At 71.2% G+C, this 57,671-nt stretch carries 45 protein-coding genes, 1 tRNA gene and 1 pseudogene (1 of these 47 only partly in view); 30 read left to right on the forward strand and 17 right to left on the reverse strand.

What is annotated here, in order from left to right:
• Positions 1–303: 303 nt before the first annotated feature.
• Entirely contained in the window at positions 304–1,128 is an 825-nt protein-coding gene (locus HHX40_RS02295) for a patatin-like phospholipase family protein (protein WP_182879219.1), read from the forward strand.
• A 57-nt stretch (positions 1,129–1,185) separates the two neighbouring features.
• On the opposite strand, the gene HHX40_RS02300 is transcribed toward HHX40_RS02295, so the two are convergent.
• Positions 1,186–1,383 carry a DUF2795 domain-containing protein gene (locus tag HHX40_RS02300; RefSeq protein WP_111700017.1) on the reverse strand — a complete coding sequence of 66 codons (198 nt, stop codon included), beginning with the start codon at positions 1,381–1,383 and terminating at the stop codon, positions 1,186–1,188.
• 186 nt (positions 1,384–1,569) lie between these two features.
• Between HHX40_RS02300 and HHX40_RS02305 the strand changes: the two genes are divergently transcribed.
• Both HHX40_RS02305 and HHX40_RS02310 read left to right on the forward strand, forming a co-directional pair.
• A complete protein-coding gene (locus tag HHX40_RS02305) occupies positions 1,570–3,243 on the forward strand; it encodes a sodium:solute symporter family protein (RefSeq protein ID WP_310737909.1) in 1,674 nt (557 codons plus the stop codon).
• Positions 3,244–3,252: 9 nt separating this feature from the next.
• Positions 3,253–3,504, forward strand: a complete 252-nt coding sequence (locus tag HHX40_RS02310; RefSeq protein ID WP_111700015.1) for a hypothetical protein — start codon at positions 3,253–3,255, stop codon at positions 3,502–3,504.
• Positions 3,505–3,592: 88 nt separating this feature from the next.
• Here HHX40_RS02310 and HHX40_RS02315 read toward each other — a convergent pair whose 3' ends face one another.
• Positions 3,593–4,636 (reverse strand): substrate-binding domain-containing protein, encoded by a 1,044-nt coding sequence (locus HHX40_RS02315; RefSeq protein WP_182879220.1) that lies wholly within the window; start codon positions 4,634–4,636, stop codon positions 3,593–3,595.
• 230 nt (positions 4,637–4,866) lie between these two features.
• On the opposite strand from HHX40_RS02315, the gene HHX40_RS02320 reads away from it, so the two are divergent.
• The 3 genes from HHX40_RS02320 to HHX40_RS02330 all read left to right on the forward strand — a co-directional run bounded on the left by HHX40_RS02320 (position 4,867) and on the right by HHX40_RS02330 (position 8,262).
• Positions 4,867–4,943 (forward strand) — tRNA-Ile (locus HHX40_RS02320).
• A gap of 1,364 nt (positions 4,944–6,307) precedes the next feature.
• Positions 6,308–7,906, forward strand: a complete 1,599-nt coding sequence (locus HHX40_RS02325; protein ID WP_396787658.1) for an AAA family ATPase — start codon at positions 6,308–6,310, stop codon at positions 7,904–7,906.
• A 194-nt stretch (positions 7,907–8,100) separates the two neighbouring features.
• Positions 8,101–8,262, forward strand: coding sequence for a hypothetical protein (locus HHX40_RS02330; protein ID WP_259403249.1), 162 nt, complete (start codon positions 8,101–8,103; stop codon positions 8,260–8,262).
• Here the strand turns inward: HHX40_RS02330 and HHX40_RS36190 are convergent.
• The 9 genes and pseudogenes from HHX40_RS36190 to HHX40_RS02370 form a co-directional block, all read right to left on the reverse strand.
• Positions 8,235–8,390: pseudogene (locus HHX40_RS36190) on the reverse strand (LLM class flavin-dependent oxidoreductase); the annotation flags it as partial. The gene HHX40_RS02330 and the pseudogene HHX40_RS36190 overlap by 28 nt on opposite strands.
• A gap of 126 nt (positions 8,391–8,516) precedes the next feature.
• Positions 8,517–9,272 (reverse strand): DUF427 domain-containing protein, encoded by a 756-nt coding sequence (locus tag HHX40_RS02335; protein ID WP_182879221.1) that lies wholly within the window; start codon positions 9,270–9,272, stop codon positions 8,517–8,519.
• A 1-nt stretch (position 9,273) separates the two neighbouring features.
• Positions 9,274–10,299: an isopenicillin N synthase family oxygenase gene (locus HHX40_RS02340; protein ID WP_182879222.1), complete on the reverse strand. Its 1,026-nt coding sequence runs from the start codon at positions 10,297–10,299 to the stop codon at positions 9,274–9,276.
• Entirely contained in the window at positions 10,296–10,967 is a 672-nt protein-coding gene (locus tag HHX40_RS02345; RefSeq protein ID WP_182879223.1) for an alpha/beta hydrolase, read from the reverse strand. The genes HHX40_RS02340 and HHX40_RS02345 overlap by 4 nt, the downstream gene beginning before the upstream one ends.
• Positions 10,968–10,989: 22 nt before the next feature.
• Positions 10,990–12,960, reverse strand: a complete 1,971-nt coding sequence (locus tag HHX40_RS02350; RefSeq protein WP_182879224.1) for an ABC transporter ATP-binding protein — start codon at positions 12,958–12,960, stop codon at positions 10,990–10,992.
• A gap of 64 nt (positions 12,961–13,024) precedes the next feature.
• Positions 13,025–13,858 (reverse strand): ABC transporter permease, encoded by an 834-nt coding sequence (locus tag HHX40_RS02355; protein WP_182879225.1) that lies wholly within the window; start codon positions 13,856–13,858, stop codon positions 13,025–13,027.
• Positions 13,855–14,805, reverse strand: a complete 951-nt coding sequence (locus HHX40_RS02360; RefSeq protein ID WP_220498539.1) for an ABC transporter permease — start codon at positions 14,803–14,805, stop codon at positions 13,855–13,857. The genes HHX40_RS02355 and HHX40_RS02360 overlap by 4 nt, the downstream gene beginning before the upstream one ends.
• A complete protein-coding gene (locus HHX40_RS02365; protein ID WP_182879227.1) occupies positions 14,805–16,460 on the reverse strand; it encodes an ABC transporter substrate-binding protein in 1,656 nt (551 codons plus the stop codon). Before HHX40_RS02365 ends, HHX40_RS02360 begins: the two co-directional genes overlap by 1 nt.
• Positions 16,461–16,829: 369 nt before the next feature.
• Positions 16,830–17,978, reverse strand: a complete 1,149-nt coding sequence (locus tag HHX40_RS02370) for a serine hydrolase domain-containing protein (protein WP_310737910.1) — start codon at positions 17,976–17,978, stop codon at positions 16,830–16,832.
• 248 nt (positions 17,979–18,226) lie between these two features.
• On the opposite strand from HHX40_RS02370, the gene HHX40_RS02375 reads away from it, so the two are divergent.
• From HHX40_RS02375 to HHX40_RS02405, 7 genes are all read left to right on the forward strand, one after another.
• Positions 18,227–19,129 (forward strand): acyltransferase domain-containing protein, encoded by a 903-nt coding sequence (locus HHX40_RS02375; protein WP_310737911.1) that lies wholly within the window; start codon positions 18,227–18,229, stop codon positions 19,127–19,129.
• Positions 19,130–19,295: 166 nt separating this feature from the next.
• A complete protein-coding gene (locus tag HHX40_RS02380) occupies positions 19,296–20,894 on the forward strand; it encodes an AAA family ATPase (protein WP_220498540.1) in 1,599 nt (532 codons plus the stop codon).
• Between the two features lie 137 nt (positions 20,895–21,031).
• Positions 21,032–21,280: a hypothetical protein gene (locus tag HHX40_RS02385; RefSeq protein WP_182879229.1), complete on the forward strand. Its 249-nt coding sequence runs from the start codon at positions 21,032–21,034 to the stop codon at positions 21,278–21,280.
• Entirely contained in the window at positions 21,277–21,564 is a 288-nt protein-coding gene (locus HHX40_RS02390) for a hypothetical protein (RefSeq protein WP_220498541.1), read from the forward strand. Before HHX40_RS02385 ends, HHX40_RS02390 begins: the two co-directional genes overlap by 4 nt.
• A gap of 291 nt (positions 21,565–21,855) precedes the next feature.
• Positions 21,856–22,974: an HNH endonuclease gene (locus HHX40_RS02395; RefSeq protein WP_259403203.1), complete on the forward strand. Its 1,119-nt coding sequence runs from the start codon at positions 21,856–21,858 to the stop codon at positions 22,972–22,974.
• Between the two features lie 15 nt (positions 22,975–22,989).
• Positions 22,990–25,917: a DEAD/DEAH box helicase gene (locus HHX40_RS02400; protein WP_182879231.1), complete on the forward strand. Its 2,928-nt coding sequence runs from the start codon at positions 22,990–22,992 to the stop codon at positions 25,915–25,917.
• A complete protein-coding gene (locus tag HHX40_RS02405; protein ID WP_182879232.1) occupies positions 25,914–27,098 on the forward strand; it encodes a hypothetical protein in 1,185 nt (394 codons plus the stop codon). The genes HHX40_RS02400 and HHX40_RS02405 overlap by 4 nt, the downstream gene beginning before the upstream one ends.
• Positions 27,099–27,129: 31 nt before the next feature.
• On the opposite strand, the gene HHX40_RS02410 is transcribed toward HHX40_RS02405, so the two are convergent.
• Both HHX40_RS02410 and HHX40_RS02415 read right to left on the reverse strand, forming a co-directional pair.
• Complete coding sequence (locus HHX40_RS02410; protein ID WP_182879233.1) at positions 27,130–28,995, reverse strand: ATP-binding cassette domain-containing protein; 1,866 nt, start codon at positions 28,993–28,995, stop codon at positions 27,130–27,132.
• The gene (locus HHX40_RS02415) at positions 28,992–30,881 is read right to left on the reverse strand and encodes an ABC transporter ATP-binding protein (protein ID WP_220498542.1); all 1,890 of its coding nucleotides are present in this window, start codon (positions 30,879–30,881) and stop codon (positions 28,992–28,994) included. The genes HHX40_RS02410 and HHX40_RS02415 overlap by 4 nt, the downstream gene beginning before the upstream one ends.
• 330 nt (positions 30,882–31,211) lie before the next feature.
• Between HHX40_RS02415 and aspS the strand changes: the two genes are divergently transcribed.
• Positions 31,212–32,510: an aspartate--tRNA(Asn) ligase gene (aspS, locus tag HHX40_RS02420; protein WP_182879234.1), complete on the forward strand. Its 1,299-nt coding sequence runs from the start codon at positions 31,212–31,214 to the stop codon at positions 32,508–32,510.
• A 20-nt stretch (positions 32,511–32,530) separates the two neighbouring features.
• Here the strand turns inward: aspS and HHX40_RS02425 are convergent, their stop codons facing one another.
• Entirely contained in the window at positions 32,531–34,345 is a 1,815-nt protein-coding gene (locus HHX40_RS02425) for an ATP-binding cassette domain-containing protein (protein ID WP_220498543.1), read from the reverse strand.
• 309 nt (positions 34,346–34,654) lie between these two features.
• Between HHX40_RS02425 and HHX40_RS02430 the strand changes: the two genes are divergently transcribed.
• From HHX40_RS02430 to HHX40_RS02485, 12 genes are all read left to right on the forward strand, one after another.
• Positions 34,655–37,399, forward strand: a complete 2,745-nt coding sequence (locus HHX40_RS02430; protein WP_182879236.1) for a helix-turn-helix transcriptional regulator — start codon at positions 34,655–34,657, stop codon at positions 37,397–37,399.
• Positions 37,400–37,721: 322 nt separating this feature from the next.
• A complete protein-coding gene (locus HHX40_RS02435) occupies positions 37,722–38,705 on the forward strand; it encodes a TauD/TfdA family dioxygenase (protein WP_182879237.1) in 984 nt (327 codons plus the stop codon).
• Positions 38,706–38,742: 37 nt separating this feature from the next.
• Complete coding sequence (locus tag HHX40_RS02440; protein WP_182879238.1) at positions 38,743–39,882, forward strand: amidohydrolase family protein; 1,140 nt, start codon at positions 38,743–38,745, stop codon at positions 39,880–39,882.
• Between the two features lie 18 nt (positions 39,883–39,900).
• Entirely contained in the window at positions 39,901–41,016 is a 1,116-nt protein-coding gene (locus HHX40_RS02445; protein ID WP_182877985.1) for a hypothetical protein, read from the forward strand.
• Positions 41,009–41,842: a TauD/TfdA family dioxygenase gene (locus HHX40_RS02450; RefSeq protein ID WP_182879239.1), complete on the forward strand. Its 834-nt coding sequence runs from the start codon at positions 41,009–41,011 to the stop codon at positions 41,840–41,842. Before HHX40_RS02445 ends, HHX40_RS02450 begins: the two co-directional genes overlap by 8 nt.
• A 19-nt stretch (positions 41,843–41,861) precedes the next feature.
• A complete protein-coding gene (locus tag HHX40_RS02455) occupies positions 41,862–42,929 on the forward strand; it encodes a Rieske (2Fe-2S) protein (RefSeq protein WP_182879240.1) in 1,068 nt (355 codons plus the stop codon).
• Complete coding sequence (locus HHX40_RS02460; protein ID WP_220498544.1) at positions 42,926–43,711, forward strand: ABC transporter ATP-binding protein; 786 nt, start codon at positions 42,926–42,928, stop codon at positions 43,709–43,711. The genes HHX40_RS02455 and HHX40_RS02460 overlap by 4 nt, the downstream gene beginning before the upstream one ends.
• Positions 43,704–44,468: an ABC transporter permease gene (locus tag HHX40_RS02465; RefSeq protein ID WP_182879242.1), complete on the forward strand. Its 765-nt coding sequence runs from the start codon at positions 43,704–43,706 to the stop codon at positions 44,466–44,468. Before HHX40_RS02460 ends, HHX40_RS02465 begins: the two co-directional genes overlap by 8 nt.
• Complete coding sequence (locus HHX40_RS02470; protein ID WP_117410159.1) at positions 44,465–45,226, forward strand: ABC transporter permease; 762 nt, start codon at positions 44,465–44,467, stop codon at positions 45,224–45,226. The genes HHX40_RS02465 and HHX40_RS02470 overlap by 4 nt, the downstream gene beginning before the upstream one ends.
• A gap of 28 nt (positions 45,227–45,254) precedes the next feature.
• On the forward strand, positions 45,255–46,283 hold the full coding sequence (locus tag HHX40_RS02475; protein WP_165900901.1) for an ABC transporter substrate-binding protein: 1,029 nt from the start codon (positions 45,255–45,257) through the stop codon (positions 46,281–46,283).
• Positions 46,276–47,511, forward strand: coding sequence for a glycosyltransferase (locus tag HHX40_RS02480; protein WP_182879243.1), 1,236 nt, complete (start codon positions 46,276–46,278; stop codon positions 47,509–47,511). The genes HHX40_RS02475 and HHX40_RS02480 overlap by 8 nt, the downstream gene beginning before the upstream one ends.
• Positions 47,508–49,463 carry a hypothetical protein gene (locus tag HHX40_RS02485; RefSeq protein WP_182879244.1) on the forward strand — a complete coding sequence of 652 codons (1,956 nt, stop codon included), beginning with the start codon at positions 47,508–47,510 and terminating at the stop codon, positions 49,461–49,463. The genes HHX40_RS02480 and HHX40_RS02485 overlap by 4 nt, the downstream gene beginning before the upstream one ends.
• 82 nt (positions 49,464–49,545) lie before the next feature.
• Here HHX40_RS02485 and HHX40_RS02490 read toward each other — a convergent pair whose 3' ends face one another.
• Positions 49,546–51,273 carry a cellulose binding domain-containing protein gene (locus HHX40_RS02490; RefSeq protein ID WP_182879245.1) on the reverse strand — a complete coding sequence of 576 codons (1,728 nt, stop codon included), beginning with the start codon at positions 51,271–51,273 and terminating at the stop codon, positions 49,546–49,548.
• Between the two features lie 414 nt (positions 51,274–51,687).
• Between HHX40_RS02490 and HHX40_RS02495 the strand changes: the two genes are divergently transcribed.
• Together HHX40_RS02495 and HHX40_RS02500 are read left to right on the forward strand one after the other, a co-directional pair.
• Positions 51,688–52,209 (forward strand): SigE family RNA polymerase sigma factor, encoded by a 522-nt coding sequence (locus HHX40_RS02495; protein WP_182877993.1) that lies wholly within the window; start codon positions 51,688–51,690, stop codon positions 52,207–52,209.
• A 23-nt stretch (positions 52,210–52,232) separates the two neighbouring features.
• On the forward strand, positions 52,233–53,093 hold the full coding sequence (locus HHX40_RS02500; protein ID WP_182879246.1) for a hypothetical protein: 861 nt from the start codon (positions 52,233–52,235) through the stop codon (positions 53,091–53,093).
• An 80-nt stretch (positions 53,094–53,173) separates the two neighbouring features.
• On the opposite strand, the gene HHX40_RS02505 is transcribed toward HHX40_RS02500, so the two are convergent.
• The gene (locus HHX40_RS02505; RefSeq protein WP_220498545.1) at positions 53,174–53,914 is read right to left on the reverse strand and encodes a trypsin-like serine protease; all 741 of its coding nucleotides are present in this window, start codon (positions 53,912–53,914) and stop codon (positions 53,174–53,176) included.
• Positions 53,915–54,535: 621 nt separating this feature from the next.
• Here HHX40_RS02505 and HHX40_RS02510 point away from each other — a divergent pair.
• Entirely contained in the window at positions 54,536–55,288 is a 753-nt protein-coding gene (locus HHX40_RS02510; protein ID WP_182879248.1) for a hypothetical protein, read from the forward strand.
• 227 nt (positions 55,289–55,515) lie between these two features.
• Here the strand turns inward: HHX40_RS02510 and HHX40_RS02515 are convergent, their stop codons facing one another.
• Complete coding sequence (locus tag HHX40_RS02515; RefSeq protein ID WP_182879249.1) at positions 55,516–56,424, reverse strand: hypothetical protein; 909 nt, start codon at positions 56,422–56,424, stop codon at positions 55,516–55,518.
• Between the two features lie 251 nt (positions 56,425–56,675).
• Between HHX40_RS02515 and HHX40_RS02520 the strand changes: the two genes are divergently transcribed.
• Positions 56,676–57,671, forward strand: the 5' portion of a protein-coding gene (locus HHX40_RS02520) for a cellulose-binding protein (protein WP_182879250.1). It continues 255 nt past the right edge of the window; the window shows 996 of its 1,251 coding nt (coding positions 1–996); it begins with the start codon at positions 56,676–56,678; its stop codon lies beyond the right edge, outside the window.

The following is a 57,671-nucleotide window of genomic DNA, read 5'->3' on the forward strand; positions in this document are numbered from 1 at the left end:
CGGCGACGGCCGACACCGGCGCCATCCTGATCACGGCCGTGACCAGCGCCATGGCGGCGATCACGAGCAGGGATGCGAGTCTTCGCATGGACGGTTTTCCCTCCGGGGGGCATGGACAACCGGCCATGCACGATCAGTCGGGGACCCTGACCGTCCTTCTCCTCCGTGCATGGAAATCTGAACGAGAGAGTCACACATCGGCCGAAGCGCCGTCAATAGTTTGGCGTCCAGACAAAATCTAAACCGGTTTCACCAGGGGGGCCGCTTCCTGTTCCCTCCCGGAGGTAGAACATAATTCCGGTCATGACTACAGCTCTCGTACTGGGCGGCGGAGGTGTCGCCGGGATCGCCTGGGAGGCGGGGATCGTGACCGGCCTGCGCCGCCTCGGCGTGGACCTGGGGACGGCGGACCGCATCGTCGGCACCTCGGCGGGGTCGGTCGTCGGCACGCTGGTGGCCACCGAAGCCGACCTGGAGGAGGCGATCGCCCACCAGGCCGAGGTGGACACCGGACCGCCGCCCGCCGTCGACATGGACGCCATCATGCAGGCGTTCGCCGTCATGTCCGACCCCGCGCTGGACCGCCGCGAGGCCCGGCGCCGGGTCGGGCAGATGGCCCTGGCGGCCCGGGTCGACCACCAGGCGGAGCGGCTCGCGGCCGTGGGCGAGCGGCTCCCGGTCAAGGAGTGGCCGGACCGCGACCTGCGCGTCACCGCCGTGGACGCCGCGACGGGCGAGTTCGTCGTGTGGGACCGGTCGGCCGGCGCGCCGCTGGTGCTCGCGGTCGCGTCGAGCTGCGCGGTGCCGATGGTCTTCCCGCCGGTGGAGATCGGCGGCAGGCACTACGTGGACGGCGGGGTCCGCTCCGCGACCAACGCCGACCTGGCCGGCGGAGCGCGGACGATCGTCGTGCTGGAGCCCCTCGGTCACCTGACCCCCAGGGCGGTGCTCGACGCCGAGTTGCTGAAGGCCGGCGCGGACGCCGCGTACACGGTGCATCCCGACGGGGCGTCGCGGGAGGTGTTCGGCGCCGACGTGCTCGACCCGCGGCTGTGGGGGCCCGCCTTCCGGGCGGGGCTCGACCAGGCGGCGGCCGTCGCCGCCCCGCTCGCCGGCATCTGGGCCTGACCCGGCTGAGGGCGGCGGCGGAACCGCGTCCGCGCGCCGCCCCCGCCCGGCCTCGGGTCATCCGGCCTCGCTGACCGCCTTGCTCACCGCGTTGGGGCCGTCGTACTCCCGGTCCGGGATGCGCTCCAGCGCGTTCAGGACGGTGTCGTCGGCGCCCTGGTCGCGGGCCGTATTGATCAGGTCCGACTTCCCGGCCGGGTAGTCCACGCCCTTCAGGTGCTTCTGCAACTGGATCGGGTTCGGGGCGTCGGCCATGACCTGTCTCCCTTCGTCCGTGTCCTCTCACCTGCTCGCCTACCCGCTCGTCCGCCCGGCCACGCGGGACGCCGCGGCGGACGCCCGAAACCGGCTTTACCGGGCCCTCACCTGCGGTTTTGTCACGATTGGGTATACACGAGCCCACTTTGTGAGACGGGGAGGCGTGAGGGTAGCTGGCGTTGCGTGCCTGATGCCCAATTGCTGGCCGCACAGGATCTGCGGCTCGACGTCAACCTCCTGGACTACGTGATCCTCGCCCTGTACTTCCTCGTGGTACTGGGAATCGGCTTCGCCGCGAGGCGGGCCGTACGGACGAGCCTGGACTTCTTCCTCTCGGGCCGCGCGCTTCCCGCCTGGATCACCGGCCTCGCCTTCATGTCCGCCAACCTCGGCGCCACCGAGATCCTCGGCATGGCCGCCAACGGCGCGCAGTACGGCCTGATGACCGTGCACTACTACTGGATCGGCGCGGTCCCCGCGATGGTGTTCCTCGGCGTCGTGATGATGCCGTTCTACTACCGGTCGAAGGTGCACAGCGTCCCCGAGTTCATGCGCCGCCGCTTCAACGGCGCGACCCAGCTGCTGAACGCCTCGACGTTCGCCCTCGCGCAGATCCTCATCGCCGGGATCAACCTGTACGCGCTCGGGCTCGTCATGGACGCCCTGCTCGGCTGGCCGCTGTGGCTGTCCATCATCGTGTCGGCGGCGATCGTGCTCGCGTACATCACGCTCGGCGGCCTGTCCTCGGCGATCTACAACGAGGTCATGCAGTTCTTCGTGATCGTCGCGGCGCTCGTGCCGATCGTGGTGATCGGCCTGACCCGGGTCGGCGGCTTCTCCGGCCTCGGCGAGAAGGTCAAGCAGGGCGTCCTCGGCGAGGGCGGCCTGCACACCTGGGCGCAGACCGGCGGCACCGACAACCCGATGAGCGCCAACTGGATCGGCCTGGTCCTCGGCCTCGGGTTCGTGCTGTCCTTCGGCTACTGGACCACCAACTTCGCCGAGGTCCAGCGCGCGCTGTCGGCCCGCAACACCAACGCGGCCCGGCTCACCCCCATCGTCGCGGCGTACCCGAAGCTCGTGATCCCGATCGTGACCGTGATCCCGGGCCTCGTCGCGGTGGTGCTGTTCGGCAACCTGGGCAAGGACGGCGGGCCGACGTACAACGAGGCGATCCCGCTGCTGATGAACGAGTTCCTGCCGAACGGCGTGCTCGGCATCGCCGTGACCGGCCTGCTCGCGTCGTTCATGGCCGGCGTGGCCGCCAACATCAGCGGCTTCAACACGGTCTTCACGTACGACATCTGGAAGTCGCACGTCAACGGCGGCCACTCCGACGAGTGGTACGTACGGCTCGGCCGGATCGCCACCACCGGCGGCATCGTCGCGGGGATCGGCGCGGCGTTCATCGCGGCGGGCTTCAGCAACATCATGAACTACCTGCAGTCGCTGTTCTCGTTCTTCAACGCCCCGCTGTTCGCGACGTTCATCATCGGCCTGTTCTGGCGGCGGATGACCGCGTGGGCGGGTTTCTGGGGCCTGCTGAGCGGCACCGTCTGCGCCTTCGCGTCGTACATCCTCTACAAGGTGGGCGTGCTCGACTTCGGCACCGAACTCAACGCGAGCTTCTGGGGCGCGGGCATCGCCTTCGTGGTCGACGCGGTCGTCTCGGTCGTGGTCACGCTCGTCACCACCCCCAAGCCGCAGAGCGAGCTGCGCGGGCTCGTCTACGGCCTGAGCGACGCGTCCGTCTCGGACGACGCGCTGGCGGGAGACGCCGCCTGGTACCGCTCCCCCGTGATCCTCGGCGCCGGGGCGGTCGTCCTCGCCGCGGCGTTCTACCTGCCCTTCCTGTAGGAGGTTCCCATGGCCGCCCCGCAACGGCTCTTCGACATCCGCCGCGTGATCGGTGGTCTGTTCCTGCTGTACGGACTGATCCTCACGGTCACCGGCCTGTTCGACGGCGCCCAGGAGATCCAGAAGGCGGAGGGCATCCGCATCAACCTGTGGACGGGCATCGCCATGCTCGTGGTCGGCGGCGCCTTCCTGCTGTGGGAGCGCCTGCGCCCGTCCGACGCCCCCGCGCCGTCCGACGCCTCCTCCGGCGACGAGGAGTGAGGAGGATTCCCTCTCACAGGACACGAGGGCCGCGGTCGTCCCGACCGCGGCCCTCGTCGTATCCGATGACGCGTATCCGATGACGCGGTCAGCGCGGACGGACCACCGCTCCGGCGGCGCCTTCGGGAACGGCGGGACCGACGGCTTCGGGACCGGCGTTCCGGGGTCCGGCCGCGGAGTCCTTCGTGACGACGACGGGAGGCACGAGCACGGCGGGGATCGAGGCCGTGGTGCCGTTGGACACGGTGGCCGTGCCGTACACGGTTCTGCCGCCCGCGACCTCGACGGCGAGTCTCGCCGCGGCGGCGGCCTCGGCGGCGACGTCGGCGCGCACGGTCGCGGTCGAGGCTTGCGTCGGCGCCCGCCGCGGGACGCCCGTCCGCCCGCCCTGCCCGACCAGCGGGACCCCGGCCGCGCCCGCTCGCGCCAGCGCGGCCGCGACCGCCTCCGCCGCGTCGCCCGGGCAGCAGACGCCGGCCACCTTCGCGGGCCCGCCGAGCGCCGCGAGGGCCGCCGCCACCTCGCGCGCCGCGTCACCGGGCCGGGCCAGGTCCCGTTCCCAGGCGATCATCACGCGGCCGTCCAGCACCGCGTGCAGGCTGCGCTTCACTGCCGCCGCGTACGGATCGCCCGGCGGTCCGTTGAGGAGGAGGACGGGCCCGGGGCGCTTCATCGCGCCGAGCAGGGCCAGGGCCTGCATCCGGCCGGACCGCGCCGGGTCGGTCGAGACGTACGCGTCCACCGGCCCGTCGGCGAGCCGGTCGTACGCGACGACCTTCGCCCCGGCCAGCTTCGCCCGCGCCACCCAGGGGGCGGCGGAGCCGGGGTCCACCGCGCCGAGGACCAGCACCCGGACGCCGTCCGCCAGCATCCGCCCGATCTGCCGTCCCTGCCGGGCCCGGTCACCGGCCGCGTTCGCGTACTCGACCCGGCAGCGCGGGCAGCGAGCCGTTAAGGCGCGGGTGAACAGGGCGCGCTCCGGGCCCTCGTGCGGAAGCAACAGGCCGACGGTGAAGCCCTCGCGGATGGTCCCGATGGCGCCGAGCCCCGCTTCCCGCTCCTCCCCTCGCTGTCCGCACGCCGAGACCGACGCCAGGAGAAGCACGCAGACGCCCGCCAGCCGTCTCCCCACCGGGACACCCCCGATCCGTTGCGGAGCCACGTTTCGCAGAGCCGTCGTGTGTGGAGCCTGACCACCTCTCGCATCACATACCCGGACAATGGCCCCATAACTCCCAGACCACCCAGCGGCACCAGCGGACGATCAGCGGAGGCGGTGATTACGCCGTGGGCCGAAGGGCGCCGCTCCCCTCCGAGCCCGCATCCCCTCCTGCCCTAAGTTGTGAGAGACTCCACCATTGCGGGGCGGTAGCTCAGCCGGTCAGAGCATCGGACTCATAATCCGTGGGTCGTGGGTTCAAGTCCCACCCGCCCTACCAAGTACGGCCAGCGATCAGCAGTCCGACCTGCGCGTTCTTCGTTGATCACGCCTGTCCGGACATGCAGTCGACAGCCGCCGGAAGCAGCCGCATGCCACTGGTCGCGGAACATAGGCGGAATGCTCGCGGCCTCGTTTCCCCAGGTTAGCCCGGCGATTCCGGCGCCTCGCGGAACGATTCCGCGCCCATACGCCGAAGGACCCCGAGATCTCTCCCGGGGTCCTGACCAAGGTGTGATCATGGGCGTTGACGCGGTGCTGATGAGAGTGGAGCAACACGGGACCAGCCCGCAGCGAAGGAAACGCTCCCATCGCCGTCGCGCCAGACCCCAAGGATGTCTTCGTGCGTCTCGTCGACCATGCAAGATGTGCGGCGGTTGGCCATCTCGCGTTGCCCCTCGATGCACTTGGCGTAGACCCTGAGCATCACGTCGACGCCGTGCCCGGCCCGCTCCGCGGCTTCCGGTGCGTGGACCCCCGCGTTGAGCCAAAGTGACACAGCCGCGTGGCGCGGGTCGTACAGTCGGGCCGCCAGGGGCGAGGCGACCGCCTCCGGAGGGAACGCATAGCCGCGCCAGGCTCCAGCCCTTCTCGGGGAGACGGCAGTCCTTCTCACGGAGGCCGGCGGCCTCACCCGGGCGCAGGCCGCCGAAGTACATCGCGTCGAACATCGCCATCATCATCGGACCACGTGGTCGGCCGACGCAGATAACGGCGGTCAGCAGTTGCCGCGCCTGGCGAGGGTTGACGACCGAGCGCCGATCGACCTCCCCGCCCGGCTTGGTGCGGGCGCAGCTTCACCCGATGGAGCGGATTTACACCCAGCTCAGCGACTCTGCTGGACTCCCTCCGCGAGGCCGCCGACCTGTCGGGCTGGATCGACGAACTGCTGCCACCGGACTCCGGGCCTGAGGGGCAGGCAGGCACCCGGTTCGGGGGCGCTCAGCGTGTGGTGCCGCCACTGCCCGCGCCGGGTCGTGCTGTTCCCCGCCAGCTCATTCAACATCCTCGCTGACTCACTGCGTCTGGGCGACTTCACCACCGACTAGATCGCCGAACTCTACGACCAATACACGCAAGAGACCGGCCAGGAGTTCACCAAGGACGCCGTGAACCGGGCCTTCGAGCTGACCCAGGGACAACCCTGGCTGGTCAACGCCCTCACCCACGAGATCACTTTGGAGATGGGGGTGAGCGGCGCCATCACCACCGCACAGGTCGACGAGGCCAAGGAACGACTGATCCGGAAGCGCCCCATTCACCTGGACGCTCCTACGTTCGCAATCTGGGTCTCATCCGGGGAAGCGGAGCACCGGAGATCGCCAACTTCGAATCCCCAGCTCAAGATGGTGGCAGAATGTGACCATGCCAGCACCCCCAGCGAAGTTCTTCAACACCACCGGTCCCTGCGACCCGCAGCGCCACTACATGCTGCCCCCCACACCACGGCTTCCCGAAGCGCGGGCACTGATCGAGATGGACCGCTACTTCGTGCTGCACGCACCCCGGCAAACCGGGAAAACCACCATCCTGGACGCCCTGGCCTCCGAACTGACCGCCGAGGGCGACACCGCCGCCCTGTCATTCTCCTGTGAGCGTGCCAAGGCGGCCGGCGACGATGTCGACTGGGCAGAGTCGCTTCTGCTGGATTCCCTCCGCGAGGCCACCGATTTGTCGGGCTGGTCGAAGAAGCTGCTGCCGCCGGGGTCCTGGCCGCAGGTGACACCGGGTAGCCGGTTCGGTGCGGCACTGCGGGAGTGGTGTCAGCGCTGCCCGCGCCGGGTCGTGCTGTTCCTTGACGAGATCGACGCCCTGCAGGGCGACAGCCTGGTCAGCATCCTGAGCCAGCTGCGCGACGGCCACAACAAGCGATCGAAAGGCTATCCGTTCCCCGCGTCGGTGGTGCTGTGCGGGTTGCGCGACCTGCGCGACTACAAGACCGCCTCCGGCGGCGAACCCGACCACTACAACGCGGCCAGCCCGTTCAACATCATCCGCAAATCGCTACGCCTGGGCGACTTCACCACCGATCAGATCGCCGAACTCTACGACCAGCACACGCAGGCGACCGGCCAGGAGTTCACCAAGGACGCCCTCGACCGCGTCTTCGAGCTGACCCAGGGACAACCCTGGCTGGTCAACGCCCTCGCCGATGAGATCATCACCGAGATGGGAGTGACCGGGACAATCACTGTTGAACAGGTGGAGGACGCAAAAGAGCGGCTGATCCGGGCCCGCGCCACCCACCTGGACTCCCTGGCGGCCCGGCTGCACGACCCCCGCGTCAAAAGAGTGATCGAACCCATCGTGGCCGGCACGTCCCCGGGCACGGACATCGCCTTCGACCACGCCGCCTCCTACGTCCACGACCTCGGCCTCATCCGGGGCACCAGAGACCTGGAAATCGCCAACCCCATCTACCGGGAGGTCCTGCTCCGGGTCCTGGGCGACCGCACCGAACGATTCATACGCGCCGACCCGCACAGCTTCGTGCTCCCCGACGGCCGTTTCGACCTGCCCCGCCTGCTGGAAGAGTTCGTGATCTTCTGGCGCGAGCACGGCGAAGTCCTCATCCAGCAGGAGGGCTACCACGAAGCCGCCTGCCAGATCATCCTCATGGCCTTCCTGCACCGCCTCGTCAACGGCGGCGGCCACCTCGACCGCGAGTACGCCGCCGGCACCAAACGCCTCGATGTGCTCGCTCGCTGGCCCTACCACGGTCCCGACGGCCAACGACTCATCCAACGCGAAGCCATGGAACTCAAGGTCTGGCGGCCCGGCACCGACGACCCCCAACCCGAAGGCCTCGCTCAGCTCGACCAATACCTCGACCGCCTCACCCTGCCCACCGGCGTCCTGGTCATCTTCGACCGCCGCCCCCAAGCCCCACCCTGGAAGGAACGAGGCGGTTTCGACCAGGCGACCACACCGTCCGGCCGCCAGGTCACCGTTCTCCACGTGTGACAGGTGTCCGAGTTTTGATCGGAACCGATTCTTCCGCTTGGACGATGTGCTGAGCCCCGGCCTAAGAACTTGATACTCAGCCCATGAATGACCTCGATCGCCTCGAGCGTCTCACCATCATCTCCATTGTGGTTTGATCTCTCGCTGTAGCCGGGCGACGGACGCTGGACCATCTCAGTGACGGGCGCCTGGAGCTGGTCCTCGGCAAGGGTAACGACGAGCAGTCACTCAAGCTCTTCGGCGTACAGCAGGAGGAGCAGTGGGATCGTCTCGCCGCGATCTGCGACAGCAGCACGACGGGCGAGGAGGAGAGGAACGCGGGGTTGTGCCGCTCCCCCACACCGAAGCCGTCATAGCCGATGCCCTCGGCCCACACCGCGAGATCCACGTTGGCGCGAAGCCGATCATGCTCGGTCTCCCCCGGCAGCGACACCGCCGGATCGGTCGACAGGAGGGTACTCGCCAGGAACTTCACGCCCGACATCGCCGCCGTCTCGAGACGACCGCCCGCAGGACGGCGCCACTCGCCCGCCGGGCGCCGGCGATGGGCCCGCGTCCGCAGCGCAGAAGCCTCACAGGTACCCCTTCACGACGATCAGTTATGACTTCCTCATGGGAGATCCGCTGGGCGGCTCGTCAGTCCTGAACTGAAGACGGTGACCGGACGTTCCTGCGCGACGCCGTCGACGATGATGTCCACCGCCTCGTTGTAGAAAGCCACGTGCCCCTCGATCGGCGCGGCGGCGGGGATGGGGTCGGGGTAGGCCCAGGCGACATCGGGCGGAGCGCCGCCGCCCTTGAACGACCAGTAGGAGGCCACCCCCTTGTACGGGCAGCGGGTGTGCGTCTCGGTCTGCTCCAGCAGGTCGAACCGCACGTCACCCGGCGGGATGTAGTACCGGGTCGGCAGGCCTGTCTCGAACAGCAGCACCGGGTTGCGCGTGGCCGCCACCACCTGCCCGCCGATCTCGACGACGACATGCCGGGCGCTGGGGATCGGGTCCACCCGCTTGTACGGGTCGCGCGGGTGCACGAAGATCTCCTCCTCCTCCTCGTACCAGTGGTCGAGCACCACCTCCGGATGCCGGAACCACGCGAACGCGATGTGGTCGGGAAGCTCCGGATACCGCCAGGCGGCGTCGCGCACGATCGCGTCCCCGACCGCGAGGTCGTAGCGGACGCCCGGCGGCTCCCCGGTGTCGCGCAGCAGGTCGGTACGCACGTCACGAGCGGGGAAGGCGTACCCGGGCACCGGCCGGCCCGGCTCCCACACGAGCACTGGGGCGCGGCTGTCCACGACGACGACACCGTCGCGCAGACCGCGCACCCAGCGCTCGCTCGGCTCCCAGCGGAAGTCTCCGGGCATGTCAGGTCTCCGCCAGCTCGGCCACGTACGGGCGGCCCTCCCGCCACGCCGCGACCTGGTCCGGCCGGCCGAACACCTCCAGATACTCCTCGACCTGCCGTTTGGCCTGGTCCCACAGCAGCACGGGCTCGTAGTCGGAGCCTTCCGGGCCGACGAACGGGGCCAGCGGCTCGATCACGGTGTCCAGGCTGGGATGCCAGAACACGCCGGTCGAACGCCTGGTGACCGAGCCGCCCGCGACCACCCGGTGCGTGCCCGCGGACAAGCGGCCGTTCGTCCACTTCGTGAGGATGTGACCGGAGAACACCTGCAGGGCTCCGGGCACGATGGGGACCGGGATCCACTCACCGTCGGGGCCGCGGCCCTGCAGCCCGGCGTAGTCGCCACGCTGGTGCAGCACCGTCAGAGCGGAGCCGTCGGCGTGCTCCAGCAGGAGCAGTTTGTCCAGATCGGTGTCGTCGCCGTCGTCATGGGTCCAGGTCGGGTAGTCGTTGACGACGAAGCTGGTGTAGTAGGGGCGTCCGGAGGTGGGGAAGGTGCTGGCGGGGACGCCGAGCAGGCGCGCGTACAGGGTGAGCACCTTCTCGGCCACACCGACCGAGGCGTCGTGGTAGCGCGCGGCCAGGTTCTTCAGGCCCGGCTCCTGCGGCGGCCAGACGTTGGGGTGGGCGTAGAGCTGCGCGTGCTCGTCGCCGAGCCCGGCCGCCTTCGCCTCCTCGACGCTGCCGAACTGGCCGATGATGAAACGTTCCAGCTCCAGGCGGCCGAAGTCGTCCGGCCACTGCCGCCAGCCGCGGTACGGATGGCCGGTGGGGCTGGCGAGCTTGGCCTTGTCCTCCCGCGGCAGGGCCAGGACGCGGCCGATGGAGTCGTGGAAGCCGTCGATGAGCTCGTCGGGCACTCCGTGGTTGATCACCTGGATGATCCCGATCCGCTCCGCCGCCTCGCGGGCGGCGTCGAGCAGCTCGGGCGGGGCGTCGTCGCTGAGGGCGAGTTCGAGGTCGATGACGGGGATCTGGTCGGTCATGAGGTACTCCTCGTGGTCGAGCCGGTCAGCAGGAGGTCGGCGAGCCGGGCGGCCGTGAGCCCGGCGGCGGTGGGTGGTGATCCGTCTGGCGCGGAGCTGTGTCCCTCCGAGGCGACGAGCCGGGCGGACGGGACCCGTTCGGTCAGCTCGGCCACGGCGGCGTCGCTCAGTCCGTCGCGGACGACGGTGACGGGCGCTCCCCCGGCGGCGAGCCGGGCCAGCCCCTGCCAGAGGTACTCGGCGTCGTCCGAGGGAGCGGGATGCCCGGGCAGGGTTCCGATGAGAATGAGGGCGGGGACGAGGTGCGGGTGCCGGGCGGCCAGCGCGGCGGCGGCGAGCGCGCCGAGCCCGGTCCCGGCCACCGCCTTGGCCTTCGGGGCGAACGATCTGATCGCCTCGGCGATGGGCAGCACCAGCTTGCGGGGCGCGTAGACGGCGGTGTGGCGGCTGGAACGGCCGTGGCCCGGCAGGTCGAGGGCCAGCGCGGGACGGCCGAGCCCCGCCAGCGGGCCGTCCCAGTCGCGGGCGCTGCCGCCGGCGGCGTGCAGCAGCACGACTTCCGGCGGTCCCGGCCCCCAGGCGACGCCGCTCACGTGGTCGCCGGTGGAGACGGTGACCCATCGGCGCTGTACGGGGCCGGGCAGACCGGCGAACTCGTGGTCGGACATGGTGCTTCCTCTCGGACAGCGGTTACGGTGACGTGCTGGTCCCGGCTCGGCGTGGGAGCCTCCCAGGATCGAGGTGACAGCGGACGACGTGCTCTTGTCCGAGGTCGCGCGCCGGTGGGGCGCTCGTGTCGCACAGTCCGTCGATGCGGCTGGGGCAGGTGCCGGCGAACGGGCATCCGGTGCCGCTCACCCGGCCCGGAGGTCCGGGCCGGCGACTGCCGACGAGCAACGCCGTGTAGGGGTGGTGCGGGCCGTGCAGGACCTGCCCGGCAGGCCCCTGCTCGACGATCCGGCCCTGATACATCACCGCGATCCGGTCGGCGAGGTAGCCGACGACGGCCAGGTCGTGCGAGATGAACAGGTACGACGTGCCGGCAGCCCGCTGCCGGTCGTCCAGCAGCCGCAGCACGCCGGCCTGCACGCTGACGTCCAGGGCGGACACGGGCTCGTCGCACACCACCAGGTCGGGTTCGCCGGCGAAGGCCCGGGCGATGGCGACCCGCTGGCGCTGGCCGCCGGACAGGCGGTCGGGACGCGCGTCGAGAATGTGCGCGTCGAGGCCCGCCTCCCCTGCCAGGACCGCCGGGTCTCGCGTGCCGCCGAGGCTCCGGGCCGCCCTGGCCAGGATGGTGCGGACGGTGTGGCTCGGGTTGAGGGAGGCGTAGGGGTTCTGGAAGACCATCTGTACGGCGCGCCGCTGCCCGGGGTCCCGGCGGGTCACCGAGGGGTGGAGGGGACCGCCGTGCAACGTGATCGTCCCCGGTCCGGGCCCTGCGAGCCCGGCGACCGCCCTGGCGAGCGTGGTCTTGCCGCTGCCCGACTCGCCGACCAGCCCGACCACCTCACCCCGCCGGATCACCAGGTCGACGCCGTCCACGGCCACGGTCCTGCCGTACCGGCGCGTCAGTCCCCGGATCTCCAGCAGCGGCCCGCTCTCCGGCACGGCGGGCTCCGTCTCCGCGGACTGCCTCTGCGCGGGCCGCGGTCGCGGCTCCGGCCGCCGGGCCTGGCCCGGGTGGTGGCAGCTCACCCGGTGGAGAGCCACCAGGCCCGAGGCGGCGCGCGGCTCAGGCACATCGGCCGTCGCCGGGACGGCCTCCGACAGTGCCGGGGCGGTGGAGTGACACACGGTGTCGGCCTGGGGGCAGCGTTGGGCGAACGGGCAGCCTGCGAGCTCCTCTCCCGGGACGGGCGGATGGCCGGGGATGGAGGTCAGCGGATGGGTGCGCCGGGTCCGGCCCAGCCGGGGAGTACCGGCCAGCAGCGCCGCCGGATACGGGTGCGCCGGCTCCCGCAGAACCGCCTCGGCCGGTCCCTCCTCAACCAGGCGGCCCGCGTACAGGACGCCGACGCGGTCGCACAGCCGTCCGACGAGATCCAGGTCGTGGCTGATCAGCACCACCGCCGCGGCGAGCTCGACCCGCAGCTCGCCGATCAACTCCAGGATCTCCCGCTCTACCGTCGCGTCCAGCCCCGTCGTCGGCTCGTCGAGGACGAGCAGCCGGGGCCGGGCGGCGAGCGCCGCGGCGATGACCACCCGCTGCTGCTGCCCGCCCGACAACTGGTGCGGATACCGGCGGGCGATCGCGCGAGGATCCGGCAGGCGGACCCGTTCCAGCAGCGCGGGGACCTCCCGGCGGTCGCGGCCGCGCGCCCGCAGTGCCTGGGCGAGTTGCGTGCCCACCCGCATGGTCGGGTCGAGCGAGGCGCTCGCCTCCTGGTGCACGACGGCCAGCGCCGCCGCCCGCCAGCGCCGCAGGCCCGCGGGCGGCAGTCCGAGCACGTCCACGCCGTCCACGCCGATCCGGCCCGAGGTGATCGCCCCGCCACGTGCGACCTGGCCTCCGAGCGCCCGCCCCACGGTCGTCTTGCCGCACCCCGACTCCCCCACGAGCCCGTACGTCTGACCGGGCGCAACCGTGAACGACACCCCGCGCACGGCCGCCTTTCCCCCATAGGCGACGGACAGATCCTCGACCTCAAGCCCGGTCATGAGACCTCCTTCGCCGGCCTCATGACCATGGGGCTGTGGTTGTCGACGACCTCGGCAAGCTCGGTCACGCCGCCTCCCAGCGCCCGCGTAGCGCGTCCGCGACCAGGGCGATCCCGACGACGAGCGAGGCGATGGCCAGCGCGGGCGCGAGCACCGTCCATGGCGCGAGCTGGAGCCACAGCCGGTTGTCCGACACCGACGCCCCCCAGTCGGGCGAGCCCGGCGGCTGCCCGAGTCCGAGGAACGACAGCGTGGCCGCGGCGAAGATCGCGTCGCCGAAGCGGGACGTGGCCTCCACGAGCACCGTCGGGGCGACGTTCGGCAGGATCTCGCGCACCGTCAGGCCCCAGGACCGCTCGCCGCGCAGCCGGGCCGCCTCCACGTAGGACTTCTCCCGCTCCACCAGCGTGGCGGCGCGCACGCTGCGCGCCACGATCGGCACGAACGACGCGGCGATGACCAGCACCATGACCGTGACCGACCTCCCGGCCAGCGCCACGACCAGCACGGTCGCGATGATCGAGGGGAACACGACGACGGCGTCGAGGACCCGCATGACGATCTCGTCCAGCAGCCCGCCGTAGGTGCCGGCCGCCAGCCCCACCAGGGTTCCGGCCACGACCGCCGACACGGTGGCCGCCGGCGCGACCAGGAGCACCGGCCGGGCGCCCGCGAGCAGCCGCGAGAAGGTGTCCCTGCCGAACTGGTCGGTGCCCAGCCAGTGCGCGCCGCCCGGCGGCAGGAAGCGGGCGGCCGGGTCCTGCAGGTCCGGCTCGTATGGCACGAGCTGTGGCCAGAGCACCGCCACGACCGCCCATGCGAGGACGATCCCCGCGCCGATGCCCAGAGCGATCTGGTGCCTGTGCCGCCGCGCGAACGGCAGTGCGACGGCCGTCATGACGCCGCCCCCAGCCGGATGCGCGGATCGAGCACCCGGTACGCCACGTCGGCGGCCAGCACGATAAGCATGTACAGCAGCCCCAGCACCATGGCCGTGGCCTGGAGGGTCGGCAGGTCCTTGTCCACAGCGGCCGACAGCAGCAGCGCCCCGATCCCCGGATGGTTGAACAGCAGCTCCACCGTGACCAGCCCGCCGAGCAGGAACTGCAACTGCACGCCCAGCGCACTGGTGGCCGGAATGGTGGAGTTGCGCAGCACGTGCCGCCGCACCACCTGCCACCGGGTGAGGCCGCGCAGCTCGGCGGCGCCCGCGTACGCGCTCTCGATCGCGACCACGGCGCCGGCCCGGACGTGCCGGGCGACGTAGCCGGTGCACAGGAGCACCAGCGAGAGCGCCGGCAGCGCCAGATGGCCCAGCCGGACGAGCAGGGAGGAGCCGTCCGGCGCCTGCGCCGAGGAAGGGAACCAGCGCAGCCGCACCGCGAACACCACCAGCAGCACCACACCGGTCACGAACTCGGGCGTCGCCCCCAACGCCAGCCCGGTCACGCTGACCAGGCGGTCCACGGGCCGGTCGTGGTTGACGCCCGCGACCAGCCCGAGGCTGACGGCGACCGGCACGAGCAGGGCGAACGCCAGCGCCGCCAGCACCATCGAGGCCGCGAGGCGGCCGAGCACGAGGTCGCGGACCGACACGCCGAGCGTGTAGGACTCGCCCCAGCGGCCGGTGAGGAAGCCGCCCAGCCAGTCCGCGTACCGCTCGGGCAGGGGCGCGTCCAGGCCGAGCTGGGAGCGCAGGCGGGCGACGGACTCCGCGCTCGCCTCGCGGCCCAGGATCGTGCGGGCGACGTCGCCCGGCACCAGCTCGGTCGTGACGAACACCAGAACCGACACCCCCAGCAGGGTCAGTGGCACGGCCACCAGCCGGCGCAGCAGGAAGCACATCACACGACCTGCGAGACCGAGCTGAAGTCGACGTAGCTGGAGGGGTGAGCCTGGACGCCGGTGAACTTCCCGCCGTTGTAGGCACGGACGGTCCCGCTCCAGACGGAAACGATCACCGGAACGTCCTCGTGCAGGGCCTCGGCGATGATCTCGGCCTGGGTCGCGCGTTCCTCCGGAGTCCGGGCGGCGTCGTAGGCCTCGGCGGCCGTGTCGAGGTCGGGGTTGGCGTACTTCGAGCCGTTCCACAGGCCACCGCCCTTGACCATTGGGATGATCAACTGACTGGGGGTGGCACGGCCGGCCCAGCCGACGAGATTCGCGGTGGAGAACAACCACGGGGTGTCCTTCTCCTGGTCGCCTCCGTAGAAGTCGGCCGAGGTGCGCTGATCCAGCTCGACCTGGATGCCGACCTGTTTGAGCTGGTTCTGGACGGTGAGCGCATAGTCCTTGCTGGGCGGGTCATAGGTCAGGGTGAACTTCAGCGGCTGCCCGCCGAGCAGCTCGGCCACCTTGGCCGGATCCTTGGCACGCTGCGCGATGCCGTCCGGCGCGGCCGGGAACAGCGGGGCGAACAGGTGGTCGTTGCCCAGGGCTCCGATGCCGTCGTAGACCGTGGCGTTCACGCCGGGCCGGTCCAGCGCGTACGCGACCGCCTGCCGGGCCTCCTTGCGGTCGAACGGCGGCCGGTCCGTGCGCAGCGTGAACGCGATCAGACCGGTGCTCTGGACCTGGTCCACGGTGATGTCACCGAGCCCCTTGAGCGGGCCGACGAGCTGCGGGCGGCTGAGGATCTGCGTGTCGATCTCACCGCTCTGCAGCGCCAGCAGGTCAGCCTGGTCGTCGGCATAGAACGTGATCTTCACTCCGTCGAGGTACGGCTTACCCGGCTCCCAGTACCTCGGGTTGCGGGTGAACACGGCCCCCGACGACGCGTCGTACGACTCCAAGAGGAACGGCCCGGTGCCGATCGGCTTCTTCGTGAAGTCGCCCGCGTAGTCCTTCTTCAGGATCACCGCGTTGTAGTTGCCCGCCGAGACCAGGTACGGGAAGTCGGAGTAGGCCCGTTCGAGCGTGAAGACGACCGTGGCGGCGTCGCGCACACTCACCCCGCCCTTCGCCAGCACCGTGTCGAAGGCCGACAGGGCGGCGGACTTGGACGTCGGGTCGAGCAGCCGGTCGAAACTCGCCTTTACGGTCTCCGCGTCGAGCGGCGTGCCGTCGGAAAAGGTGACGCCGCCGCGCAGCGTGAACACCCACCGCTTGCCGCCGTCCTCGGACTCCCACCTCTCGGCCAGGCGCGGCTTCAGCGTGAAATCCCGGTCGAGCCAGATCAGGTAGTCGGCGACGAGCTGGACGATGGCGATGGCCGAGCCGTCGTACATGGTGACGGGATCCACGGCGGTAGGCGGCGGAGGAGAGCCCGCGCGCAGGGTCCCGCCGCGGCGGGGCGGCGCGGACGCCTCGGCGTGGGCGTCCGCGCCGGCCTGTGGGGCCCCGCTGTCCGCGCCGGTCAACGGGGCCCCGCCGCCTGCGCCGCAGGCGGCCAGCAGAAGCGAGAGGGCTCCCCCTCCCGTCCCGGCGAGCAGAACCCGCCTGGTCAAATCGGTGGCCCCGGGAAGGGCGGGCCGGTTCACGGGACGGGGGATTTCCCTCATGGGTGCTCCTTCATGCCGGGCCTTAACCCACTATTTAGGTAGGTATACTCGGATGTCAACCCCATGCGGAACTCCACCACGCCGTCCAGCCCGCGGAGACGGCCCGTCACGGCCGGTCGCCGGACTTCGCGCATCCTTCCCGACGCCTCGGCGACCCTCCGGAGCGAGATCCGGCGCGTCCACAACTCGACGGGTCGTGGGTTCGAGTCCCACCCGCCTCACCACGTACGACCAGCGATCAGCGGTCCGGCCTGCGTGTTCTCCGTTGATCAGGCTTTGCGCACACAGCCGCCGGAAGTAGCCGTATGGCACTGGTCGTGGACCATGCTCTCGGCGTTTCCACTGGAGTGCCGCTCGGCACCCGGGCCGTCATCCGGCGTCACCGCACAGCGCTTGCCGCTTGAAGGCCGTCAGCGCGTCATCGATGGGGTGGGGCTGCGGCCGGCCCGAAGAATCGATCGCGTTCCACCTCACGAGGTTCATCGCGACGGAGATCTGGCGCTTGCCGTCCGCGCGGATCCACGACTGCGTCTCGGCGCCCCAGACCGTCCCGTCGTTGCCCCAGAAGGTGCCGCAACCCGGGATCTGGAGCTCGTGCAGGCCGAGGCCGTAGGAGATCATCTGCCCGGACTGGCTGATGACAGGGCCGGTACGCCGCATCTGGGCCAGCGACGACGGCTTGACGATCTCGCCGTCGAGCAGCTTGCCGTAGAAGCGGTTGAGATCCCCCATCGTGGACACGAGCGAGGCCCCTATCCCTGTCCAGGACATGTCGTAGACGCTGTAGTCGCGCGGCGGGTCGATCAAGCCGAAGAACGCCTCGTACATCCGTGGGTGCGGTCCCTCGACACGCGGCCCGGCCGGAAACACGGTGTGCCGCAACCCGGCGCGTCTGATGACGTTCTGGGTGATGTACGTCTCGGCGGTGGTACCGGTCACCTTCTCCAAGAGTTCGCCGAGGATCAGGTAATTGGTGTTGGCGTACACCCCCGGCGAGCCTCCGGGCGTGCCGACGGCGGGCGCCCTGAGTCCCATCTCGATCAGCTCAACCGGGGTGAACCGCCTGAAGCGATTGTCGTCCAGGCTCTTGGGCGACATGTCCGGCAGAGAAAGAAACTTCTGGAGGGACGGGAACGCATAGCCGAGGTATTCGGCTATGCCGCTGGTGTGGTTGAGCAGCATCCGAAGAGTGATCTTCTCACCGCGTTCGCCCGGCACCAGGTGCGGCAGGTAGCGGCCGATCGGCGCGTCGAGCTCGACTCGTCCCTTCTCGACCTGCTGCAGGACCGCGGCCGCGACGAAGGTCTTGGCGAGGCTGCCGACGCGTTGCAGCATGCCCGGCGTCACGGGACGGCCGGTCTCCACATCGGCCACCCCGGAGGCACCGCGCCAGATCTGGCCGTCAGAGCGCACCTCGGCGAACACACCGGGCATCCCCGCGCGGTGGACATCGTCCAGGGCGGACTTCAGCCTCGCGGGATCGACGCCTGTCGCCGAGCCGGTCGCGTCGGCCCGCACGACTGCCGTCTCGCTGGTCGCGGGCACCGCCGTCACCGTGCCGGCGCCGACACCCAGCATGGCCACGCTTGCTAATGCCATCGGTCCGATCTTCACGCCGTTCGTCCTTTCGTGATCCCTGGGCGCGACGGGGACTGTCCCCTCGCGTACATGCCGGACATCGTGGCCTTCGGGCCGGTCAGCGGTCGTCCTGCCCAGGAAGACATCTCAGCCCGGCACCCGGGGAGTAGGCCCCGCCCGGCTACATCGTGTGGAGTAGCGACCCATCACACTCGTTCCTCGACCCCCGGGCTCGGCCCGCTTCCTCCACCGCCAGGCAGAGCCTCGAGCACCGACCCGCCGCCCTGAGGGCGGCCGATGCCGGCGAGATCATGGCGGGCTGGCCCGACCCCGGATCTCCACTGTGGAATCCGGAGCTGCGCTGGCTGCTCGACCGCTCGATCGCACTGGTCCGCGCCGATCTCGGGGGCCACGGCTGGCTCTCGCCAGGTCCGGAGCTGCCGCGCGAGCGAGGCCCTGCCTGGCGGCATCTCTACGTGTACGCGTACCTGGCCCTGGTCGACGTCGTCAGGGGATACCACCGCGACCACGACATCGCCGATGCCGTGTCGTGGACGACCCTCGCGGACCTGGGTCGCAACCTCGCGGTCGACCGGCGGATGCACCGCGAGGGCTGGCCGGTCATGCAGAGCTGGCTGACATTGCACGCCCGCGGCGGCGTCTACGAGCTGGGCCGACTGCAGTACCAGCGCGGCGATACCGACATCGGCGTGCACATCTTCGAGTCGGGACCGATGACCCCGGATGCGGTCACGGCGTCGCTCGACGAGGCCCGCGCGTTCTTCCCGCGCCACTTTCCCGACGAGCGCTACACGGCGTTCTCCTGTGGCTCGTGGCTGCTCGACCCACAGCTGCTGGAGTACCTGCCCGAGGACTCCAACATCGTCCGGTTCCAGCGAAGGTTCGAGCTGGAGCCCTACGAGGAGCCGGAAGGGCTGGACGCCGACGCCGAGGTGCTGCGGTTCGTGTTCCGCACCCTGACCACGCCGCTCGACCAGCTGCCGCGCCGCACCGTGCTCGAGCGCGCGATCGTCGACCACCTGAAGGCCGGCCGCCACTGGCACTGGCGCCGCGGCCGCTTCCCGATCTAGCCACACCTCCAGGTTCCGTCTCCCGGACATCCCGCCGCATCCTGCCGGGCGTGTCGGACCGGGCCGATCCCCGCCTCAGCGGCACGCAGGCCGGCGGAGTATGCGCAGGCGACCATCGCGGCCGTCACGGGCCCGCCTACGGACAAGACGGTGGCAGAATGTGACCATGCGGCCACCCTCGGCGAAGTACTTCAACACCACGGGCCCGTGCGACCCGCGGCGTCACTACATGCTGCCCCCCACACCCCGGCTCCCGCAGGCGCGCGCGCTCATCGAGATGGACCGCTACTTCGTGCTGCACGCGCCCCGGCAGACCGGCAAGACGACCACGCTGGGCGCCCTGGCGTCCGAGCTGAACGCCGAGGGCGAGATCGCCGCCCTGATGTTCTCCTGCGAGCGCGCAAAATCAGCCGGAGACGACTACGCCGCCGCGGAAGAGATTCTGCTGAAGTCCCTCCGCCAGGCCGCCGAGTGGGCGGCCTGGCCGGAGGAACTACTGCCGCCGGACACCTGGCCGCAAGCTCCGGCGGGCACCCGGTTCGGTTCGGCGCTGACCGAGTGGTGCCGCCGCTGCCCGCGCCGGGTGGTGCTGTTCCTCGACGAGATCGACGCCCTGCAGGGCAACAGCATGGTCAGCATCCTCAGCCAGCTCCGCGACGGCCACAACGCACGGCCGGGAGGCCGTCCGTTCCCCGCGTCGGTGGTGCTGTGCGGGCTGCGCGACGTGCGTGACTACAAGGTCGCCTCGGGCGGCGTACCCGGACGGTCGAACCCTGCCAGCCCGTTCAACATCGTCACCGAGTCGCTGCGCCTGGACGACTTCAGCGCCGACCAGATCGCCGAACTTTACGGCCGGCACACGCAGGCGACCGGCCAGGAGTTCACCAAGGACGCGCTGGACCGGGTCTTCGAGCTGACACGGGGACAGCCGTGGCTGGTCAACGCCCTCGCCTACGAGATCACCGTGCGGATGGGGGTGGCTGACGCCGTCACCGCCGGGCAGGTGGAGGAGGCCAAGGAGCGGTTGATCCGGGCGCGCGCCACCCATCTGGACTCTCTGGTGGCCCGGTTGCACGAGCCGCGGGTCAAGCGGGTGCTGGAGCCGGTCGTGGCCGGGGTCTTCCCCCACGTCGAGCCGACCTTCTCCGACGACCTGTCCTATGTACGCGATCTGGGCCTGATCAAGCAGAAACCGCCGTTGGAAGTGGCGAACCCGATCTACCGGGAGGTCATTCTTCGGGTGCTGGGTGACCCGTCAGAGCAGTACGTGATGGCCGATCCGCATAGTTTCGTACTGCCGGACGGCAGATTCGACCTGCCGCGCCTGCTGGAGGCATTCGTCGTCTTCTGGCGCGAGCACGGCGAGGTCCTCGTCCGGCAGGAGGGCTACCACGAGGCCGCCTGCCAGATCATCCTCATGGCCTTCCTGCACCGCCTGGTCAACGGCGGTGGCCACCTCGACCGGGAGTACGCCGCCGGCACCAAGCGACTGGACGTGCTCATCCGCTGGCCCTACACCGGCCCCGAAGGCGAACGGCACATTGAGCGAGAGGCCATGGAACTGAAAGTCAGGCGAGCAGGCGAAAACGACCCGACGTCCGACGGCCTCGCCCAGCTCGACCGTTATCTGGACCGGCTCACTCTCTCCACCGGCGTCCTGGTGATCTTCGACCGCCGCCCCGAGGCCCCGCCCTGGAAGGAACGCGGCGGCTTCGAGCAGGCGACCACCCCCTCCGGCCGCCAGGTCACCGTCCTGCGCGTCTGACGGAGTTGATCACAAACTCTGCGGTGCCGCGCCCTCTACAGCCGACCTCGCGCCGCGAGCCTCACCCGTTTCGCCATCCGGAGATCCGGCCTCAATGCCGGTTCCAACCGGGTACGCATACCGCAGCATGATTGCCCATGGCCGATACGACGCGCATCACGGTGACGTTGCCGAACGAGCAGGTCGCCGAACTCAGGAAGATCACCGACAATGTCTCCGGTTATGTCGCCGAAGCGGTGGCACGCCAGCTGCGGCACCAACTCCTAGGTGCTGACTTGCTGCGGCACCAGGAGGAGCACGGGGAGTTCACCGAAGAGGAACTGGCCCAGGCCCGCGTCAGTATCTTCGGGACGGCGGATTCCGGCGGTTCGGCAAGCACGGCGTGATTGATCACGCCGAAACCGTCACCCTCAGCTCTCAAGGGCTCTCCGCCTGGATCGCGCAGGATCGCAAGATCCTCGCAATGTTCCAGGTGTTCCATTCCATGGGTGCCGATTTCGTCATCGGCGCCAACACCATCGTGGAAATCAGCCACCCACGAGTGGACATGCCGCGGCTGCACTGGGCGCTCGCACGAGCGAAGGTCGAGCCGGCAAGCGGGCCGTATGGGTCGGCGTGCCCCGCCGCTCACCGGCATTACGATGCGGCGCCAGAACCGTATCCTGCCTGAGTGGACGCGGTCGCGATGCTCGAATGGCTCCTGGAACACGGTGTCAACGCGCTGCTCAGGGTCGACGCTGAGCGCGGAGCAGGCCGGTCGTGGACCTTCCACGCCAGTGGCGGAGGCAGAACGAGGAGAGATGGGTTGTTCGGGCCGACGCAGGCTCCGCGGAAGAATGTCTCCGTCGAGCTCGGAAGGCGCTGAAGGCTTATGGCCTCGACCTGCCCGAGTAAGACCCACTTGTCGAGGCCGGTCGCGTACGACTGAATCGCTCCCGTTTCGTGGAACGCTCTGATCCGGATGAGTTCGGATCGCTACTATCTTCGGGTGGCGCAAGCTCAGCGCAGGCGCATTCCCGATGAAACTCGGCGCGCGCTCTTCGACGCGACCGACAGGAAATGCACCATATGCCGCAGGCCCCTGGACATCGAAGGCGGCACCCGTCACATAGGCGAGATGGGCCACATCGCGCCGCACTCCCCCGACGGGCCTCGCCGGGAGGCGGCCAGGCCGGCCGACGTCGACGGCTTCGACAATCTCATGCTGCTGTGCCCGAGCTGTCATCGAACCATCGACAAGGAGCCGGGTCTGTGGCCGGAGCCCTGTCTGCGCGCCATCAAGGCCGAGCATGAGGGGTGGGTGGTCGTCGAGCGAACCCGGCCGGAGCCTCGGCGACCACCCGGCGGAGAGCCGGCCGGCATCGGCGGCACCGTCGAGATCGAGGGCGTCGCCTACCACGTCGCGGGAGATCCCGAGGAGGAGAGGTCGGCGGACGGCACGGCGATCGCGTCCCGGGCGTTCGCGCTCACGCCGGAGGGCGGTCACGTCTGGATCCGCAGGATCGCCGCCAGGTCGCCCGGTCCCGCGGCCCTGGAATGGCGCGCCGCTCTGGCCGGCGAGGCCGGCCTGCTCGCCGAAGCGCTCCCAGGCCTGCCGCCGCGGGTCGCCGCGTCCGTGACGCCGGAGACGGCGGTGCTGGTCACCGCGGTACCGTCGTTCACCACCCTGGCCGGCTTCTACGACGGCCGGGGCCGGGAGGCCGAGGCCGTGCGCGTGCTGAGCGCCGGAGTCGCCGGGCTCTGCGAAGGCCTGGCCTCCCTGCACGGCAGAGGGCTCGCCCATGGCGCCGTCAGCCCCGATTCGATCATGACCGACCGGGCGGGGTCGCTGTTCCTGCGCGACGCCGGTCAGGCGTTCTCACGCCCCGATCAGGCCGCAGAGCCCGCTGAGGACGTCCGCCGGCTGGCCGAGCTGATCCACGTCGTCGTGACCGGGCGTCCGCCCATACCGCTCGTCTCGGCCGCGGTCCTGAACCCCGCCGTGCCGGAGCGCTTCGCCCACGCTCTCGATCGGGCGCTGTCCCCCGACCCGGCCGGACGCGGCCACATCCTGGAGCTCGGCGAAGGTCTCCGCATCTGAACGAAGGAGCAGACGGTGGAGGGAAGGATCGTCGACCTCGGTGCCGAGGCCGGTCTGGTCTGGTCGCAGAAGTTCCCCGGAACGCTGGTCAAACAGCGCGAACGCCACCCCCTCCTGCCGGGCATGGAAGGGATCAGCCGGGACCTGTGGGCGGCCGGGCCGCAGAATCCGGTCCCCGCCCGCCTGCAGCGCGGCCGGGGCGACCGTGGCGACTTCCTCAAGATCTATGTCGACGGCCGGTACGCCCTCATGCTCTTCCCCACCCGGGATCTGCGCGGCTACTGGGTCGGCGGCATCCATCCGATGCACTTCGACGACCATGACCAGATCGTCCGGGGCGCTTTGCTGCTGCGCGCCGGGCGCTGGCGGGTCTTCGACAGCCCGCACGACCTGCGTCATTCCTCCGGCTGGCCGGTGATCCAGAGCGCCTGGAGCGCCGGCGTCGGCGTGCCGCCGGGGGGAGAGCCCACGCTCCCGCCCACCCACGCCGCCTATCTCGACCGTCTCACCACGCTGGTGGAGCAGGGACGGCGGATCGAGGCGTCGGCCGGGGACGCCCGCCGTCTCGTCCCGTACCGGCGGGTCACCCCGGTGGCCGCGACGCGCCGCTCCGCCCGGTCGGTGCACTCCTTCCAGCTCATCGACGCCAACCGGCTCACGGCGGGCACCCGCGTCCACATCGACGGCGAGCCCGACCTGCGCGGCCGGATCGAACGGATCGACGAGGCGGTGGCGACGGTGCGGTTCGAACGGCCGGTGGACTTCGCCCGGATCCCCGAGAGCGGCGCGTTCGCCGAAACACCGAACCTCATCACCTACGACAAGGAACGCGAGGCCATCGAGATCCTGCGGGAGGGCCGCGCCCGCAACCCGCTGCTGCTGACGGCGCTGGTCGACCGCAGGTTCCAGACCTTCGCCCCCGCGCTCCGGAGCCGTCCCCGTGAACCCCTGGACGCCAGCCAGCTCAGCGCCTTCCGCAAAGCGCTGGCCGTTCCCGACCTCGCGCTCATCCAGGGACCCCCCGGCACCGGCAAGACGCACACCATCCGGCAGGTCGTCCTGGCCTGCGCCGAGGAGCACCGCAAGGTCCTCATCTCCTCCTTCACCAACCGCGCGGTCGACAATGTGCTCAAGGACCTGCCGGAGAACCTGCTGGTGCTGCGGGTCGGGAGGGAGGACGGCATCACCCCCGGCTGCGAGCACCTGACACTCGAGGCGCGGGCGGTCGAACTGCAGCGGCTCATCGCCGGCCGTACCGAGCCCCTTCTCGCCCGTTACGGCGCCGCGGCGCCGGACGGCCCGGCGGACGCGCTGTTCCGGCAGCTGACCGAGGACATGCGGCGTCTCGACGACGCCGGAGCCCAGGTCCGGCGCAGCGCCGCGGCCGCCGCCGAGCGCGAGGGCGTCGTGGCCGCCGACCTCAAACGGCGGGCGGCGTCCCTTGACGACGCGGGGAGCCGCCACGGGGAGCTGCTCACCGAGCGCGTCCACGACCTCCAGCGGCTCGACCGGGCACTCGCCCGCGCCCGGCGAGCCGCCGAGTTTCCGCTGGTCGGCCTGTTCTTCCGGCGCCGGCTCACCCGGCTCCAGGCGAGCCGGTCCAGGGCGAGCGCCGAGGCCGAGGGCATCCGCCGGACTCTCGACGCGATCGCGCGGGACCTGGCGCGGGTCGCCGCCGAACTCGATCACGTCCGTGCCACGCACCCCGACCTGGTGGCCGCGCGCCAGGCCCACGAGCGCGATCTGGCCGAACAGCGGTCGCGGGCCGAGCGCGCCGCGCGCGTCGCCACGTCCTTACGGGAGTTGCTCGACGGCGAACATCCCGAGATCGCCCCCGACCCCGCGAGGCTGGCCGCCTTCCTGGCCGCCGCCGGCTCCGCGCTCGGCCTGATGCGCAGACGGCTGGACCTGCTGACCTCCTGGAGGGAGAAGCTCGAACGGCGGACCGATCAGTTGTACGGCGAGCTCGTCAGATACGCCGATGTGATCGGAGCCACCTGCATCGGTACCGCGACGAGCGGGCATCTCGACGGCGCCGACTTCGACCTGGCCATCGTCGACGAGGCCGGCCAGATCAGCACGGCGGACCTGCTCGTCCCGCTGGTCCGGGCGCGCCGGGCCGTCCTCGTCGGCGACCATGTCCAGCTGCCGCCGCTGCCCGACGACCGGCTGGTCGCCTGGGTGGCGGCCGAGCACCCCGGCGACCGCGAGCTGGCCCGGCTCGTCACCGACAGCGCCTTCGAGCTGCTGTTCCCCTCCGCGCCCCAGGAGAACAAAGAGGTGCTGCGCTTCCAGCGCCGGATGCCCGAGAGCCTGGCGCGTTTCATCTCCGGACACTTCTACGGCGGGCTGCTGGAGACCGACGTGCGACGGGTCCACCACGACGACCTGTTCGCCGCTCCCGTGGCGTTCATCGACACGGCGGAGCTTCCGCAGCGGCAGCGAGGCGACCGCAAACCCCGCGAGGACGAGCCCTGGCCCAAGGACAGCCGGCTCAACGAGTGCGAGGCCCGGCTGCTGACACTCCTGGCCGCCCACTACCACGCCAGGTCCGACGACTGGGCGGTCATCCTGCCGTACGCGGCCCAGATCGGCCTGGTCACCTCCCTGCTGGCCCGGCAGGTCCGTGACGAGGACGCCGTCGCCCGCCGGGTGGCGACGGTCGACTCGTTCCAGGGCGGCCAGCACGACACGATCCTCTTCGGCTTCACTCTCAGCAACCCGCGCCGCGGTGTCGGCTTCCTCCGGGAGGTGCGCCGCTCCAACGTCGCCTTCTCCCGGGCCAAGCAGCGGCTGATCCTCGTCGGGGATCTCTCCACCCTCCTCAACGCCACCGACCCGGGCTTCCGTGACCTGGCGCGGGCGCTGCACGACCATGTGCGGGCCACGGGAGATCTGCGGAGCTACCGCGAGATCATGCGACGCCTCGGGGAGAACCCATGAGCAGTGCGCCGGCCGACACGATCCTCTACGCCCAGACCCGCGCGCTGGAGCACGCCGCCGGCCTGCCCGGGATCCGTCCGTTACGGATCCACGCGCTCGCGTTTCCCCTGCACGCCGCGGAGCTCTCCGCGACCATCGAGGAACGCGACCCGTTCGACCTGCTCGATCGGTACGTCGGTCTCGCCATCGCCGAGGGCGGGTTCACCCGCCGTGCCGACATCGCCGTGTTCCTCGGCCTGACCGAGCACACGGTCGACCGGGTGCTGCGCTTCCTGGGCGGCATCGGCCATCTGTACGGCACCGCCGACGCCCTCTTCCTCACCGAGCGCGGCCTGCGGTCGGTCCGTGACGACCGCCGCTACACGGAGAAGCAGGAACGGCTCCGCCTGTACTTCGACGGCGTACGGTGCGGGCCTCTCCGCACCGCCCACTACGCCCACGGCGTCCGGATCCTCGACCGGGACACCGGCCACGCCCAGCGGACCTTCCGCCTCCTCCCGGAGGCGTGCGGCTTCCGCCCCGGAGCCGTCCAGGAACTGGCCCGGCGGCACGACCGGGGCGAATACGACCTGCCCGACGAACTGCTCAACCTCGAAGTCCTGGAGGTGGGCCGGGCCTTCCTGCCCTGCTACGCCGTCAGGGCCCACGACGGTCACCGGCTCAAGACGCTCGTCTACTCGGGCGTCGCCGATCTGCGGGACGATCACCTTGAGGAGATCCTCAACTCCTGGCCGACGGCCACTCACGTGATGGAGAGCGCCGATTCGGAGCACCCACGCGACCACTTCGCGGAGTGGATGCGCGAACGGGGGATCGCCCCCCAGTCGCTCTCCTGGGTCGACCACCACAGCTTCCGGCTCGTCCTCCCGCCGTCCCGCTACTCCGACCGCGAGGACGGGACGCGCGGGAAGGGCACCTTCTCCCTGGCGATGCTCGGCGCGTACGTGGCACCGCGCAGCCACGTCCTGCAACTGTGGTGCGACGACGTTCCCACTCGGACGAGGGCCGTCCTCACCCGGGCCCTGGCCTACGCCACGGCGACCCGCCGCACGGTGCCGGAGGTGACGGCGTTCCTCGGCCGCGTCTGCCGCCAGCTCGAACCGGAGGCCGACGTCACCCTCGACGACCTGCGCAGGCACGCCCGCAGGGCCGGATACGGCACCCTCGACCTCGAAGAGTGAGAACGGCCGCCGTTCCGCCTCTTCGCCGCGGTCAGTGGTAGATGCGCTCCTGGAGTTCGTAGAGCTCCGCGTAGAGCCCTCGCCTCGTCACCAGCGCCCGGTGGTCGCCGCTCTCCGCCACCCGGCCCCGGTCCAGTACGACGATCATGTCGGCCATCCGCACGGTGGAGAAGCGGTGGGAGACGAACAGGGTGATCCCGCCGGATCGCCGGCCGGTGTCGGCCGACAGGTCGGCGTAGCGTTCGAAGATCGCGTGCTCGGCGGCGGCGTCGAGGGCCGCCGCGGGCTCGTCCAGGACCAGGAGGAGCGGGTCCTCGCGCATCTGGCTCCGGGCCAGTCCCAGGGTCTGCCACTGCCCCATGGAGAGCTCGGTGCCCTGGCCGTAGCCGTGGCCGAGCAGCCCGGACAGCCCGCCGGGCACCGACGCCACGATCCGGCCGGCCCGCGCCAGCTCGACGGCCCGCAGGACCGCCTGCTCGTCCTCCATCCGGGCGACGTCGCCGACCCCCACGTTCTCCCGCAGCAGCAGCTCGAACCGGGCGAAGTCCTGGAACAGGGACGCCACTCTCGCCTGCCATTCTCCGGCCGGCAGGTCACGCAGGTCGGTCCCGTCCACCAGGATCCGCCCGGAGGTGGGCTGGTAGAGGCCGCACAGCAGCTTGACGAGGGTGCTCTTGCCCGCGCCGTTCTCGCCCACCAGCGCCACCGACCCCCCGGCGGGGATCGTCAGGTTGAGATCCTCCAGGATCACCTTGCCGGTGCCCGGATAGACGAAGCTCAGGTTCTCCAGCCGGATCCCTTCGCGCAGCACGGCCGGGACGGCTCCGGTGCCGGGATAGACGGGCGCCGGCGACGTCCGGGCCGGTGTGGCGTGGCCGGGCTTCCGCGACCCCCGCTCCCCTGCCTCGTGCTCCCGCGACCCCTGCTCCCCCGACCCGTGATCGCGGAGCGAGGTCAGCCGGTCCAGCGTCCTGCCCACGCCCTGCAGGCCGGTGAGAAGGGTGGCGGCGCCGGCCACCTGCACGCTCACCTGTACCGCCAGGGTGATGACCAGGATCACGTCGCCGACGCCCGCCCTGCCCTGCTCCGCCTGCCAGAGCACCAGCGTGATCGCGCCGCCGTAGGCGAGGGCGAACACGAGCTGGCCCGCCGCGCGCAGGGCGGCGGCCCGCAGGTGCGCCCTCCGCAGCACCGCGCTGGTCCTGGACCAGTTGGCGTCCTGCTCCCGCAGGAGCGCGGCCTCGGCGTGGAAGAGGCGGATCTCCTTGATCGAGGCCGGAGCGGTCGCCAGCGCGAGCAGGTGGCGGGTGCGGCGGGTGTTCTCCGCGCTCGCCTCCTTCGCCGACTCCAGGAGGTTCTGTGCCCACCTGCCCACCAGCACCGAGGGGAGCGCGGCCAGCGGCAGGAGTGCCAGCCGCGGATCGAGCGTGACGAGGACGACGGTGGTGAGCGCTGTCTGGAGGGCGAGACCGCCCAGCTGGAGCACCGACTCCACCGCGGTGCGGGTGTTGCCGAGTTCCTCCCGGACGAGGTTCACGTTGTCGGCGAAAGCGGGGTCGTCGAGGCGCTCCAGCCCGGGAGAGCCGTTGACGTGGCGCACCAGTTCCTCGTTGAGCGTGGTCTCGGCGAGTTCGCCGACCTCGAAGTACGACAGGTGCGCGAAGTGCCCGAGCATCAGTTCCAGGACGAGCAGGACGGCGACGCCCCCGATGACCCACGTCGCCACCTCCAGCCGCCTCGCCAGGGCGGCCTCGGTGAACTCCCGGAGCCCGAGGGCGATGACGGGCGTGGCCAGGTAGCCGACGGTCATCAGCCCGACGGCCCGCAGCAGGCGGCCCCGGTCCACCGCCGCGGCGAGGCGCAGCACGAACACGGCGCTCAGCACGATCCGTCTCATCTGGTGGATCCCGTCCCGGTGTCGTCGGCGCCGAAGCGCCGTGCCTGCAGGTGGAACAGGTCGGCGTAGCGTCCTCCCGACCTGAGCAGCCCTTCGTGGTCGCCCTGCTCGACGACCCTGCCGTGCTCGACGACCACGATCCGGTCGGCCCGGCGTACGGAGGAGAAACGGTGCGAGATGATCACCGTGGTCAGTCCGCCGGTGATGTCCAGGAACCGGTCGTAGAACTCCGCTTCGGCGCGCACGTCCAGCTGGGCCGTGGGCTCGTCCAGCACCAGCACCGAGGCACCCTGCGCGACGGCGAGGAAGGCCCTGGCCAGGGCGATCCGCTGCCACTGCCCGCCCGAGAGGTCGCGTCCGCTCCTGTACCGCGGGGAGAGCGGGGTGTCCAGCCCCGCGGGCAGCGCCTCCACCACCTCCAGCGCGCCGGCCCGGCGGGCGGCCGCGAGAAGAGCGGCCCGGTCGGCCGACACGGCCGGCGCGCCGAGACCGATGTTGGCGCCGGCGGACAGCTCGTACCGCACGTAGTCCTGGAAGATCACGGCGAGCCGGCGTTGCCACTCCCTGGGATCGAGGCGTCTCAGGTCCTCCCCGTCGACGAGGATCCTGCCCTCTTCCGGGTCGTACAGGCGGGTCAGCAGCTTGACGATCGTGGTCTTGCCCGCGCCGTTGAGCCCGACGATCGCGGTCGAGCGGCCCGCCGGTATCTCCAGGTCGAGACCGTGGAGAACCTGCCGTCCCTCCCCGTAGCGGAAGCGGACCTGTTCGAAGCGGATGCCGCGCCTGGGGAGCCCGTCGGCCGTCAGACTGCCGCGGGGGACGTCCTTCTGGCTCCCCTCGGCCAGTTCCTCGAACTCGGTCAGGGCCTCGTAGGCGTTCAGCCCGTACTGCGTCTGGACGTCGCTCTCCGGGAAGAAGGCGCCGAATCGGATCGCGACGAGCGCCGCCTGGAGGACGACGGACAGTTCGAGCAGACCGAAGTCGCCGCCGGCGGCGGAGCGGCCGAGCCAGACCAGGAGGACGGAGCCGCCCGCCAGGCCGACCAGCGTGTAGCCAACGAACGGCCAGAACAGGATGCGTCGCCGGCCGGTCCACAGCGCCGCCAGATACTCCTTCGCGTCCGCGCGATGGCGGCGTTCGTGCCAGTCGATCAGGCCCAGCGTCCGGAACTCCTTGGCCGCCGTGACCGTCGTGCCGATGTCGCGCAGGTAGGTGACGCGGCGCCGCGGACCGGACAGTTCGTGCCAGAGCCCGCCGAGCCGTCCGAGAGATCCGCGCTGGCCCCGGCGGATCACCAGCGCGGTGCCCGCCGCGACGACGCCCGCGATCGGCGAGAGCGCGATCCCGATGAGGACCACCGCACCCGCCAGCTGGGTGTACCTGGCGATCAGGGTGAGCCCGCCCGCGACCGCCTCCCCCGGCGTGGGCGGGCGGCGGCCGAGGCCGTCGCGCGCGTCCCCGAGCCTGCTCATGACGTTCTCCCGCTCCAGCACCGACATCGGGGCCCGCGCCAGGGCCGAGGTCATCAGGCGGTGGGCGCAGCGGCCGTCCACCCGGCGCGCGATCACCTCTCCCACCGCGGCCTGGTACGGCACGAGCAGCTGCTGGAGGATGTAGGCGCCGACCGTGAGCGCCAGCGCGGTGCCGACGGCCCCGAGGTCGCCGGTCCCCTCCCCCACCGAGGCGGAGATCTCGCTGAGCAGCACGCTCGTCCCCACGATGAAGGAGATGGGGAGCAGGCCCGCGAGCAGGTTGAGCACCACCGCGATGCTCAGCGGGACCGCCCCGGCGTAGGGAAGCAGCCGCGCGAACGCGTGCCGGCGCTTCGCGGCGGCGGACGCGGTGGACACGGCGGCGGACGCGGCGGCGCGTGTTTCCGTGGTCATGCGTTCCTTCCGCTCCCTGAGCCGATCTCGACTATGATCGGGAGCAAAGCTGTGACGAAGCCAAGTAGGCCGGGACCGCGCGAGTCACGAGAGAGCCGCCGTCGCTGGAAAGGCGGTCTCGCCCCCCGGTCGAAGACCCTTCTGAGCTGCGGGGAGGAACGGCGGCGCCGTCGTGGCGGCCGCCCAATGCCCCGCCGGTGGGCCCTCGTGACCGGGCCGCAACGAGGTCTCGCCGGCGGCGGGGCGAAGGTGTGGTGGCACCGCGAGCGACAGGTCCCTGCTCGCCCACACCGGACAGGGACACCTACGGTTCTCGTCTGTGGAGTTGTCATGCGAATTCTGTCCTCCCAGGTCTCCAAGCATGTCGGGGAAGAGGTGACCGTCGCCGGCTGGCTGCACCGCGTCCGCGCGCTGAAGTCGGTGACCTTCGCCATCGTGCGTGACCGGGATGGTCTGGTGCAGGTCGTCGCCGCCGAGCCGGACCTGGTGAAACGCCTCGCGGTGCTCACCGAGGAGACCGTGATCGAGGTGACCGGGACCGTCACCGCCAACCAGCAGGCGCCGGGCGGAGTGGAGATCACCTCGCCGGCGGTCCGCGAGCTGTCCGAGCCCGCCGTCGCGTCGCCGTTCGACCTCTACCGGCCGGTGGTCTCGGCCGCGCTGCCCACCGTGCTCGACAACGCGGCGGTGGCCCTTCGCCACCCCAAGCTGCGCGCGCCGTTCGAGATCTCCGCGGCCTCGGTGGCGGGATACCGCCGCGCGCTCGACCGGCTCGGCTTCACCGAGGTGCACACTCCCAAGGTGGTCTCGTCGGCCACCGAGTCCGGGGCGAACGTCTTCGCCCTCGACTGGTTCGGCCGCAAGGCCTACCTGGCGCAGTCGCCGCAGTTCTACAAGCAGACCATGGTCGGGGTCTTCGAACGCGTCTACGAGGTCGGCCCCGTCTTCCGGGCCGAACCGCACGACACGGCGCGGCACCTGGCCCAGTACACCAGCCTCGACGCCGAGCTGGGCTTCGTGACCGACCACCGCGACGTCATGGCCGTGGTCCGCGAGGCGGTGGCCGAGATGGTCGCCACCATCGCCGAGCGCGCCCCGGGCGCGGTGGAGCTGCTCGGAGTGAAGCTGCCGGACGTGCCGGAGGAGATCCCGTCGATCCACTTCGCCGACGCGCAGGAACTGCTGGCGCGGGAGACCGACGAGGACCCGCGCGGTGAGCCCGACCTGGCCCCCGCGCACGAGCGGTGGCTGTGCGAGTGGGCCATGCGCGAGTACGGCTCGCAGTTCCTCTTCGTCACGGGCTATCCGATGCGCAAGCGGCCGTTCTACACGCACCCCGACCCGCAGCGGCCGGAGTTCTCCAACAGCTTCGACCTGCTCTTCCGCGGCCTGGAACTGGTCACGGGCGGGCAGCGGCTGCACCGCCACTCCGACTACCTGGCCGCTCTGGAGGCTCGCGGGGAGAGCCCGGAGCCCTACGCCGGCTACCTGGCCGCGTTCGCCCACGGCATGCCGCCGCACGGCGGGTTCGCGCTCGGGCTGGAGCGGTTCGTGGCCCGGCTGACCGAGGCGGACAACATCCGCTGGACCACGCTCTTCCCGCGTGACCTGCACCGCCTGGCGCCCTGACCGGCGGCTCGAATTCCGGTTCACGCGCACAGGTGCCGCTGCAGGCTGTACAGGGCGGGACCGAGCAGGACCAGCGAGAGCGCGACCAGCCAGCCGAGATGCCCGGCGGCGGCCGGGAGATCGCCGGTGATCACCAGGGCTCTCGACAGCTCCACCCCATGGTGGAGCGGAGAGACCTCGGCCACGGCGCGCAACACCGGAGGGAGCCTCTTCGTGGGGAAGAAGACCCCGCTCAGCAGAGTGAGCGGGGTCAGCACCAGGGTGTAGAAGTAGGAATAGGCGTTGATCGCGCGGACGGTGCCGGTGAAGATCAGTCCGGCGCAGGCGAAGACCAGGCCGAGCGGGAGCAGGGCGGGAACGGCGAGCGGGGCGGTGCTCGCGGGCGCGTAGCCCAGGGCCGCGACGATCGCCAGGTAGACGCCGGTGTAGACCAGGCATCGGGTCAGCGCCCACATCAGCTCGCCCAGCGCGATGTCGGGCGGCTCCACGGGGCTGGTCACCGCCGCGTCGTAACTGCGGGCGTGCCGGAGCCGTACGAAGACGTTGTAGGTGACCTCGAAGACGGCGCCGTTCATCGCGGTGACGGCGAGCAGTCCCGGAGCGACGAAACTCGCGTACGACGAGCCGATGGCGGCTCCGTCCACGTAGAACCCCAGGCCGATCCCCATGGCCGCCAGCGAGAAGACCGGTTCGAAGAAGTTGGGGACGATGGTGGTCCGGTAGGACTTCCTGAACAGGGTGAAGTCACGCCACCAGATCCGCCGGGCGAGAGCGGGAGAGGGCGCGGGGAGCGCACGGCGCGTGCGATGCCGCGCGCCTTGCCGGTCGCCCGCACCCCGGCGGCCTGTCCCCGGGCCCGGCGGCGCGGCGGGAGTCACCGGCGCCGGATCCGCCGGTGCGGTCTCCTCCCGCCGGTCGAGGGCGTGCAGCGCGTCCTGCAGCGACGCCGGCCGGACGAGGTGGTCGCCGGCGCCGGCCGCCGCGAGGTCCCTGGTCAGGTCGGCGGCCGAATCCCCGAACACCAGCAGGCGGTTGCCCACCCGCAGCCGCTCGCGCTCCCCGGCCCACGCGGGCACCGTGTTCTCGACAACCGTGCTCCCGGCGGCCTTGTTCGCGGCGACCGTGGCCTCCGAGGCCGGCAGATCTAGCTCGACCACGTACTTCGGAAGCGTCGCGGCGATCAGCCGCCGCGGGTGGGACGACTGCCGCACGCGTCCGGCGCGCAGCACGGTCACCCTGTCGCAGAGGCGTTCGACCTCCTCCAGGTAGTGCGTGGTGATGACCAGCGTCTTGCCGGTGGCGCAGAGTCTGTCGAGCAGGTCCCACAGCATCACCCGGCTCTCCGGGTCCAGCCCCGTGCTCGGTTCGTCCAGCAGGATCAGGTCCGGGTCGTTCACCAGGGCACGGGCGATCAGGAGCCGCCGCTGCATGCCGCCGGAGAGCGTCTGCGGCATGGCGCGGGCGTGCGCGGTGAGGCCCACCATCTCCAGCAGTTCGTCGGCGCGCGCGGCGGCCCGCCGCCTGGAGAGCCCGTGATAGCGGCCGAAGGTGGTGAGGTTCTCCCGCACCAGGATCTCGTTGTCGTGCGTCATCCCCTGGGGCACCACGCCGATCCGCGCCTTGGCGGCCCTGGGGTGGCGTGTCACGTCGTGCCCGAGCACCCGGAGCGATCCGTGGTCGGGTGCGAGCGTGGCGCTGAGCATGCGCATCAGCGTGGTCTTGCCGGCGCCGTTCGGCCCGACCAGCCCGTGGCGCTCGCCCGCCGGAATCGCGAGCGAGACGCCGTCCACGGCGAGATGGGAGCCGTGCCGGCGGGACAGATCATGGCCCTCCACAGCCAGAGTCAGTGGCGCCCGGGCGATAGGTCCGGCAAACGCGGGATCGGCCAGTTCAGGCTCGACCGAATTATGGCTATTCAAAGGGAGAAGTACCTTTTGGTAAGAGAGTTGTCCGTAGGTCCGCCTGTGCACGCGGTACTCGCGGCCGCTCCACCGAAGGAAGTAAACGTGACATTCTTGGCGGTTTCATCAGGGAAAACCCTGAATGTTTCGCATCAACTGTTACGTTGCGATCATCGCGGTAGTTGAATCTCCTCACCGCCGCGGCGACCGCTGCCGGTGAGGAAACTTCCGTCGAGAGGATCAATGGACGTCCCCGGCAGGGCCGACGAGGCCCGCGCGATCGAGACGTGGCTCGACGCCGGCGTCTCCGGCCCCTCCATGGGAGTGCTGGGCGGAGACGCGGGTGTCGGCAAGTCCACCATCTGGTCCGCCGCGCTGGCCGCCGCGAAGGAGCGGTCGTTCCGGGTCCTCTCCTGCCGATCCGACCTGAGCGAGACCGGCCTGTCCTATGTCGGTCTCGGCGACCTCTTCGCCGGCCTGGAGGGCTCCGAGGCCGTACGCGGTCTGCGCGAGCCGCTGCGCGGCGTGCTGGCCGCCACACTGTGGTGGGAGCAGGCCCCCGGGACGCCGCCCCACCAGCGCGCGGTGGCGCTGGCCGTGCTGGACCTGCTCAGGAACCTGTCCGCCGAAGGACCCGTGCTCATCGCCCTCGACGACCTCCAATGGCTGGACTCCGCGACCGAGGTCGTGCTCACCTTCGTGCTCCGGCGCCTGACCGTCGAGCCCGTGAAGCTGCTCGTCACGCTCGGCGCGGAGACGGAGGGCGACGCCTGGCCCACGCTCGTCCGGGTGCTGCCTCCCGAGCGGGTCACCTGCTGGGAGGTCGGGCCGCTGGCCCCCCTCGCCCTGGCCGCCGTGGTGGAGAGCCGCTACGGCACGGCCTTCCCCCGGCCTCTGCTGCGCTGGCTGCACAGGGCGTGTGGCGGCAACCCCCTGTTCGGCCTGGAGACGGCCCGGGCGTGGAGCGAGCGGTCCTATCCGACCGGCGACCTCCCGCTGCCGGAGAGTCTGCGGCGCCTGCTCCGTGCGCGCGTCCGCGCACTGCCTCCGGCCGTGGCGGAGGCGGTGCTGGTGGTCGCCTGCGCCGAGACGCCCACGATCGCTCTCGTCCGCACCGTGATCGGCACGTTGACGGGGCTGGCGGAGGCGATCGCCCGGCGTCTCGTCGTACTGGAACACGAGTCCCTTCGCTTCCGCGACCCGCTGCTCCGGAACGTGGTGTTCGAGGTCGCCGGACCACTGCGGCGCCGGGAGATGCATCAGCGGCTCGCCCGGGTGGTGAGCGACGTGGAGGAACGCGCGAGGCACCTGGCCGCCACCGCCGGCCATACCGACCCTGTCGTGGCCGACACGCTCGCCGCCGCCGCCACGCTGACCGCCGCCCGTGGCGACCCGCTGACCGCGGGCCACATGACGGCGCAGGCCGCCCGGCTCACCTCCCCCGGGGAGCGCGAACTCCGCCTGCGCCGCTGGCGCGACGCCGCCGGTCACCTGATCTCCGGAGGAGACGGATCCCGAGCCCTGGACATCCTGGAGGACGCGCTGCGCCGCTGCCCGCCCGGGCCGGTCCGTTCGGAGATGCTCCTCCGCCTGGGGCAGGCCGCCTTCAACTCCGGCGACGTCGCGGGTTCGATCACGCGTCTGGAGCGCGGCCGTGCCGAGGCCGCCGGCCGGCCCGACCTGCTGATCCCGATCACGACCGGCCTCACGTACTACTGCGTGCACAGAGGCGACCTCGCCGCCGCTCAGGGGCATGCCAGGGAACTGCTGCGCCTCACCGAGGCGTCCGGGAACGACGACGCGCGCGGCGAGGCCGTCTCCGTGCTGTCCACGATCGACTTCATCCGCGGTGCCCCGCCCCCGGCGGCCATGCCCGTGCCACACCGTCACAACCCCGTGGAGCACTCGCTCGCGGTCCCGCACCTGTACGGCTTCCTGTGCCGTTGCCTGGGCGACCTGCCCGCGGCGCGGGCCGTGTTCGGTGCTCTGCGCACCGCGGTCGTCGAGGCCGGCACCGTGGCCTGCGCCGACTGGGGGATGGCCTGGGCCACCGAGGTGGAATGCCTCGCCGGTGATCTGCGCGCGGCGGCGCGCTACGCGGACCTGGCCGCGCGCGCGGTGGAGGCGACCGGCGTCCCCACGTCCGCCGCCCTGTTCACCGAGGCGCTCCTGCTCGGCATGCACGGCGAGCTGGGCAGGGCCCGGCTGCTGGCCGGCGAGGGACTGCGGATCGCCCAGACCTCGGGCAACAGGCTGGCCGCGCTCTCGGTGCGCGCCCTGCTGGGCTTCATCGACCTGTCCGACGGCGACCCGATGGCGGCCGTCCAGCACCTGGACGCCGCCGAGCAGACGGCCCGCTCCCTCGGCGTCGTCCTCGACGTGGTCTGCCCGACGGCGGGCGCCGACCACGTCGAGGCGCTGGTGCAGGTCGGACAGTACGACCAGGCGGCCGAGCGCGTCGAGCGGATCCAGCGGCACGTGCGCGTCGCCGACCGGCCACTGGGCCGGGGCCTCGCCGGCCGGGCACACGGCGTGCTGCTGACCGCCACCGGATCCCCGAAACGGGGAGCCGCCGAACTGGAGGCCGCCGTGGCCGAGTTCTCCGCCGCCGGTGCGCCCTTCGAACTCGGCCGCGCCCTGCTCGCGCTCAGCAGGTCACAGAGCCGCCTGCGCCGGCGGGAGGCCGCGCGGCGCACCATGGAACGGGCGTCGAGGATCTTCACCAAGATCGGTGCCGAGTGGTGGGCGGGGAGAGATGAGCCGCGGTCGAGGCTCACCCCGCCCGACCGCCTGACCGTGTCGGAGGCGCAGGTCGCCGCGCTGGCCGCCGAGGGCCGGACGAACCAGGAGATCGCCAGGGAGCTGGCGATCGGGGTGAAGACGGTGGAGAGCCACCTGTCCAGCGTCTATCGCAAGCTCGGGGTGCGCAGCCGCACCGAACTCGCGCTGCGCATGAACTCCGGCAGGCGGACCCCCGGGCACGGCTGACGACGATCCGCGTCCGATCACGGCGTTTCAGGGTTTTCCCCAATGACGCCGCAAGAAGGGGCATGTTAAATCAACTGCGTTGAAACCGGCCGCCGGGCCGGCGGCGTGTGCAATCTGAGGAGGCGTGTGCGATAGGAGAGGTATGGCCCGCGCACCTCGGAACCCGGATCGACTCAGCCCCGGTTTTCCGCGCCCGGAATTACGAGGACCCGGGCGGGAATGACAGGCCCGGCACGCGTACTCCTCCGCTACGGAACGGATTTCCGCCATGTCCGAATCAACTGAGCCGCTGACAGAAATCCCCGTCGTCGAGCTTACAGACGTGGAAAGAGAGGCCCTCAGGGCAGGGATCGCCTCCGTCGACGCCAATCCGTACGACGAGTTCGAGACCTTCCTGGCGCAGGTACGCCGGAACCGGGGCGTGCTCCCCGCAGGGGTGCGCGCGGCGGTGGAGGCCCTCCGGCTCCGCCGGGCGCCCGGCGCGCTGCTCCTCCGCAACCTGCCGATCGTCCGCGACCTGCCGCCCACGCCCGGACGGTCCTTCTCCTCGCTGCCCGAACTCGCCGCGGTGGGCACCGAGGCGTTGCTCGCCTGCGTGGTCGACCTGCTCGGCGAGCCGTTCAGCTACCTGGAGTGGGACTCCGGTCATCTGGTCCACAACAAGTACCCGATCCGGGCCCATCGCGATCTGCAGTTCGGGTCCAACGCGGTGGAGTTCCTCCTGCACACCGAGACGCCCTTCCGCGACGTGTCCCCCGACTATCTCGCCCTGCTCTGCCTGCGGGGCGATCCGACCGGTCAGGCCAAGACCCGGGTCGCCGACATCACCCGGGTCGTCGACTCGCTGGACGAGGCCGATCTGGCGGTGCTCGCCCAGGCGCGGTACGCGTTCGAGACCGACAACCCGGTGGTCGTCATCGACGGGCGCGGGCTCACCGAGCCGCAGCCGATCATCAGTTTCCGGGACGGCACGCGGGTGATCGAGTACGTCGGCGACCTCGTCGCGATCGACGAGGAGTCGCAACGGACGCTGGACGAGCTGTCCCGGCGGGTCCTGGCCATCGCCACCGACGTCCCGCTGGTCACGGGAGACCTGCTCGTCCTCGACAACTCGCGGGTCGTCCACGGGCGCAACGCCATCGTCCCGAGCTACGACGGGACCGATCGCTGGCTGCAACGCATGCTCGTCACCACCCGCCTGCTGGACGGCGACCGCGAGACCGGCCGCCTGATCTCCGATCGGCGTTACGCGAACTACCCCGACGACTACCAGAAGGCGCTCAGCCAGCCCGCCACCCAGCTTTAGCGGGCCCGGCTCCCCGACCGACGCGAGGACTCAGACCATGTGGAACGGCTACCCGGTCGTCGACGCGGACGGCCATGTGATCGAACCCGGGAATCTGTGGGAGGAGTACGTCGACCCCGCGTTCCGGGAGGCGTGCCTGCGGGTGGAGCGTGATCCGTCCGACGGCGACCGCCTCCTCATCGACGGGAGACCCTCCAGGCTCATCCGCCGGCTCGGCGGCGTCCCCTACGACCCGGACGAGCCGATCGTGGACTGGAACACCCTGGAACGCGCGGAGTACGCGCCCTTCAGGGAGTCGTGCCCGCCGGCGTCCTACGACGGCGACGCACGGGTGCGGTGGCTGGACGCCGAGGGCATCGAGGCCACGCTGCTCTTCCCGTCCCTCGGCCTCATCTGGCCCAGGGAGGTGGACTGCGCCTCCCCCTACGCGGTCGCCCACCTGCGGGCCTACAACCGCTGGATGGCCGACTTCGCCTCGGCCGCCCCGGACCGGCTCGTCCCCGTGGGTCAGCTGGCGCTGTCCCCCGAGGCGCCGTTTCCGCAGGAGGTGGCCGCGCTCGCCGCGACGGGCTTCCGGCACGTGATGCTTCCCCACGGGGTGACGGTCCTCGACGCCCGGCTCGACCCGTTCTGGGCGGCCGCCCAGGACCACGGCATGGTGATCCACCTGCACAAGGTCGCCGTGCCGCACCTGCTGCCGCTGCCCCTCCCGACCAGCGTGCGCGCGCCCGGCACCGGCGCCTTCTTCAACCACGTCAACGAGATCCTGCCCGGGCAGCTCTTCCTGGCGGGGCTGCTCGACGCCCGGGTCCCCGACCGCTTCCCGGACCTGCGGTTCGCCTTCCACGAATGCAACATCGGCTGGCTGCCGGCCTGGCTGGAGCGCGCGCAGGAGTCGTTCGAGACGCTGCGGGAGACCGGACGCGACACCCCCGACCACCCGCCCCGGCACTACCTGTACGACCGTGACGCCTTCTTCTTCTCGACCGGCCTCGGCGAGCGTCTCGACGGGCTCCCCGAAGAGCTCCGCTCCCGGGTGCTCCTCGCCACCGACTTTCCCCACCCCGGCACGCCCTTCCGGCCGCGCGAGGAGTGGGACCCGGTTCTGGCGGCCTTCCCCGAGGACCTGCGCCGTGCCCTGCTCGGCGAGAACGCCCTCCGCATCCTGGACAAATAACTCCCCCGGAGAACTCTCATGAGACGTGCGGCCGCTCGTGACTCCCGCATCCCGCTGACGCTGAAGAACCTCGATCTCGTACGGATCGAAGAGGTGTTCCGGCTCGGCGCCCTCCGGGACGGAGTGCGTTTCGCCACCACCGACATCCGGCTGCCGATCCTCGGCCAGGTGCTGCCGCGGATCGAGATCGTGATCAGCGGCCCCGACTTCCGCAAGAAGATCACCGTACGGGTGAACCAGGCCTCTCCCTTCTGCTTCGACGGCACGCGGCTCAGCGCGCTGATCAACGACGAGGATCGCGAGGTGGCCTGCGAGCAGTTCGTCGACGACGACCGGGCGCCCACCGGCATGTACAACTTCGGGCTGCTCCGCGAGAACGGCACCCGCAGTTTCGTCTTCGACTACCACACCTACTGCGCGTACTCCTGCGACTTCTGCTTCAAGGAGAGCGAGTGGGAGGTGCTCGCCATCCAGCAGACGAAGACCGGGAGCTACAAGGCCAACTTCGACGAGTGCCTCCGCTACGTCGAAGAACACGCGGAGGACTTCCACACCAAGTACGACATCGTCTGGCTGTGCACCGGCAGCATCACGAACGAGGCGCTCGAACTGGAGCGCCACTGCCGGATGGCGACGGCGCTGCGCGACGTCGGGTACACGGAGGGGATCTACGTCTCGCAGGTCATCCCGCCGAGCCTCATCGGGAACCGGGCCCGCCGGATCGAATACCTCACCACCCTGCGCGACTCGGGCGTCTCCCGCTTCAACAGCGGGATCGAGGTGGTCAGCGCGGACTACCGGCGACGGCTCATCCACGGCTACAAGGCCGACATCACCTTCGCCGACTACGTGGACATCTTCACCGACGCGGTGGAGGTGTTCGGCTCTGGCAACGTCGGCAGCTGCCTGCTCGCCGGGATCGAGCCACCCGAGGAGACCCTGCGCGGACTGGAGACCATCGCCGGGCTCGGGGTCGTCCCCTCTCCCACGGTCTTCACCGCGTTCGTGGTCAAGCAGCAGCAGATTCCCTTCGTCTACGACCTCGACGAGCTCATCCGCGTACACGTGAAGTTCAACGAGATCATCGAGCAGTACCGGCTCCCCGTCTTCTCGGGGGTATTCAGCCTTGCCTGAGCACCACCCGCACCGCCGGGGGCTGCTGACCCTGCCCCCGGACGTCGCCGAAGGCGGCGAGGACCAGTCGTCCGGCCTCGGGCCCGAGCTGGCCCGGGCCGCGACGCGGTTCGGCCGGACCCTGGGCGAGGCCGGCCTGCTGCACGTCACCGGGGCATGGGTACCGGCGGACCTGCCGCCCACGCCCGACCGCCCCTACACCGAGGTGAGGCGCCCGATCGGGACCGAGTCGCCGCTGCTCGCCCTCGCGTCCCTGGTCGGCGAGGTGATCTCCTTCGCGGACTGGCACGCGGGCGCGCGCGTGCAGAACCTCTACCCGCTCCGCGGGGAGGCGTCCAGGCAGAACGCCAGCAACGCCGTCTACCTGGAGATGCACACCGAGACGGCGTTCCGCCCGAACACGCCGGACGCCCTCGTCCTGCTCTGCCTGCGGGCGGACGAGAGGGTCGGCACCCTGGCGTGCGACCTGCTCGACGTGTGGGCGGAGCTCGATCCCGGCACCCGCCGTGCGCTGGCCGAGCCGGCCTTCGCCTTCCGCCTGCCAGACGGCACGGTCACCGAGCCCAAACCGGTGGCGTCCCGGTGGCGCGGCCGGCTCCGCTTCAACTACGCCGAGGCGCTGTGCGCGGTCGGGGAGGAGTACGAGCGCCCGCTGCGGACGCTGCGTGAGGGGATCGCGGACCGCACCGTCACGATCAACCTTCGGACCGGGGACCTGTTGCTCATCGACAACACCCACCTCGTTCACGGCCGCACCGCCTACCAACCGCGCTACGACGGCACGGACCGCTGGCTGCAGCGGTGCCTGATCCGTGCCGCCGCGTGAACGCACAACAGGAGAAAGATTGAGCAACCTCTGCGACATCGGTGTGGACCCCCGCTGCTGGTATCCGGCCTGCCGCAGCGACGAGCTGGGTCCGGGACAGGCCAGGGAGGTCCGCTTCCTCGGCCGTTCCTTCGTCGTCTTCCGTGACGGTAAAGGCGCGGTCCACTGTCTCGACAACGCCTGCGCGCACCGCCGCGTCGCGCTCCACGAGGGCGAGGTGCGCGACTGCCGCATCGTCTGCCCGTACCACGGATGGGAGTACGGCCCGGACGGAGCGCTCGCCCGGATCCCCTACTGGGAGGAGGAGGCGCCGCTTCCCCGCCTGCGGGTGCGGAGCTTTCCCGTCGCCGAGCGCAGCGGCCTGGTCTGGTTCGTCCCCGAGCCCGCCGACCCGCTGCCTCCGCAGCCGCCGGACACCTCGCGGTGGGACGGCGGCGAGTGGTTCTCGTTCCGGCAGGACCGGGTCTTCCCCAACCACTACGGCGTCGGCCTGATCAACGGGATGGACTACACCCACTTCCACCTGCATCGGAAGTACCAGCCCTGGTCGCGGCTGCGCCTGCACGACCTGGAGACCGACGACCAGCGCGTCTTCGGGGCGTACGAGGTGACCAGCGGGCACAGCCGGGCGGAGCGTACGCTCCGGATGCTGCTCGGCTCCGACCGGAACGCCTCCACGGTGACCTACCCGCTGGAGGTGTACTACGACTATCCCCACCATCAGGCGCGTCTCGGCGACGGGATGGTGGTGTGGGCCTTCTTCCGGCCGGAGGGCCGGGACCGGGTCGCCGTCTACATCACGCTGTACATCAAGGCCAGGCGGGGCACCAGGCACCTGCGCCAGTTCGCCGAGCCGTTCTTCCGCCGTCTGGTGCTCGCCCGGATCCAGGAACAGGACGCCTGGATCGGGGTGCGCGAGCAGATCGCGTGGGAGACCCGGCCGGACGAACCGCGCTGCGAGCTCAACCCGGTGGCGGCCGCGGCGGAACGGCTGCTGCGGTCCAGGTGGCAGGCCTACGTCGAGGAGGCCGGCCCACCGGACGACCGATGGCCGGGCGTCCGCCTCACGCACGGGGCCGCTCGGTGAGCGCACGCGACGAGGAGACCTCGCCGGCCGGGACCGATGTGGCGATCCACGGTCAGGCTCTGTCCAAGAGCTACGGTTCCGGCCGCCGGGCCGTGCGGGCCGTAAGTGACATCAGCCTGAAGGTCCGCACCTCGGAGTTCCTGGCGATCATCGGCCCGTCGGGCTGCGGGAAGACGACGCTGCTCCGGATGATCGCCGGGCTGGAGACGCCCACCGACGGCACGATCACCTGTTGCGGCGGTCCACCGGCCCGGCTGGCGCGGGAACACCGCATCGGCATGGCCTTCCAGGACCCGGCCCTCCTCCCCTGGGCGTCGCTGCGGCGCAACGTCGAGTTCGTCTACCGCGCCGCGGGACGGCGGCCGGACCGGGAGCGCGTCGACGAGATCCTGGACCTCGTCGGCCTCCGCAGCCTCGCCCACCTGCGCCCCCACGAGGCGTCCGGCGGGATGCGCCAGCGCGTCGCGCTGGCGCGGGCGCTGGTCATGGAGCCGTCGCTGCTGCTCCTGGACGAGCCGTTCGGAGCGCTCGACGCCATCACCCGGCGCCGGTTGAACCGGGAGCTGGAACGCGTCTGGACCGTCGTCCGCCCGACCACCGTTCTGATCACCCACGCGGTCGAGGAGGCGGTGCTGCTGGCCGACCGCGTCGTGGTGATGTCGGGCCGCCCGTCCACCATCGTGAGGGAGATCACGGTGCCGATGGCACGGCCCAGGCCCGAGGTCCCGGACGAGTCGTTCCGGCACGCCGTGCAGGAGTGCATCGAGGCGCTCGATGCCTAGACCGTCTCTCCGTGGCCGCGCTCACCGCGCGGCCACGCCCCTCCTGGGCGGCGTGCTGCTCGTGTCCGCCGCCCTGCTCGTGTGGTACGGGTTCGGCGCCGCGGGTTCGGCGGAGATCTGGCCCGTTCTGGCCACGCGCCGGGAATTGCTGATCGAGTCGGCCGCTGTCACCCTGCTGGAGGCCGCGTACGGCCTGGTCGCCGGGGCCGCGCTCGCGATCGTGGCGGCCTGGGCGGCCGGCGCCGCGGACGGGGCGCGGGGGCCGCTCCAGCTCCTCATGCTGATCTGCTACGCGGTCCCGCTGGTCGCGCTCGGGCCGCTGCTGACCTCGTCGGTGGAGCGCGAGGCCATACCGGTGATCGCCGCCGCGATCAGTGTGGCCCTGCCGGTCTTCTCGGCGGCCGAGGCCGGGCTGGGGACCATCCCCCGGGGACTGCGCGACCTGCTCGCCGTGCACGGCGCGGGACGGTGGCGTCGCCTGCGCCTGGTGGAGGCCGCGGGGGCTCTCCCGCACGTCGTGGAGGGCGTCAAGTTCGCCGTGCCCGGAGCCCTTCTCGGAGCGCTCATCGGTGAGTGGTTCGGCTCCGAGCGCGGGCTCGGCGTACTCCTGGTCTCGGGGCTGCGTGAGGGACAGGACGACCTGGTGGCGACGGTCAGCGTGCTCGTCGTCGCGGTGTCCTCGATCGTCTACGCGGTGTTCGCCCGGCTGGCCCGGACGGTCCACCGCCGCCGCGGAACCACCGGGAGCGTCGCATGAGCCGCGCGCGCGTGCACCGGCTGCTCGGATACGGCGTCGTCCTCGTCGGCCTCCCCGTGGTCTGGGTCCTGGTGCGCCTGAGCGGCGCCGTGCCCGCGCTGCTGGTGCCCGACCCCGCGAAGGTGGCGGACAGCCTGGTCGCCAAGGTCGCGGACCCGAGCGCGCTGGCGCTCACCGTGGCGCGTGCCGTCGCCGGCATCGGGCTGGGACTGGTGTTCGGCACGGCGCTGGCGATCGCCGCGCACCTGCTCCCGATGGTGGAGCCGCTCACCCGCGTCGCCGGAATGATCATGCGGTGTGTGCCGGTGCTCGCCCTGAGCCCGCTGATCGCCACGTTCTTCGGCTACGGCGGGCCGGCCGCGGTCGCCACCGCGGCGATAATGAGCTTCTTTCCCTCGTTCGCCCTGGTCGGCGCCGCTCTGTGGCGGATCCCGCCCGCCCTCGTCGACGTCGTCCGGGTCACCGGGGGCGGCCGGGGCAGGCTCCTGTGGTACGTCTCGCTGCCCGTCGCCCTGCCGGAACTGGTGCAGGCGGCCAAGCTGACCTCCTGCGTCGGGGTGCTCGCCGCGCTCACCGCGGAGTTCCTCACCGCCAACGACGGGCTCGGAGCCCTGCTGGCCCGCTCCCAGGGGCTCCTGGACACGCCCACGGTGTGGGCGATCCTGCTGACCTCGCTGGCCAGTTCCCTGCTCGCCTACGAGGTCATGGACCTCGCCGAGCGGAGGACACGTTCTCTCCTCTCCCTGCACAAGAACTGAACGGCACCAAGAAAAGGACGGACTCACAGTGGACCAGTTCTCCCGGCGCGGGTTCCTGCGCACCACCGTGGCTCTCGGCGGACTGAGCGCCGCGGGACTGCTCACGGCGTGTTCTCCGTCATCGGGCGGGGGGTCCGCGGACGGCGGGAAGGTGGTGCGTACCCAGTTATCCTGGCTGAAGACCGTCACGTTCGCCGGCTTCTACATCGCCGAGGAACAGGGGTACTTCAAGGAGGAGGGACTGTCGGCGCCGCTTCTCGCCGGCGGGCCGAACATCCCCGACGCCGTCAGCGTCGTCACCGCGGGTGGCGCGGACGTCGCACTGGTCGACTTCGGCGCCCTCATCAAGGCCAGGGAGAGCGAAGCCGACCTCGTCGCGATCGGCGCCGTCTTCCAGGAGAGCCCGGGCGGCTTCGTCAGCCTCGCGTCCAACCCGGTGCGCACCGCCAAGGATCTCGTGGGCAAGCGCATCGGCCTGTCACCCGGCGCGGAGGTCATGGTGGAGGCGATCCTGAAGATCAACAAGCTGCCCGTCCGCTACGAACGGGTTCCGGTGGGCGCGGGCACCACGGCGCTCACCAAGGGGGACTGCGATGTCATGGCCTGCTACGTCACCGCCCAGCCACTCGCGCTGGAACAGCAGGGCGTCCGCGTGGTCAGCGTGACCCAGGGGCAGCTGGGCATGCCCGACTACGCGCTCGTCATGGCGGTGAAACGCGCCGACCTCGCGGCGGACCGGGCGCGTTTCGTCGGTTACCTGCGCGCGGTGATCCGGGGGTACCGGCACAACCTGAAGGACCCGGCGCTCGGGACCAAGCTGGCCGTGGAGAAGTACGGCAAGGACCTCGGACTCGATCCGGCGGCGGCCCGGCGGGAGAACGAGGTGCAGGCCGCGCTCATCCGCGGAGCCACCGGTGACCGCGGCCTGGGCTCGATCGACCCCGACCGGCTGGCGGGTCCCGTCTACGCCGGTCTGCGGGCACGCGGTGTGAGCACGCTGCCTCCCGTCTCCTCGGTGCTGGACACCAGCCTGGCGAAGGAGGCCCTCGTTGGCTGAGCGGCCGGGTGAGCACGGCGCACCGGAGGTGTCCGTCGTCATCCCCACCTACAACCGGGCGCGGGAGCTGGACCGTACGCTGCGCTCCCTGGCTCAACAGGACCTGCCCCGCGACCGGTACGAGGTGATCGTCGCCGACGACGGGTCGAGCGACGACACCCGGCTCGTGGTCGAGGGCCACGCCGGGAACCTCCGGATCGGCTACGTCTACCAAGAGGACCTGGGATTCCGGGCGGGGCAGGCACGCAACCTCGGCGCGGCCCGGGCCGAGGGGCGGATCCTGGTGTTCCTCGACAGCGGGATGCTCGCCTCCCGCCACCTGCTGAGCGGGCACCTGGCCGCGCACGAGGGCGGCGGCCGGGCCGTGATCGGTTACATCTTCGGCTACGACCACGACCCGGCCAACCGGGTCTCCCACGACGATCTCGGCGAGCCGCCCGACGAGCTGATCGACCGGTTCACCCTGAGCGGGCGGCACCGGGACATGCGGGAGCCGTGCTACCGGAGCCTCGGGGACGACATCGACCGGTACGCCGCTCCGTGGATCTTCTACTGGACCGGCAACGTGTCCGTCGGCGCCGCCGACTTCCACCTGGCCGGTGGTTTCGACGACGACTTCGTCGGCTGGAGCGGTGAGGACGTCGAACTGGGCCGGCGCCTGTACGAGAAGGGGCTGAAGTTCACCCTGGCCCGCGGGGCGGCCTGCGTCGAGATCCCCCACACCCGCGACCTGGCGGCGCTGCGCCCCAGCTACGAGAAGCACGCGGCGCTGCTGCTGCGCAAGCACATGGATCCCGTCGTCGAGGTCTCCACGGTCTGCTGGGCGCACGAACTCCATCCGCGGCTCGCCGAGCTGCGGGCCGCGTCCCGGAACCGGATCCGGCTGGCCCGGCTCCGGCCGTCCGGCCGGCGGGTCGATCCCGGCCCCGCCACGGCCCTGTTCGGGGCCGACTGCCTGTACGCCGTGAACGGCGGTGACCTCTGCGTCGAGCCGGTTCCCGGACTCGCCCAGGAGGCGCGCCGCAACCACCCCGGCATCGAGGTGCTGCCGCTGCACGGTTTCCGCACGATGCTGGAGCCCGGCACCTTCGACCTCTGCCTGCTCGCCCCCTCCCTGCGCGCCTATCCCCGGTGGGCGGTGGACCTCCTGGAGAGCGAGGCGGCCAGGATCGGCAGGCGCGTCCGGTGGCTTCCCGCGGTGGAGACCGTCCCGAGCGAGGAGCGATGACGGATCGCCTCGCCGGTCTCCCCGGGTTCCCGCGCATCAGCGTCGCCGTCATGTACCACCCGGCCAGAGGGGACCGGATCCCCCGGATCGCAGAGGCGTGTGCTCCGTTGCGGCTCGTGCCGGTCCCCGACCCCGACCCCGGCTCGTTCCCCAGCCCGCTGCGTACGGCGAAGCGCGCGTGGGCGGCCTGGAGCCCGGACGCGACCCACCATCTCGTCCTCCAGGACGACGTGCTCCTCGTGGACGGGTTCTCCGCCCATCTGCGCGCCGCGGTCGCGGCCTGTCCGGACGACGCGCTCGCCCTCTACGCGCACTGGAACTCGCCCTACAACTCCTACGCGATCCGCCAGGCGGCGGCCGGCGGCGCGTCGTGGGCGCGGCTCGTCCCCGGCGAGTGGGTCCCCACGCAGGGGCTCGTCCTGCCCGTCGGCCTGGCCAAGGAGCTCGGCGACTACCTGGCGGGCGTCCCCGACCACGTCCGCGACGACGACACGGTGATCGACCTCTTCCTGCGTGAGCGCGACCGCCGCGTCCTGGTGACCGTACCCCACCTGCTCGACCACGACGAGGTCGCCAGCGTCGCCGGGAACATGGATCACGGCGTGCGGCGCGCCACGGTCCTCCTGCCCGGCGCGGACCTCCCCGCGGAACGCTGGCTGGAACCGCCGCGATTCGACAAGGGCGCGGTGATGCGCGGGAAGGGCGCCTCCACCTGGGACTTCTCCGTGACCTACGCCTTCGGCACCTGCTTCCTCGGCTTTCTGCGGCCGACGAGCGAGGAGTTCGTCCGGCATCCCTTCGGACGGTGGAGCGACTGGTGCGGCGTGCTCAGTCTCGGCCGGGCGGACGTTCTGGGAGGTCTGGAGGCCTATCTCGCGTCCCCGGACGGCCGCGACCGGGCGCGTGCCCTCGCGGAGGCGGGGACGGCGCCGGGCACCGCGGCGGAGCTGTGGGCGGCGGCGTTCCTGCTGGGGGCCGATGTCGGAACCGGCCTCGCAACCGGCCTCGGAACGGACGGCGGAACGGGCGCGCGTGCGGATCTCGTCGGTCCGCTGCGGCGGGCGGCGGTGACCAGCTGGATCGACTCGGGGCTGCCCGCCGCCGACAGGGCGTTGCTGTGCGGCGGAGCGCGTGCGGGCCTGGCCGATCTCGGCGTCGCGGGCCTGACGCGCGGCCTGACCGCGGACCGGGGGCGGGCGGCCCCCTCCGACGAGCCACCGGCCGGGGAGATCCTCCGCCTGCTCGCCGTGCGGGAGGCCGAGGGATTCCTCCGCACGGCGCGTTTCCCTCCCCCGCTCACCGTCGAGGTCGTCACCTGCCCCCGCTGCGGGGCGGGGCCCGAGGAGGCCGCCGCGTATCTCAGGACGGTGGAGTTCTGCGCGCTGCGCGTGGTGCGGCCGGGTGCGGGGCCCCGCGATGGCACTCCGTGGCTGCGGATGATTGGATGCGAGCGGTTCCCGGTGCACGGGCTCACTCTCGTCGCCGATGTGCGGGAACGGCTGCCGCGGCTCTCGGGGGAGTTCGTGACCCGGCCGGCCTTCCTGCTGGATCGGGGGCTCGACCCGGACGCGCCCGATCCGCTGCCCGCTCTGGCGGCGGTGGACGCGGCGGAACGCTGGGCCGACGACTTCTTCGCCGGCCGCCTCTCGCCCTCCGCGGCTCCGGACGTCATGGTCCTTCCCGTGTCCACCGGTGTCCATCGGTGGGCGGCCCGGCCGGCCGCGGACCTTCTGGAGCCCGCCGCCTGGGTCGAGGAGGTGAGCCGGTACGGGCGGGCCCTGGACGGGCACCCGCTCGCTCCGCACTCCCCGGCGTCCGAGGCCGCGGAGCGCTACCGCGCGATCCGCGACGACCTGGTCCGGCGGAGGTTGACCGAGATCACCGTGAACTACCCGCGGGGCCCCCGGGTGAACGGCCGGCTCGATCCCGCGAAGCTCGTACGCCCCTGGTGACCCGGCGTGGTGCGGCCCCTCTCGCAGGAGAGGGGCCGCACCTGTCCCTTCGCAGGTCGGGTGCCAAGGGGTGTTCCGGCGGTCAGACCACGGTGCAGGGGACGCCGTTGAGGGTGAAGGAGGTGGGCTCGGACGTGTTGCCGGTGTGGCTGGCCTGGAACCCGATGTCGACGGTGGCCCCGGGGGCGAGCGTGCCGTTGTAGTCGACGTTGCGGGCGCTCACCTGGCCGCTGGAGGGCGAGTAGGTGGCGTTCCAGCCCGAGGTGATGGTCTGTCCGGAGGGCAGGGTGAACGCCAGCGTCCAGCCGTTGATCGTCGAGGACCCGGTGTTGGTGATGCTGATGCTGGCGGTGAAGCCGTTGCTCCAGCTGTTCATCGTGTAGGCGACCCGGGCCGCACCGGTGCCGCCGGTCGGCGACTGACTGGGTGACTGGCTCGGCGACTCGCTCGGCGACTGGGAGGGCGTCACGGTCGGCGTCAACGTGGGCGTCGCGGAGGGCGAGGAGCCGCTGAGGCTGGTCACGTAGGTCGTCATGCTGCGAGCGGGAAGCGTGACGGTGAGGGAGCCGTTCGACATGGTCGTCGCCGCCTGGGGCGCGACGTTCCTGCTCCCGTCGGTCACCCACGACGAGACACCGGCCGAGCCTGCGCCCGCCACGCTGAACTGCTGGCTCACCGCGGAGGTGTTCTTGTTGATGGCGACGATGACGACGGTGTTGCCGCTCCGGTACGCCGAGATGTAGACGTTCGTCGCCGGGTTCGCCGTCGCGTCGATCCGCACGTATCCGGGGCGGACGAACCTGGCGAACTGCGCCATGATGGCACCGCGCTTGCTGAGCTGGCCGTCCTCCCGCATGGGGCCGTAGCTGCGCCGGATGTACCACCAGACGTACGCCTGGAACTCGGCCTCCACCATGGCGCGGTGCATGTGCTCGCCCACGTCGAGCGCCTGGGGCCAGGTGTCCGCCGAGTCGGTGCTGTTGGGGTAGTACACCTCCGTCATCCAGAGCTCCTTGCCCGCGCCCTTCTGCTTGAAGAGGGGGTAGGGGAAGTTCGAGTAGGACGTGCCGTAGAGGTGCGCCCCGATGATGTCGGTGTTGGCGAGCGCCGTGGAGTCGTTGAGGATCGGGTCCGACACGCTCTTCACGTACTGGAAGGACTCGGGCGCCATGACCCTGGTGTTGATCGAGCCGGCGTTCTCCCGCAGGAACTTCACCATCTCGGTGGAGGTCCACCACGTCCAGTCGTGCGCGTAGTCGGGCTCGTTCTGCACGGATATGGCGTACAGGTTCACCCCGTTGTTCTTCATGTACGTGCTGAAGGAGTTCAGGTGCTGGGCGTACGCCGCGTACTGGTCGTACCTGAGACGCTTCGCGTTGGTCTGGCCGCTGCGGGTGAACGTCTCGATCATGCTGGCCGGGGGGTTCCACGGCGACGCGAAGACGGTCACCCCGAGCTCGACCGCGCGCTTCGCCGTCGCCAGGTCGCGGCCGAAGTCCGCCTGGCTCTCGCCGACGGGGATCCGCAGGATGGAGAACCCCAGCTTGCCCTCGCCGGTCTGGAACGCCGTGTCCCGCTGGGCGGATGTCAGGTCGCCGGCCCAGGCGGCATGGGTCATGCCGCCGAAGCCCTTGATCGTCTGCCGCTGCGCCGACGGGTTGACGGTCGCGGTGGCCGCCGCGGCCTCCGTGGCCCCCAGGACGGCCGACGTGGCCGTGATGACCGGCACGGCTCCTATCGTCGTCAGGACGGACCGCCGGCTCAGCGCCCTTCGCTCGCCGCTCACCGGTCCATTCTGGTCGTGCGTCATGTCTCCTCCTCGTGGTCTCCGGTGCCGATCCGCGCCTTGACGTCGCGGTTCTTCCTCGGCTCCGGATGTTGGCGTTAACATTCCCTCGCATGGACCGGCACGTGAGGCGCCGGAGATGCGGACCGCTCAAGGTGGTGCGCGGAGGGGGGTAACACTCCAGCGGAGTGTGGTTCCGCCCCCGGCGGGGGTCAAGCACGGGGTGCGGCCCGTACGCCCGTGAACTGTGCGAACGTCTCGCCGGACCGTGAAACTTACAGCTCGGGGAATCGGACGGCCCTGCACCGGTTCAGCCGAGGTCCGGGCCGGGGACCGTGCGGCGCCGGCCCGGGCCGGCCGCGCGTTTCCCGCTTCTCGTCAACCCGGATCGTGTCTCAGGGCGTGTCGGGGTGGCATCCGCCGACGAGAGGAGACCGGGTGGACGCGGATTTCGTGGAGTTCGTACGGCGCCGGGGCGACCACCACCTGAGAACGGCGGTGCTGCTGACGGGAGACTGGCACGCCGCCGAGGACCTGGTGCAGACCAGCCTCGGCAAGCTGTACAAGGTCTGGCATCGGCTGGACACCGGCAGCGAGCCCGACGCCTACCTGCGGCGCATCCTGGTCAACACCCACCGGTCCTGGTGGCGGGCCCGATGGCGGCGGGAGATCCCGCGCGCCGAGCACCCCGGTATGCCGAGCACGGAGGACCTGGGTGAGACGCGGGCGGTGGCCGAGGACGTCAGGAACGCGCTGGCCAGGTTACCCGCGCGGCAGCGCACCGCCCTGGTGCTGCGGTTCTTCGCCGACCTGCCCGAGGCGGAGGTCGCCGACCTCATGGGCTGCTCGGTGGGGACCGTCAAGTCGCACACCCACCGTGGGCTGCACGCGATGCGGCGACTGATATCGCCCGGCCTGGTGGTCAACCACGCCGAGGCGGAAGGGAGTGGTCTCCGGTGAGACCCCGACACGAGGAGCCGGAAATGAACGAGAGAGACCTGCGTACGTTGCTCATCAGAGCCACCGAGGATCGGCCCGCGGGCATCGACCTCATGCCGTCGATCACCCCCCGGCCGAGGCGGGTCCTGGTGCCGTCGCTCGCCGCGCTGGGGGCCGCCGCGCTGGTGACCGTGATCGTGACAGCGCTGCCCGCGAGCCAGACGTCGGCGCAGGCCCAGGTGGCCGCCGCCCTCCACACCACGAGCGGTGAGAGCTTCCGGATCCACGTCCAGTCGGGCGGCCGGACGTGGGACGGCGCCTTCGATCCCGTCCGGCGGGTCGGCGTCATCGCGGAGGCGGGAGATCCGTCCGAGACCCGCTTCGTCGGCGACCTGATGTACCAGAGGCCGGCCGGCGCGGCGAAATGGGAGGAGCTGCCGCGCGTTGACGAGAGACTGCGGAACGCACCGCCGACGGCCGCCCTGGTCAAGCTCGCCCCGCAGGACCCGCAGGCGGCCCTGGAGCGGCTCCGTGCGGCGACCGACGTACGCGAGGACGGCCCGGCGTCCGGCCCCGGGTGGAGCGGGCGGCGGTTCGCCTTCACGCTGGCGGGCGGATCCGGCTCCGACTCCGGCTCCGGCGACGCGGAGTTCCGGTCTCCGGCGCTCTCCGGCCAGGTGGACGTGGACGACGAGGGCCGGGTGCGACGCCTGGAGTTCGACTTCCCGAAGGACAGCCATCGTCTCGTCATGGACATCGCCGACTTCGGCACCCCGGTGACCGTCACCGCCCCGCCCCCCGGCGAGGTGGTGCCCGGGCCGGTGGACGCCTCCGGCGGGGCCAAGGGTGAGCACTCCCCCGATCTCAAGGGGCGGGACACGAAGCCGGCCGCCGGGAAGTCCTGATCAGGCGGTTTCCGGGCCGGGGCGGCGCCGCCCCGGCCCGGGACCCCGAGGCGGCGTGACCGCGACGGCCACCGCACTCGTCAGGGAAGAGCGACGAACCACCTCAGGAACTCCCGGGCGGAGGGGGTGTCCAGCCGGTAGTCGATGTTCGTCGACCTGCAGACGTCGTCCACTCCGCTGATCGTCGTGGCCACGAGCAGATCGGAGTCGGCGGTGCCGAGGAAGTTCGGGCCGCCGGAGTCTCCAAAGCAGGTCCCCCCTTCCCCACGCTCCGAGTCAGGCGTCAGCCTGAGCCAGGTGGCGCCGAGGCGCCCGAACGAGATGGACGTCCGGTTACGCGTGTCGTTGTAGGTGAACCGCCATCCGCCCTCCCTCTTCGTGGGGGTCAGCGCGCCGTACCCGACCGGGGTGAACCGCGTCGACTTCAACGTGCCGTCGTCCCGCATCCGGTCGAGCAGGCCCTGGGCGGGCAGCCGGGCCGGCTTGATCGCGGGGACCGCGGAGGGGAAGACGACGACCGCCACGTCATGGAGATGGTGCCCGCGCGTGTACCTCGGGTCGCGTACGAAGCGGCCGGTGAAGACCTCGGCCCCGGGCTCGTAGCGGCCGGCGAAGGAGACCCGCGCCGTCCGCTTCCCCGGACGGCCGCAGTGGGCGGCGGTGAGGAAGACGGTCGGGGAGATCAGCGTGCCGGTGCAGTACGCCCACGTGCCGTCGCTCTCCGGGGCGTCGCCGATGAGGGCTCCCACCTGCGGATGATCGTCGCGGTCCACCGAGCCGTTGGTGATGGCCGACGCGGGGGTGGCGATTCCGACGATCATACAAAGAATAATCATGACAAATGGGACGAAACGCATGGGCAAATGTACCCCGTTTATGCGCTTCGCCCCGAAACCCAGGGAAAAGATCTACCGGCCGCGTATCCGGACGGACGTGCGGGAGAACGCCGGGAAAAGCCCGCCCGGCCGTCCGCGTCCGCAGCCCGTCCGCCCACCGGCCCCGTGGATGCCGTGCGCGTCACCCGGCGCGCCGCTGCACACGGCGAGCGATGGCGTATGCCCAGGCGGGAGGCGCGACGACGGTCACGGCAACCTCCCCGATCGGCGCGGCTTCGTAGGGCGATCCGCGGTAACGGCCGGGACGGGACGGAGCACGCGGCGGCCCCGGCAGGGGCGAGCACAACCAACCTCACGCAATTCCCCGGAAGGCTTTCGCCCGCCGCGCAAAGCGGCTGTGAGCCCTGGGGAACGACACGCCCAAACACCAGAGGAAGCTGCGCTTTCTGATGCGCGAAGGCGTTGTTTGCGGCTTGATGGGTGACTGTGCCGTTTGTTACCCATAGCGTGAGAACCAGGGTCTGGATCCAAAGGTTCGATGGATCGAATCGCGCTCCGTGTGGCCGGAGTTCCCGGTGACATCACGGAGTCGACGGAGTGATACCTATGCTCAGAGAAGCACTGGCCGCCGGCACGATCGCCGTATCGGCCCTCGCCGCCCCGGTGGCGCTGCAGGCGCAGTCCGCCAACGCCGCCGGTACCACCGCCCAGGCCATGCAGGCTCCGGCACAGCCCTGCCCCGGAGGCAGGTGCCGTGGACGGGAGCGTCAGCGGTACGGCCAGTACGGCCAATACGGCCGTACCGGGCAGGTCCGGGAGCGGGAACGCGTACGTGAGGAACGCGGACGTGAACGCACGCGGCAGGAGATTCGTGGCCGCGAACGGATCCCGGCCCGGGAAGAGCGCGGACGCGAACGCTTCCGCGAGGAGACCCGCGGACGCGAACGCACACGCGAAGAGACCCGCGGACGCGAACGCTTCCGGGAGGAACCGCGCGGACGCGAGCGCATGCGCGAGGAGACCCGCGGACGCGAGCGCATACGGGAGGAACGCGGACGCGAGCGCATGCGGGAAGAGACCCGCGGACGTGAGCGCAGCCGTGAGGAAATCCGTGGCCGCGAGCGCATCCCGGCCCGGGAAGAGCGCGGACGCGAACGCTTCCGCGAGGAGACCCGCGGACGCGAACGCTTCCGGGAGGAACCGCGCGGACGCGAGCGCATGCGCGAGGAGACCCGCGGCGGCGAGCGCATGCGGGAGGAACGCGGACGCGAGCGCATGCGGGAGGAGACCCGTGGCCGCGGGCCGGAGCGCGAGCGCACCCGCGAGAGCGAGCGGGGCGGGGAGGAGTTCGGACGGTGACGACGGCTCCCGGCAACAGGGACAAGAGCAGGGAGAGACAGGAAGCGACAGCCGCAAGGACCGGATAGTCCACGCCCATCGAACCTGCCGGACCCATGGCCCCACGAGGCCGTCGCCTCGCGGGGCTCTCCCGTTCTCCGGGCAGGCCGGGATCGGCCGGCCCGGACATCGCGGTCGCCGCGGATATCGCGGTCGCTGCGGACGTCGCGGCCACGCGACAGACGCGCTCAGCTCCCCACCGGCTTCAGGAAGCCCTCCAGCGCCACCGCGCCCTTCCCGTAGCGGTCGTCGAGTTCCCGTCGCAGCTCCGGTGTGGCGACGTACACACCGGCGCCGACCCGGTTGCCGACGGTGTCCACGGCCAGGTTCAGGAACCGCCGGCTCCGCATCTCCCCCTCCAGCTCACGCTGGATCCGGCGGAGTTCCGACTCGGTCCGCTCGGCCCCGCTCACGCACAGCGCGCCGCCCCAGACCTCGCGGATCCAGCGCTCGCGCCCTGAGAGGTCGCCCGTGAACCTGAGGTTCAACACATACCGCCCGGGGTCGTTGCCGATCTTCTCGATGGTGCGGACGTCATGGGAGTCGATTCCGTCCATGTAGTGCTGGTCGAGCCATCCGCCGGCGAACTCGTCCGCGGACGCCGCGCGATCCATCGCCGCCCGCATGGCCTCCTCGGTCGCCTTCGCCCGGTCGACCGGACGCCAGCCGCCCGCGGGTTCCGGACACGGACTGGTCATGTCGGTCCCCGGCCCACCGTCTCCCCCGGGTGCGCGGTCTCCCGCCGGCGGACGGGCCTCGCGGGGAGGTTCGGTGAGCGTGAGCCGGGAGCCGTCCCAGGTGCCGACCACCCGGTACTCCCCCCAGGTGACGCCGCCGGACGACTCGGCGCCGACGGCCTTCCAGTCCCAGCCCACGATGTCCGCTCCGCCGCACCGGGGAGGGTACGACTCCGCGACCGAGGCGCACAGCTGCGGCCCGTGGTCCTCGTTCTGCAGCACGGTCCCCGTCGCCGTGTAGCGCGTGTCACCGGCGGGAGCGGCGACGTCCGGCGGCGACCCGCAGGCGGAGGCGGCGAGCGGGACGACGAGCAGCACGGCCAGGGGGAAGACCACGGCGGCTGACGGGAAGCGGCTCATGCCGACTAGACGAAAAGGCGTCTCCCCCGGTTCACCGCGTGACTCGCCAGGCGATCCGCGGGGTGAAACGGCTGGCAGGACGGGCGATGGCGGCGGACGCCCGGGCGATCTCACGCGATTCCGCCGCACCAAACGGCACATGACCGTAATTCACCCCCTTGACACCACAAATCGGACGGAAAAAACTCGGAGACCGTGCCACACCCCCCACAGCGGCGCGTGGACCGCCACGTCGCCGCGAAGGAGCCTGTATGAGGCGTCTGTTCGCCGTCGTCGCGTTGCTCGCCGGCTTCCTGCTGGCGCCCACGCGGTCGGACGCCGCCGTCGTCAACGTGGCCCCCTGGGCCACCGCGACCGCCTCCTACACCTCTCCCTGGGAGAACGTCGCCGCGATCAACGACGGCGTCGACCCGTCACGCTCGAACGACCTCCGGAACCGCCGATGGGGCACGTGGCCGCAGGCGGGCGAACAGTGGGCCCTGCTGACCTGGCCCTCCGCCCAGACGATCTCCTCGGCGCAGGTGTACTTCTTCGACGACGGAGGCGGCGTCCGGGAGCCGGTCTCCTGGAGGCTGCAGAGCTGGGACGGCGCCGCCTACGCCGACATCCCCGCCGCCTACCCCGTCACCGTGGACGGCTATGTCACCGCCTCCTTCCCGGCCGTCACCACCACCCGGCTGCGGATCGTGCTGGAGAGCGGGAAGGCCGCGGTCGGGCTCCTGGAGGTCAAGGCCTTCGCCGACACCGCCGCCGCCGCGCAGAGCGGCTGGAACCCGCCCGCCGCCCTGGTCACACCGCTCGACGAGGTCTGGCGGCACACCGAGTCCGGCGACCGCGATCCGTACGGCTTCCGCAACTTCGGCTGGGACCAGATCATGGCCAACGGCGGATCGATCAACTACTGCGTACGCTGGGACTCCCCCGCCCCCGTGTCCGCGGAGTTGCGCGACCGCATCCACGCCGCGCTGGGCAGGTCGTTCGGCAAGTGGATGAACGTGATGGCCGGTCATGACGGCTGGCCGTACGCCGAGGTGCCGGTCAAGGTGGTCGGCTGGGCGGTCCGCGACCGCGCCACGCTGCAGTGGGACGACGACTCGGTCGACGTGTACGTCGGCGACATGCGGGAGGACGCGCCGCAGTGCGCGGAGCCCTGCGGCCGCTTCTTCAACCAGTCGGGCGCCTATCCCGACTGTCCCGGCGGGCCCTCCCACCACTACGACATGTCCCTGTGGCTCACGGCGGGCATG

It is taken from the genome of Microbispora sp. H10949 (assembly GCF_014161435.1).
Classification (GTDB): Bacteria; Actinomycetota; Actinomycetes; order Streptosporangiales; family Streptosporangiaceae; genus Microbispora; species Microbispora triticiradicis.

Excerpts from the sequence above, each read along its gene's own strand:
- HHX40_RS02485 (WP_182879244.1), top strand. The coding sequence starts at position 47,508 with ATGACGGATCGCCTCGCCGGTCTCCCCGGGTTCCCGCGCATCAGCGTC.
- HHX40_RS02325 (WP_396787658.1), top strand. The coding sequence starts at position 6,308 with ATGCCAGCACCCCCAGCGAAGTTCTTCAACACCACCGGTCCCTGCGAC.
- HHX40_RS02385 (WP_182879229.1), top strand. The coding sequence starts at position 21,032 with ATGGCCGATACGACGCGCATCACGGTGACGTTGCCGAACGAGCAGGTC.
- HHX40_RS02465 (WP_182879242.1), top strand. The coding sequence starts at position 43,704 with ATGCCTAGACCGTCTCTCCGTGGCCGCGCTCACCGCGCGGCCACGCCC.
- HHX40_RS02335 (WP_182879221.1), bottom strand. The coding sequence starts at position 9,272 with ATGCCCGGAGACTTCCGCTGGGAGCCGAGCGAGCGCTGGGTGCGCGGT.
- HHX40_RS02360 (WP_220498539.1), bottom strand. The coding sequence starts at position 14,805 with ATGTGCTTCCTGCTGCGCCGGCTGGTGGCCGTGCCACTGACCCTGCTG.
- HHX40_RS02310 (WP_111700015.1), top strand. The coding sequence starts at position 3,253 with ATGGCCGCCCCGCAACGGCTCTTCGACATCCGCCGCGTGATCGGTGGT.
- HHX40_RS02295 (WP_182879219.1), top strand. The coding sequence starts at position 304 with ATGACTACAGCTCTCGTACTGGGCGGCGGAGGTGTCGCCGGGATCGCC.
- HHX40_RS02470 (WP_117410159.1), top strand. The coding sequence starts at position 44,465 with ATGAGCCGCGCGCGCGTGCACCGGCTGCTCGGATACGGCGTCGTCCTC.
- HHX40_RS02340 (WP_182879222.1), bottom strand. The coding sequence starts at position 10,299 with ATGACCGACCAGATCCCCGTCATCGACCTCGAACTCGCCCTCAGCGAC.
- HHX40_RS02350 (WP_182879224.1), bottom strand. The coding sequence starts at position 12,960 with ATGACCGGGCTTGAGGTCGAGGATCTGTCCGTCGCCTATGGGGGAAAG.
- HHX40_RS02395 (WP_259403203.1), top strand. The coding sequence starts at position 21,856 with ATGAGTTCGGATCGCTACTATCTTCGGGTGGCGCAAGCTCAGCGCAGG.
- HHX40_RS02505 (WP_220498545.1), bottom strand. The coding sequence starts at position 53,914 with ATGATCGTCGGAATCGCCACCCCCGCGTCGGCCATCACCAACGGCTCG.
- aspS (WP_182879234.1), top strand. The coding sequence starts at position 31,212 with ATGCGAATTCTGTCCTCCCAGGTCTCCAAGCATGTCGGGGAAGAGGTG.
- HHX40_RS02510 (WP_182879248.1), top strand. The coding sequence starts at position 54,536 with ATGCTCAGAGAAGCACTGGCCGCCGGCACGATCGCCGTATCGGCCCTC.
- HHX40_RS02415 (WP_220498542.1), bottom strand. The coding sequence starts at position 30,881 with ATGACCACGGAAACACGCGCCGCCGCGTCCGCCGCCGTGTCCACCGCG.
- HHX40_RS02355 (WP_182879225.1), bottom strand. The coding sequence starts at position 13,858 with ATGACGGCCGTCGCACTGCCGTTCGCGCGGCGGCACAGGCACCAGATC.
- HHX40_RS02365 (WP_182879227.1), bottom strand. The coding sequence starts at position 16,460 with ATGAGGGAAATCCCCCGTCCCGTGAACCGGCCCGCCCTTCCCGGGGCC.
- HHX40_RS02440 (WP_182879238.1), top strand. The coding sequence starts at position 38,743 with ATGTGGAACGGCTACCCGGTCGTCGACGCGGACGGCCATGTGATCGAA.
- HHX40_RS02445 (WP_182877985.1), top strand. The coding sequence starts at position 39,901 with ATGAGACGTGCGGCCGCTCGTGACTCCCGCATCCCGCTGACGCTGAAG.
- HHX40_RS02500 (WP_182879246.1), top strand. The coding sequence starts at position 52,233 with ATGAACGAGAGAGACCTGCGTACGTTGCTCATCAGAGCCACCGAGGAT.
- HHX40_RS02300 (WP_111700017.1), bottom strand. The coding sequence starts at position 1,383 with ATGGCCGACGCCCCGAACCCGATCCAGTTGCAGAAGCACCTGAAGGGC.
- HHX40_RS02345 (WP_182879223.1), bottom strand. The coding sequence starts at position 10,967 with ATGTCCGACCACGAGTTCGCCGGTCTGCCCGGCCCCGTACAGCGCCGA.
- HHX40_RS02430 (WP_182879236.1), top strand. The coding sequence starts at position 34,655 with ATGGACGTCCCCGGCAGGGCCGACGAGGCCCGCGCGATCGAGACGTGG.
- HHX40_RS02410 (WP_182879233.1), bottom strand. The coding sequence starts at position 28,995 with ATGAGACGGATCGTGCTGAGCGCCGTGTTCGTGCTGCGCCTCGCCGCG.
- HHX40_RS02515 (WP_182879249.1), bottom strand. The coding sequence starts at position 56,424 with ATGAGCCGCTTCCCGTCAGCCGCCGTGGTCTTCCCCCTGGCCGTGCTG.
- HHX40_RS02405 (WP_182879232.1), top strand. The coding sequence starts at position 25,914 with ATGAGCAGTGCGCCGGCCGACACGATCCTCTACGCCCAGACCCGCGCG.
- HHX40_RS02490 (WP_182879245.1), bottom strand. The coding sequence starts at position 51,273 with ATGACGCACGACCAGAATGGACCGGTGAGCGGCGAGCGAAGGGCGCTG.
- HHX40_RS02380 (WP_220498540.1), top strand. The coding sequence starts at position 19,296 with ATGCGGCCACCCTCGGCGAAGTACTTCAACACCACGGGCCCGTGCGAC.